At 50.5% G+C, this 57,671-nt stretch carries 48 protein-coding genes and 1 pseudogene (2 of these 49 only partly in view); 9 read left to right on the forward strand and 40 right to left on the reverse strand.

Annotated elements, in window-relative coordinates:
* A protein-coding gene (gene priA, locus ASF12_RS20200) for a primosomal protein N' (RefSeq protein ID WP_056038539.1) crosses the window boundary here: on the reverse strand, positions 1-1,294 show its 5' portion. 1,202 nt of this gene lie to the left of the window's left edge; only the first 1,294 of its 2,496 coding nucleotides appear in the window; the start codon lies at positions 1,292-1,294; its stop codon lies off the left edge, out of view.
* A complete protein-coding gene (coaBC, locus tag ASF12_RS20205) occupies positions 1,291-2,514 on the reverse strand; it encodes a bifunctional phosphopantothenoylcysteine decarboxylase/phosphopantothenate--cysteine ligase CoaBC (RefSeq protein WP_056038542.1) in 1,224 nt (407 codons plus the stop codon). The genes priA and coaBC overlap by 4 nt, the downstream gene beginning before the upstream one ends.
* 338 nt (positions 2,515-2,852) lie before the next feature.
* Between coaBC and ASF12_RS20210 the strand changes: the two genes are divergently transcribed.
* Entirely contained in the window at positions 2,853-3,758 is a 906-nt protein-coding gene (locus ASF12_RS20210) for a hypothetical protein (protein ID WP_056038545.1), read from the forward strand.
* Positions 3,759-3,888: 130 nt separating this feature from the next.
* On the opposite strand, the gene ASF12_RS20215 is transcribed toward ASF12_RS20210, so the two are convergent.
* The 6 genes and pseudogenes from ASF12_RS20215 to ASF12_RS20245 all read right to left on the reverse strand — a co-directional run bounded on the left by ASF12_RS20215 (position 3,889) and on the right by ASF12_RS20245 (position 10,404).
* Complete coding sequence (locus ASF12_RS20215; protein WP_056038548.1) at positions 3,889-4,872, reverse strand: peptidoglycan-binding domain-containing protein; 984 nt, start codon at positions 4,870-4,872, stop codon at positions 3,889-3,891.
* Between the two features lie 396 nt (positions 4,873-5,268).
* A pseudogene (locus ASF12_RS33845) lies at positions 5,269-6,695 on the reverse strand (IS4 family transposase).
* A 257-nt stretch (positions 6,696-6,952) separates the two neighbouring features.
* Positions 6,953-7,411, reverse strand: coding sequence for a RidA family protein (locus tag ASF12_RS20230; RefSeq protein WP_056038557.1), 459 nt, complete (start codon positions 7,409-7,411; stop codon positions 6,953-6,955).
* A 188-nt stretch (positions 7,412-7,599) separates the two neighbouring features.
* Entirely contained in the window at positions 7,600-8,469 is an 870-nt protein-coding gene (locus ASF12_RS20235) for a DMT family transporter (RefSeq protein ID WP_056038561.1), read from the reverse strand.
* Between the two features lie 586 nt (positions 8,470-9,055).
* Entirely contained in the window at positions 9,056-9,982 is a 927-nt protein-coding gene (locus ASF12_RS20240; RefSeq protein ID WP_056038564.1) for a pyridoxamine 5'-phosphate oxidase family protein, read from the reverse strand.
* A complete protein-coding gene (locus tag ASF12_RS20245; protein ID WP_056038567.1) occupies positions 9,967-10,404 on the reverse strand; it encodes a VOC family protein in 438 nt (145 codons plus the stop codon). Before ASF12_RS20245 ends, ASF12_RS20240 begins: the two co-directional genes overlap by 16 nt.
* Before the next feature lie 127 nt (positions 10,405-10,531).
* Here ASF12_RS20245 and ASF12_RS33850 point away from each other — a divergent pair, with 127 nt between their 5' ends.
* The gene (locus ASF12_RS33850) at positions 10,532-11,125 is read left to right on the forward strand and encodes a CGNR zinc finger domain-containing protein (RefSeq protein WP_327204934.1); all 594 of its coding nucleotides are present in this window, start codon (positions 10,532-10,534) and stop codon (positions 11,123-11,125) included.
* Positions 11,126-11,725: 600 nt separating this feature from the next.
* Positions 11,726-12,115: a GNAT family N-acetyltransferase gene (locus ASF12_RS20255; RefSeq protein WP_056038571.1), complete on the forward strand. Its 390-nt coding sequence runs from the start codon at positions 11,726-11,728 to the stop codon at positions 12,113-12,115.
* A 52-nt stretch (positions 12,116-12,167) separates the two neighbouring features.
* Here the strand turns inward: ASF12_RS20255 and ASF12_RS20260 are convergent, their stop codons facing one another.
* From ASF12_RS20260 to ASF12_RS20335, 15 genes are all read right to left on the reverse strand, one after another.
* On the reverse strand, positions 12,168-12,875 hold the full coding sequence (locus ASF12_RS20260; protein ID WP_056038573.1) for a FadR/GntR family transcriptional regulator: 708 nt from the start codon (positions 12,873-12,875) through the stop codon (positions 12,168-12,170).
* A gap of 48 nt (positions 12,876-12,923) precedes the next feature.
* Entirely contained in the window at positions 12,924-13,652 is a 729-nt protein-coding gene (locus tag ASF12_RS20265) for a LutC/YkgG family protein (RefSeq protein ID WP_056038576.1), read from the reverse strand.
* Positions 13,645-15,171, reverse strand: a complete 1,527-nt coding sequence (locus ASF12_RS20270; protein ID WP_056038578.1) for a LutB/LldF family L-lactate oxidation iron-sulfur protein — start codon at positions 15,169-15,171, stop codon at positions 13,645-13,647. The genes ASF12_RS20265 and ASF12_RS20270 overlap by 8 nt, the downstream gene beginning before the upstream one ends.
* Entirely contained in the window at positions 15,168-15,896 is a 729-nt protein-coding gene (locus tag ASF12_RS20275; RefSeq protein ID WP_056038581.1) for a (Fe-S)-binding protein, read from the reverse strand. The genes ASF12_RS20270 and ASF12_RS20275 overlap by 4 nt, the downstream gene beginning before the upstream one ends.
* Before the next feature lie 161 nt (positions 15,897-16,057).
* Positions 16,058-16,816, reverse strand: coding sequence for a DeoR/GlpR family DNA-binding transcription regulator (locus tag ASF12_RS20280; protein ID WP_056038584.1), 759 nt, complete (start codon positions 16,814-16,816; stop codon positions 16,058-16,060).
* Positions 16,817-16,842: 26 nt separating this feature from the next.
* Positions 16,843-18,309: a rhamnulokinase gene (locus ASF12_RS20285; protein ID WP_056038587.1), complete on the reverse strand. Its 1,467-nt coding sequence runs from the start codon at positions 18,307-18,309 to the stop codon at positions 16,843-16,845.
* Entirely contained in the window at positions 18,306-19,526 is a 1,221-nt protein-coding gene (rhaI, locus tag ASF12_RS20290) for an L-rhamnose isomerase (RefSeq protein WP_056038590.1), read from the reverse strand. The genes ASF12_RS20285 and rhaI overlap by 4 nt, the downstream gene beginning before the upstream one ends.
* A gap of 33 nt (positions 19,527-19,559) precedes the next feature.
* Complete coding sequence (locus ASF12_RS20295; RefSeq protein WP_056038593.1) at positions 19,560-19,931, reverse strand: sensory rhodopsin transducer; 372 nt, start codon at positions 19,929-19,931, stop codon at positions 19,560-19,562.
* 22 nt (positions 19,932-19,953) lie between these two features.
* Positions 19,954-22,023, reverse strand: coding sequence for a bifunctional rhamnulose-1-phosphate aldolase/short-chain dehydrogenase (locus ASF12_RS20300; RefSeq protein WP_056038596.1), 2,070 nt, complete (start codon positions 22,021-22,023; stop codon positions 19,954-19,956).
* Between the two features lie 726 nt (positions 22,024-22,749).
* Complete coding sequence (gene rpoZ, locus ASF12_RS20310; protein WP_056038602.1) at positions 22,750-22,959, reverse strand: DNA-directed RNA polymerase subunit omega; 210 nt, start codon at positions 22,957-22,959, stop codon at positions 22,750-22,752.
* 15 nt (positions 22,960-22,974) lie between these two features.
* Positions 22,975-23,592 carry a guanylate kinase gene (gene gmk, locus ASF12_RS20315; RefSeq protein ID WP_056038605.1) on the reverse strand — a complete coding sequence of 206 codons (618 nt, stop codon included), beginning with the start codon at positions 23,590-23,592 and terminating at the stop codon, positions 22,975-22,977.
* Positions 23,593-23,605: 13 nt separating this feature from the next.
* Entirely contained in the window at positions 23,606-23,866 is a 261-nt protein-coding gene (remA, locus tag ASF12_RS20320) for an extracellular matrix/biofilm regulator RemA (protein ID WP_005548256.1), read from the reverse strand.
* Between the two features lie 435 nt (positions 23,867-24,301).
* Positions 24,302-26,197: a bifunctional homocysteine S-methyltransferase/methylenetetrahydrofolate reductase gene (locus ASF12_RS20325; protein ID WP_235533221.1), complete on the reverse strand. Its 1,896-nt coding sequence runs from the start codon at positions 26,195-26,197 to the stop codon at positions 24,302-24,304.
* A gap of 13 nt (positions 26,198-26,210) precedes the next feature.
* Positions 26,211-27,041, reverse strand: a complete 831-nt coding sequence (gene dapF / locus ASF12_RS20330) for a diaminopimelate epimerase (protein ID WP_056038606.1) — start codon at positions 27,039-27,041, stop codon at positions 26,211-26,213.
* 120 nt (positions 27,042-27,161) lie between these two features.
* Positions 27,162-29,954, reverse strand: a complete 2,793-nt coding sequence (locus tag ASF12_RS20335; protein ID WP_056038610.1) for a calcium-translocating P-type ATPase, SERCA-type — start codon at positions 29,952-29,954, stop codon at positions 27,162-27,164.
* Positions 29,955-30,143: 189 nt separating this feature from the next.
* Between ASF12_RS20335 and ASF12_RS20340 the strand changes: the two genes are divergently transcribed.
* On the forward strand, positions 30,144-31,937 hold the full coding sequence (locus tag ASF12_RS20340) for an Rqc2 family fibronectin-binding protein (RefSeq protein WP_056038613.1): 1,794 nt from the start codon (positions 30,144-30,146) through the stop codon (positions 31,935-31,937).
* Between the two features lie 148 nt (positions 31,938-32,085).
* Here the strand turns inward: ASF12_RS20340 and ASF12_RS20345 are convergent, their stop codons facing one another.
* The 8 genes from ASF12_RS20345 to ASF12_RS20380 form a co-directional block, all read right to left on the reverse strand.
* Positions 32,086-32,955, reverse strand: a complete 870-nt coding sequence (locus ASF12_RS20345) for a PHP domain-containing protein (RefSeq protein ID WP_235533222.1) — start codon at positions 32,953-32,955, stop codon at positions 32,086-32,088.
* An 11-nt stretch (positions 32,956-32,966) separates the two neighbouring features.
* Positions 32,967-33,878 carry a selenium metabolism-associated LysR family transcriptional regulator gene (locus ASF12_RS20350; RefSeq protein WP_046230589.1) on the reverse strand — a complete coding sequence of 304 codons (912 nt, stop codon included), beginning with the start codon at positions 33,876-33,878 and terminating at the stop codon, positions 32,967-32,969.
* A 159-nt stretch (positions 33,879-34,037) separates the two neighbouring features.
* The gene (locus ASF12_RS20355; RefSeq protein WP_046230588.1) at positions 34,038-34,475 is read right to left on the reverse strand and encodes a hypothetical protein; all 438 of its coding nucleotides are present in this window, start codon (positions 34,473-34,475) and stop codon (positions 34,038-34,040) included.
* Between the two features lie 312 nt (positions 34,476-34,787).
* On the reverse strand, positions 34,788-35,051 hold the full coding sequence (locus ASF12_RS20360; RefSeq protein ID WP_046230587.1) for a YlbG family protein: 264 nt from the start codon (positions 35,049-35,051) through the stop codon (positions 34,788-34,790).
* Between the two features lie 45 nt (positions 35,052-35,096).
* The gene (locus ASF12_RS20365) at positions 35,097-35,591 is read right to left on the reverse strand and encodes a YlbF family regulator (RefSeq protein ID WP_081418931.1); all 495 of its coding nucleotides are present in this window, start codon (positions 35,589-35,591) and stop codon (positions 35,097-35,099) included.
* A gap of 71 nt (positions 35,592-35,662) precedes the next feature.
* The gene (locus ASF12_RS20370; RefSeq protein ID WP_056038619.1) at positions 35,663-37,519 is read right to left on the reverse strand and encodes a helicase-associated domain-containing protein; all 1,857 of its coding nucleotides are present in this window, start codon (positions 37,517-37,519) and stop codon (positions 35,663-35,665) included.
* Positions 37,520-37,559: 40 nt separating this feature from the next.
* Positions 37,560-39,257 carry a DNA repair helicase XPB gene (locus ASF12_RS20375; protein ID WP_056038622.1) on the reverse strand — a complete coding sequence of 566 codons (1,698 nt, stop codon included), beginning with the start codon at positions 39,255-39,257 and terminating at the stop codon, positions 37,560-37,562.
* 253 nt (positions 39,258-39,510) lie between these two features.
* The gene (locus tag ASF12_RS20380) at positions 39,511-40,695 is read right to left on the reverse strand and encodes a M20 metallopeptidase family protein (protein WP_056038625.1); all 1,185 of its coding nucleotides are present in this window, start codon (positions 40,693-40,695) and stop codon (positions 39,511-39,513) included.
* A gap of 228 nt (positions 40,696-40,923) precedes the next feature.
* Here ASF12_RS20380 and ASF12_RS20385 point away from each other — a divergent pair, with 228 nt between their 5' ends.
* Both ASF12_RS20385 and ftsW read left to right on the forward strand, forming a co-directional pair.
* Complete coding sequence (locus ASF12_RS20385) at positions 40,924-41,268, forward strand: YugN family protein (RefSeq protein ID WP_046230584.1); 345 nt, start codon at positions 40,924-40,926, stop codon at positions 41,266-41,268.
* Position 41,269: 1 nt separating this feature from the next.
* Positions 41,270-42,439, forward strand: a complete 1,170-nt coding sequence (ftsW, locus tag ASF12_RS20390) for a putative lipid II flippase FtsW (RefSeq protein WP_056038628.1) — start codon at positions 41,270-41,272, stop codon at positions 42,437-42,439.
* Positions 42,440-42,543: 104 nt separating this feature from the next.
* On the opposite strand, the gene ASF12_RS20395 is transcribed toward ftsW, so the two are convergent.
* Positions 42,544-42,930: an Asp23/Gls24 family envelope stress response protein gene (locus ASF12_RS20395; protein WP_056038629.1), complete on the reverse strand. Its 387-nt coding sequence runs from the start codon at positions 42,928-42,930 to the stop codon at positions 42,544-42,546.
* Between the two features lie 150 nt (positions 42,931-43,080).
* Here ASF12_RS20395 and cax point away from each other — a divergent pair, with 150 nt between their 5' ends.
* The gene (cax, locus tag ASF12_RS20400; RefSeq protein ID WP_056038632.1) at positions 43,081-44,139 is read left to right on the forward strand and encodes a calcium/proton exchanger; all 1,059 of its coding nucleotides are present in this window, start codon (positions 43,081-43,083) and stop codon (positions 44,137-44,139) included.
* A gap of 105 nt (positions 44,140-44,244) precedes the next feature.
* Here cax and ASF12_RS20405 read toward each other — a convergent pair whose 3' ends face one another.
* The 5 genes from ASF12_RS20405 to ASF12_RS20425 form a co-directional block, all read right to left on the reverse strand.
* Positions 44,245-44,532: a YlaN family protein gene (locus tag ASF12_RS20405; protein ID WP_056038636.1), complete on the reverse strand. Its 288-nt coding sequence runs from the start codon at positions 44,530-44,532 to the stop codon at positions 44,245-44,247.
* 135 nt (positions 44,533-44,667) lie between these two features.
* The gene (locus ASF12_RS20410) at positions 44,668-44,910 is read right to left on the reverse strand and encodes an HPr family phosphocarrier protein (protein WP_046230579.1); all 243 of its coding nucleotides are present in this window, start codon (positions 44,908-44,910) and stop codon (positions 44,668-44,670) included.
* A gap of 103 nt (positions 44,911-45,013) precedes the next feature.
* Positions 45,014-46,129, reverse strand: coding sequence for an aminopeptidase (locus tag ASF12_RS20415; RefSeq protein WP_056038639.1), 1,116 nt, complete (start codon positions 46,127-46,129; stop codon positions 45,014-45,016).
* 88 nt (positions 46,130-46,217) lie between these two features.
* The gene (locus ASF12_RS20420) at positions 46,218-46,922 is read right to left on the reverse strand and encodes a hypothetical protein (protein ID WP_056038641.1); all 705 of its coding nucleotides are present in this window, start codon (positions 46,920-46,922) and stop codon (positions 46,218-46,220) included.
* A 189-nt stretch (positions 46,923-47,111) separates the two neighbouring features.
* Entirely contained in the window at positions 47,112-49,061 is a 1,950-nt protein-coding gene (locus tag ASF12_RS20425) for a sensor domain-containing diguanylate cyclase (RefSeq protein WP_056039100.1), read from the reverse strand.
* A 378-nt stretch (positions 49,062-49,439) separates the two neighbouring features.
* On the opposite strand from ASF12_RS20425, the gene rpsD reads away from it, so the two are divergent.
* Entirely contained in the window at positions 49,440-50,039 is a 600-nt protein-coding gene (gene rpsD / locus ASF12_RS20430) for a 30S ribosomal protein S4 (protein ID WP_046230576.1), read from the forward strand.
* 142 nt (positions 50,040-50,181) lie between these two features.
* Here the strand turns inward: rpsD and ASF12_RS20435 are convergent, their stop codons facing one another.
* Both ASF12_RS20435 and ASF12_RS20440 read right to left on the reverse strand, forming a co-directional pair.
* On the reverse strand, positions 50,182-51,750 hold the full coding sequence (locus tag ASF12_RS20435; RefSeq protein ID WP_056038644.1) for a flotillin family protein: 1,569 nt from the start codon (positions 51,748-51,750) through the stop codon (positions 50,182-50,184).
* Between the two features lie 233 nt (positions 51,751-51,983).
* On the reverse strand, positions 51,984-52,511 hold the full coding sequence (locus ASF12_RS20440; protein WP_056038647.1) for a hypothetical protein: 528 nt from the start codon (positions 52,509-52,511) through the stop codon (positions 51,984-51,986).
* Positions 52,512-52,793: 282 nt separating this feature from the next.
* Between ASF12_RS20440 and ASF12_RS20445 the strand changes: the two genes are divergently transcribed.
* A complete protein-coding gene (locus ASF12_RS20445; RefSeq protein ID WP_056038650.1) occupies positions 52,794-55,913 on the forward strand; it encodes a penicillin-binding protein 1A in 3,120 nt (1,039 codons plus the stop codon).
* A 95-nt stretch (positions 55,914-56,008) separates the two neighbouring features.
* On the opposite strand, the gene acsA is transcribed toward ASF12_RS20445, so the two are convergent.
* Positions 56,009-57,671, reverse strand: the 3' portion of a protein-coding gene (gene acsA, locus ASF12_RS20450) for an acetate--CoA ligase (RefSeq protein ID WP_056038654.1). Its footprint extends 62 nt past the window's final position; 1,663 of the gene's 1,725 nt are visible here — the last part of the coding sequence; the start codon falls outside the window, past its right edge; the stop codon is at positions 56,009-56,011.

Genomic DNA, 57,671 nt, shown 5'->3' on the forward strand with positions numbered 1-57,671 from the left:
CGACAGCTGCGCCATGCTGCCTTGCACGCTGCACAGATACATCTCTTGCATGATACTTCGGGCTTTCCTCCTGCTTGTAGGAAGACTCATGCTCCTCATCAATAATGACGAGGCCAATGCGCTCAAAGGGGGCAAAAATCGCCGAACGGGCGCCAATGGCTACCTGTACTTTGCGGCTTCTAATTTTGCGCCATTCATCATAGCGCTCCCCATTGGACAAGCGGCTGTGCAGCACTGCTACCGCATCGCCAAAACGTCCTTTAAACCGTTCGACCATTTGCGGAGTTAGCGCAATTTCCGGGACAAGCACAATCGCCTGCTTGCCTTGCTTTAGACAATGCTGGATCGCTTGCAAATAGACCTCGGTTTTGCCGCTGCCCGTCACGCCATGCAGCAGCAATACTTGCGGCTCGCCGCGCGTGACCGCCTCTGCTATGCGGGTGTAAACGCTCTGCTGCCCCTCGGTGAGCAGCAGCGGAACCGTCCGCTCGAACTCGCGGCTCGCATAGGGATCGCGCTGCTGCTCTATTTCCCGCAGCTCCAGCAAGCCTTTGCCTGCAATCGCGCGCACGCTTGCTGGTGATCCGCCTGCTTCTGCAAGCAGCGCTTGCAGCGCAATGGGCTCGCCTCGCTCCAGCATGAAGGCGAGCAGGTCGCGCTGCTTGCCCGCCTTTGCCGGCCATGCTGCCAATGCTTCCGCAGCCGCTTCCTTATCTGCTGGCGGAAACACCGTCAGCACCTTGCGAATGGCCAGACGGTCGCGAATCGCTGTCTGCTCAAGCAGTACACCTTCCTCCAGCGCCGCTTTAATATCCGGCGCATATTGCGGAAACCGTTCCTTCAGTGCTTCCAGCTTCGTCTGCCGCTGCCGCGAGAGCATATCCAGCAGCTCCTGCGGCAAGCGGCTTGCAAGCTGCTCCTGCTCCTCGTCTGGCGATTCGTTCAACGACACATAGCGCTCGGCCTTGCCTTTAAGCGCAGCGGGAATCATCGCTTGCAGCGCGCTTGTCCAGGAGCAGCAATATTTGTCGCTCATCCATTTGGCCAGCCCAATCAAGTCAGGAAGCAGCGGCGGCAACGGATCAAGCAGCTCGGCAACCGCCTTGAGACGGCGACTGTCAACTTCAGCCTCTTCTGCCAGCTCCACAACGAAGCCTTGCAGCACACGGCCACCGAAGGGCACGCCAACCCGGCTTCCCACCTCAATCCAGCTGGACATTTCCGCCGAAACCTCGTAATCGAATGGCCGATCCGTCTGGCGGCTCGGCACATCTACTATCACTCTGGCAATCATTCGCCAAAGCTCCTTTGAATAGGAAGCTGTGAAAGCAGCTGCACCGCAACTTCCAAAATGCGCCTTGCCGTCTCGCGCTTGGACAATAAAGGAAGCGCCTCTATCAAGCCTTCCTTGCCAAACAGCTGCACAACGTTCGTATCGCCGTTGAAGCCTGCCCCTTCCGCGCTCACATCGTTGGCTACGATGAGATCGCAGTTTTTGCGCGTCAGCTTATCCATCGCATAATGCGCGATCTGCTGGGTTTCGGCGGCGAAGCCAACGAGCAGCTGATGCGTCTTGCGCTCCCCAAGCAGCTGCAAAATATCCATCGTGCGCTCCAGCTCAAGCGTGAGCGTCTCGCCCGTCTTTTTCAGCTTCTGCTCATGCTGCTGGGTCGGGCGGTAATCGGCAACAGCCGCCGCTTTAACGACGATGTCAGCCGTTTCAAAATGCGCGGTGACCGCATCCAGCATTTGCTGAGCGGATTCAACCCGCACCAGCTTTACGCCTGCAGGCGGTTCTACAGTCGTCCGCCCCGCGACAACGGTAACCTCAGCGCCCATCAGCCGCGCAGCCTCCGCGATGGCAAAGCCCATTTTGCCCGATGAATCATTAGTCAAATATCGTACTGGATCAAGCCGCTCCACCGTGCCGCCAGCGGTAACGAGCACATGCTTGCCTGCAAGCTTGCGGCTGCGGCTGAACCACTCTTCAATCGCATGTACGATTTCCTCTGGCTCGGCAAGCCTTCCTTTGGCCACATAACCACAGGCAAGCTGTCCCTCGCCTGGGTCCACGAACATGACGCCACGATCCGCTAATGTCTGTAAATTTTGCGCCACGGCCGGATGCTCATACATATGCACATTCATAGCTGGAGCCACAAGCACCGGGCTCGTTGCTGCAAGCAGCGTCGTGCTGAGCATATCATCGGCAAGCCCATTTGCCATTTTGCCAATGACATTTGCAGTGGCTGGAGCAACAACGATGAGATCGGCATGATCCGCCAAATGAATATGCGACACGACCGCCGGATCCCTCTCGTCAAAGGTGTCGATATGCACCGGGTTGCGCGACAGCGTCTGGAGCGTCAGCGGCGTAATGAAACGGGCGGCGGATTCAGTCATAATGACATGCACCTTAGCCCCTGCCTGCACCAGCCGGCTGCAAAGCGTAGCCGCTTTATAGGCGGCGATCCCGCCAGTAATTCCTAATATAATTGTTTTATTGGTAAGCAAGGTCCATCCCCCATTACAACAATGCTCTTAATCTATGGTATTGACTGATTTGTGCCAGCCCATCCCTGTCTATTAGCTTAAAGCGCAAGGCAGCAGCACGTTTTCTTCTCGTTTGAGAGCGCTTTGCCGCACACAAGGCACTAGTTTTGAAGCTAGCTTTTTCCTATCATACCATATGATCACTGAATCCGCAGTCTGTTCGATGCCCGGTCCATCTCGCCCAGCTCACACGCACGAATCTGCGGACAACCGCGAAAATTGGCATTTGTCCGCTTAAATCCGTATACTAGAGGGTAGGATTTATACTGATATTTTTAAATAATAGCCGAGGTGACCCCATGGAAGATGTAAAACAAGCCTACGCAAAGCTGGGCCTTCCCGAAAACGCTTCAAAAGAAGAGGTCGAGAAGCGCTATACCCTGTTGCTCCGCCAATCCCGCTCCCGCGCACAAACCGCAGACAATGAGGAGACAACGGCAAATGAATTCAGCCAAGTGACCGCCGCTTATAAACGGATACTTGAAGCGGAGGACCAGAAGTTCAAGCAAGCGTTCAATGAGAAGGAATATGGAAAGTTTAAAAATATGGCGTCTGCCGCAGAAAAAACCGACCATTTCTGGCGCTACTATAAATACCATGTTTTCGGTGGCATTGTGGCGATTGCTCTCATTATTTATGGCGTTATAGCTTATATGGACCATCGCGAGGAGCAGCGCTACTTGGCAAGCCTGCCGCCGGTGGATTTATCGGTCATGTATTTTGGCGAGTATTTTACAGAGGACAATAAGCAGGATATGGCTGTTCTTGAGCAATCGCTGCTGGACAAGTTTCCCGAATGGAAACGGTTTAAAGTTAACCTGACCTATGTGCCGCTTGATGCTAAAGATGCCGTCGATATGGCTTCCCAGCAAAAAGCGATGGTTGTCCTGGCGACGGAAAAGCCCGATATCTACATTCTCGATACAGCCAGCTTCGACTGGATTAGCCCGCAGGGCGTTCTTCAAAACCTCGATGACGCAGTGAGCGGCGAGCTGAAATCCTCCGTTACTGAGAGCGAGCTGGTCAAAAAAACGACGAAGGATGAACCAGACGAGCATGTCTACGGCATCGATATCAGCAGCAGCCCGCTGGTGAAAAATCTTTCCGTGCTCACACCGAAAAATTATATCGTCGGCGTCCGAGTGAACAGCGAGAATACAGATAAAGCGATTCAATTTATCGATAAGTTTTTGCAAGCGAAGTAACTGCCCGTCCTTAAATAAACTTTAAACAAATTTTTGAAAAATAATCCTATAAATAAAACGAGCCCATAGAATCTCATCTATGGCTCGTTTTTTTGTATAGGATCGGAATGACTTGCTCATTCCACTTCTTTTAGTAATATGATTTTGGTTTTGGCGCTACAGTTGGCGCTGGTGTTGTCGGCGCCGGAACTGTAGTTGGCGCTGGCGTTACAATTGGAGCAGGGTTAGTAGTAGGAGCTTGTCCGCCGCCGATACCTTGACCACCGCCTTGACCGGCACCGCCGCCATTTCCTTGGCCTCCACCTTGGCCTGCTCCGCCACCAATGCCTTTGCCTCCGCCTTGGCCGGCTCCGCCACCGATGCCTTGGCCTCCACCTTGGCCTGCTCCGCCACCAATGCCTTTGCCTCCGCCTTGGCCGGCTCCGCCACCAATGCCTTTGCCTCCGCCTTGGCCTGCTCCGCCACCGATGCCTTTGCCTCCGCCTTGGCCTGCTCCGCCGCCGATGCCTTTGCCTCCGCCTTGGCCTGCTCCGCCGCCGATCCCTTGGCCTCCGCCTTGACCTGCTCCGCCGCCGATCCCTTGGCCTCCGCCTTGRCCTGCTCCGCCGCCGATSCCTTGGCCTCCGCCTTGGCCAGCTCCGCCGCCGATCCCTTGGCCTCCGCCTTGACCTGCTCCGCCGCCGATCCCTTGGCCTCCGCCTTGGCCAGCTCCGCCACCGATACCTTGGCCTCCGCCTTCTCCTTTAATGCGGAGGTTGCCCTTCGCTCCGCTTTTAGCCTTTGCTCCCGAAGGAAACTTTACTTGGCTGTAAGCATAAGTAATGGATTGGAACGTCCGGCTGTCGACTGCACCGGTTACTGGAAGCCCATGCATTTTCTGAAAATACTTAACCCCCTTTACGGTCAAACTGTCGAATTTTCCGTTGATTGGGCCAGCATAGCTTCCCATTGATTTCAGCATCCCTTGAACGACATATACATCCGGCCCATGATCACCTTTTCCAAAAGCCATGCTCGTGCTCGGCATGCTCATCATCAAGGCGAGAGCCAGAAATAAGGCCCCAATCGTTTTCCCCAATTTCCTGCGAGAGGAAATGCTCCAGTCCCATTTCATGCAGTAGACACCATCCTTATTTATTTTTGATATTGTTTTGCTACACGCCTTACTATTCCCAACTTTTAAAATTCATTCCGCGATTTGCGAAAATCGGTCATGTAAGGAGGCAACGAGGCTCTATCTTCAATCATTAATTGCATGTTAAACACAAGAAAACCGCTTACTAAATAAGCGGCTAATCCAAACTATCGTTTATCGTTACATTTCATTTCAAACAAATCTCTGCCTATAAAATGGGATGATATTGGCTCAATCCCATGCCCATCAAGCTAAGAACCTTCAGTTTGGATTCAAGTGAGGCATTCTCCTATTTTTATAAGTAGTCGTATTGTTTCCTTAAAAATAAACATGCCAAATTAAGCCTAAACGACGAGGCTGTTTTTAAAACGTTAACTATGCAACCTTCTTGGTAGACGTGGCATACTCGTAAACAACACCTAAGATATCAAAGACTGTTTTTTTCTCATAGCGGTGGGACTTTCGCCCGTTTTTTTCTAACAGAAGAAACAGACGAGACAGGATTTTCGATATGGCTTGGGCATTCTTTTGTATGGCTTGATGCAGGATGGCATGTAATCCTTGATCATATAAAAGGCTTTGTATTCACTGAGCTCTCTTTTCTTCCGCCATATAAGTTGCCGCATCTGAAACATCGTTGAGGAACAAAGCAAGATACCGATCAACTGACCATAAAGATGACATTGCAAGCGTTCAAGTTTGATCTCTTTACAGTGGTGGATCTGGAAGAATGATTTCCATGTTTTAAAGAGAATCTCAATTTGCCAGCGTAAGGAATACAGGTCATGCAGGTGTATCCCAGGTACCCATTCCATTGGAATATTTGTTATATAAAAGTTCAACGCACTGAGTTTCTTGCTGCGTTCGGAGTACGTAATCCCTTTCTTTTTCTCCCGAATTTCCTGGTCTTTGTCTCTTTTTTTGATCTGGGTTTCCGTTAAGCGATAGACGACAAGCCGCGCAGGTAATTTTTCATACATGCCGATGTAGACATCAGGAATTTCTAACGTTTCCCCTGCTTGTAGACCTTCCATGATGTCTTCCATCGACAAGGGGAGGTATTCCGATTTCTTCTTGAGCGTGCCGTCCCGAAAATACTCTGGATTCTCGTTCTTTTGATATACCCGTGTGTTGAGTTTTAAGCGTGATATGTAATAGGCCTCTTTTTCATGGATAGTATGTAAATCTTCTAAGCAGAAATATCCTAAGTCCCGAATGAATACATCCTTCTATTGAATGTCCTGTAAACATGCGGAACCGTAGGTTTTGTCATTTTCCTTTCCGTGACTCGTATGCAGATGAATGAACTGCCCACTCTGCAGATCATATTCCAGTTGGATTTTAACACCAGCGGTATGACTACATCCGCCTGTACCCTTATAAGACGCAGCGAAGCTGTCCGGGAGCTGAAAGGTCGTAAAATCGAGAATTCGAATGCGGGAAAAATAGCCAGAATACTCGCTTGGTATCGTTCCGGACGTATAGCGTGTTTGCTTGAGTAAAAGCGAAACGATCCGCTGCAGTAAACGCACAGCAGCTGCGTTAAAACGCTGATTCAGTCCTTCGGGACTCATGAGAATCCCTGTTGTTGCTTCTAACGTACTGCAAAGCTGATTGAGAGAAGTCGTAGCTATTCGTTGACTTACCCATACACACAAGGCGACTAAATCTTGTGCACTATATTTACTGGTTCGTGTGACGAATCCTGCTTCTTTGGCTAGTTGGGTGAGTGCAAGAGGAGATAAATGTCGTTCCAGTTCCTGTGAAAACAAATGAAGATCATCTGAAATACCAAGATGTATCATAAAATGCTATCCTTTCATTAGTTGGTCTACTGAAAGAATAACGTTTTTTGTTTCGGGGAGGTAGTATTTTCCTCCACTTGATAGGCATGGGGCACGGCCACATGCCCATCAAGTGGAGGATTTTCATGTTGGAATCAAGTGAGGAATTCTTCTATTTTCATGGCTTTGTTAAATTCTAATATTGATATTTTACCATAAGAAAACCGCCTTAACTGAACAGGCGGTTTATTGAACTCCCGTCTTAAAACACCTTTCTATTCATCAACTTCAAATATTGAGTCAATTATGATTGGAAGATTGTCTCTAACGGAAACAGCTCCAAACACTGAACGTGCATGAATGCCCTTATCTCCGAACACGTCCAGCATAAGATCAGTACAACCATTTAACACTTTATGATGTTCTTCAAACTTAGCGTCGGCATTAACAAAACCCTGAATTTTAACCACCCTTTTCACATGCTCCAGCGAGTTTAAAGCTGATTTCAGTACAGCTAAAATTTCAATCCCAGTTTGTCGTGCAAACTGATAACCTTCTTCTGTAGTATAGTCCTGACCTAACTTACCTTTCGGGTTTCCAGTGGGCCCTTTACCTGATACGAACAATAACCCGTTTACTTTTACGAAGTTTGCATACTTAGCCGCTGGTTCGCTTGCACTTGGTAAAACGATTCCTAACACTTCTAATCTGCTTGCTATTGTTTGTTCAGTCATTCAAATACCTCCCCTCTTCGGAATGGAAAAATTATACTATAACGTGAGCGGCGGGACTAAGAATAGGCTGCATGCCGGTTTTAACCATGATTGTCTCACTTTATATTCAATCTACAACTTAATTTTCTTCGAACAGGAGCAGCTGCCACGAAGTCTGCTCTCTGGTTATTCAACTCGCTTTATCCTTCCTATTCATGCGAATGCTTTTTGCCGAATGCAGTCCAGTTCACAAGAAATATTCCGATGCCAATGCAAAATCCCCCTAAATAAACATACGTATGTATAGTCTCGTTATGGATGATGAACCCCGAGAGTACACCAAAGAACGGGGCTAAGAACAGATAGGCGCTTGTTTTCCCAGGATCGCCATGACTTAGCAAGTAATACCATGCTGCAAATTGCACAATGGAACCCATAATGGCCAAGTACAATACAACCGACACAGAAGTTAGATTGATCGTAAGCTGCGGCGTTTCCATAACGGCACTCAGCAATAACAGAAGGAGACCGCCGAATAACATTTGATAAGCCGACATCACCCATGTATTGAATTGCGTCCCCCATTTTTTCACCAAAATAGTGGCTACAGCCCACGAAAGCGCAGCTCCCAGCCCCAACCAGGTACCCGTTGTTAATTGCAAATGGGATCCTAGGGATAAGAATACCCCTGCAAATCCTATACATACCCCAAGCCACTGGGATATTCGGTATTTCAAGCCGAGGAACCATGTCCCCAAAATTACGACCAGGAGCGGATTAACAAAGGTCAGTATAGAGGTCTCCCCCGACGGAAGGGTACGCATGCTCAGGAAGATACATCCCATAACTCCCGTCGTCTGAAATAGTCCTATTACGAACAATTTAGATCCATCCTGATAGGATATAGGCAGCCGTTTCATCCTGACAAATAAGGCCATGATGAATCCCGCAAACGTAAATCGGATCCCCACAAGCAGCAAGGGCGAGATATAGGATAAACCGATCTTTCCAATCGCAAATGAAGTGCCCATGAGCGAGGTGGCAAGCACAACTAGCAGTCCAAATACATAACGGTTCATGATATTCTCCTCTTTCTACATTTTGTAAGGTTATGGTAGCATGAGAATACTTCGGTGGTCATCGAACCATACATGTAAGGAGATGACTGACATGAGTACAAAATTGAGGCCGAATATCGTACAGGCAGCTAATCTAATTGGTGATCCGTCACGTCTTGCGATGCTAATTGCTTTGTTTGGATGAAAGGCTATCCCCGCTTCTGATTTAGCGCATGCTGCCCGAATTTCTCCACAGACTGCCTCTTCACATCTATCCAAAATGGTAGAAGGAGGCCTGCTGATTCATGATTCTTACGGTCGGCATAAGTACTTTCGGCTTGTCAGCCCTGAGGTAGCACATGCCCTCGAATCCCTTCTGGCTATTTCACCACCCAAATCCGTAAGTTCACTCCGCGAATCCGATGAACTTAAAACTTTGCGTCATGCTCGGACTTGCTATGATCACTTGGCTGGTAGGATTGGTGTAGACCTAACGGATCGGTTACTTGATATGAACTATTTAGAGGAACAAGGAAAAGATTATGTGTTAAGCGTGGAAGGTAAGGCGACGCTGCAGAATTGGGGTGTGAAAGTTCATGCCGATCAACTAGGACTCCACAACTACGCTCGGATTAGCAGGGGAGTACTGTACGGTTCTCCAGCTTAGAGACATCGCATGACTCGTAATAATTCCCCGTTCCAGATGAAATCGGATGATCCGCTGGGCATCCTGGAACCAGTGGGCGAATGGAGTCACATCCCATAGAATCTCGACCGTTCCCGTCAATTGAATAAGGCTGCCCGAGTCAAAATCCATGAATAACAGCCCTGCCTGCGGGTAACAGACTGCATTCCCAAGCGTATTAAACATCGCATTGCCGCTGTAATCCGGAAACACCAACGTCCGGTCATCCTCGGCTCTTACGAATCCCGGCATACCCCCGCGGTGGGATACATCCGTACCATACTGAAGATGTTGAGTTGCAATGAAGAAGGTATCCGCTTTATTCACCAGGGTCACCACTTCTTCAGAGAGCGTCTCCAGTGCCTGAGCTACCGGTTCAACGCTCGGTCCTTCTCTTAGGGTCCATTCACGCGCTTGGATGTACTTCGGACAGTTGGAGTAGACTTGCTCTGCCCTAACTTGAAACCCGTTCGGTTGGATCTCCCCAATTCGGCCATTCAAGCGCATGCGGCGCCGGGTGGCGAAGTCGACTGCAATGGCTGCGATCGGATTGGAGGGGTACAGGCAGAGTGAGAAGGGGTCCTGGGAATCAGGAAGACCGTTAATAATGGCATGCTGAGAGTCTTCTACCTTGATGAATCCGGGGGTTCCGAACCATACGGAAGCCCAAACTGCCCCATCGTCATCTGCTGCGCCAAGTATCAGAAAAGGCTGGCTTTCGAGGAACGTCTTCGCCGCTAGCGGAATCTCACTGTAAATGTTATTTTTGCGTGCTGCGATGTCCCTTACACCCGCCCGTTCCTGAACCTGAATTTCGCCCGGATGATAGTGCATCAGAAGAAACCGCAAGCTTTCCCTTCCGTCGCCGTGTGCGCGTGGCAGCCCACACCCAGCAGCGCATAAATCTCCAACCGGATCCCGTCCGGATCTTCGAAGAAGATCCCGCCGGAGTCTCCGCCCTCCGTATGAGCAACCATCCCATCATAGATGAAGGGAACTCCGTTCGCTCTCAATTTTTCCTCATATCCTTTAATGGAATCAACCGAATCCACTTCAAAGGCCAGATGATGCAGACCCGGCAGCCGTGGGGAGAAGCTTCCTTCACTTTGCTGCCATAAGGTGACCAGATTCTTCTGATCATCGCCAAGCAGTGCGAATTTTCTTCCGGGTTCCTCCGATAGATTCCGCAGTGTAAAGCCCAATACCTCCGTATAGAATCGAACCGATCTTTCTATTTCCGATACATTCAAACCAATGTGTCCCAATCTCATTTTCCATATCCCCTAACCACCAAAAATATCTTACAGGCATTACAATACACAATATTATATAACTTGTAAATAGCTAATTTAGCGGTTAGAATTAAAACAGGAGCACAGAGAAGGAGTTGGATCAACCATAGATAAGCCCGCATTTGTTTTTGTAGGCAATCACTTTACAACTGATTTTGTGAACACCCGCAAGAATGTCAAAGGAATCCGGACAGAGCTCATCGAGTCTTGGGGTCATCTGATGAGCTGGCTGGAGCAGGCCGACAGACGGAAATGGGTGATAAGTGATCGAGAGGAGCTTACCCCTGACGAGCAGGACACCATCATTCAAAAGATCCTGATCATTCGCAGCCGGATTGAACAGGCATTTACCCAAATCATTCAGGAACAATCCATTCCGGCCTCGATCGTCACTTTTCTCAATCAAGAGTTGGCGCGTTACCGCAGTTATTATCAAATCGAGGCAGGCGATCAGGAACGTCCATTCACCACTGTCAGAAACTACGAGATCACGCAGCTGCCCGCCTTGTTCCTGGAAGAGGCCTGCCTCTTCTTCACGACATTCAAACTGGCTAATCTCAAGAAGTGTGAGAATCATGCCTGCATCCTGTTCTTCTACGATAGCAGCCGCAATCAGCAGCGCCGCTGGTGCAGCATGGACAAGTGCGGGAATCGCGTCAAAGTAAATCAGCACTACCACCGCAAGAAAAACCAGGAATAAAAAAAGAGGGGATGACTTAAAAGTAGAAGAACCTACTTCCAAGACATCCCCTCTTCACCGTTACAATCCGTAAATCCCCTCCGCAGCTTCTGGACCGAAGATTCGCCGTCTTTACCGGGCTTCATACAAATAGAATGGTATTCCTTTTTGCATGTCGGAGTCTCAAGGAACGTTAGCCAATCTTCTAATGTGATGGGGACTACCCCCATCCATTCAGATAGGATTACCGCCACATGCCCATCAAGCTAAAATCTTCGACTACCCCAAAACGAAAAAAGCTATCCTTTATTTAAGAAAAATAGCTTTTTTTCGTTTTGGGGGTGTATTAATTTCTTAGCTTGATGGCTATGTGGCTCAATCCCTATCTCTCTTGTCCATATGGATAGTTGCCATCTTCATCTAGCCCTTTAAAAGGGAATACATAATAATTAAAACATATGTAAAAATATTTTTTGAAATGGGGAAATTTATCTTTCCACAAAACGAAGATGAATTATTTTGAAATATAGGAAAGTATAGCATTACGCGATACCTTCTCTATATTTCTCGGAATGAAACGTGCCGCGCCGCCAAAGGAAGGCGAGAGCCGTTTCACCTTATATGTTTCCGTCGGCCGCCTACCCTTTAACACCTGAGCAAATTTTGAAAAATCTTCCTAACCGGCAGGAGCCAACCGTCATTACACATGGTGAGAGTGTTGTCTGCTACGCCAACTTTTACAAGGATGACAGCAACGACTGCTGGCTGGGAAATGTCATTGTCTCCTCTGATTATCGAGGCAAGGGAGCGGCGGGATTTTTGATCGAAACGATAGAAATGCTCGCCAAGGAAAAATTAAACGTAAAGAAGCTGCATCTCCTATGCCATAACACGAATACGAGAGGCATGCTTTTTTACAAAAAGCTTGGCTATAAGCCTTTCAATATCTCATTAAAATTCCGTTCATCCGGGGAGCATGTGGCGTGTGTACATATGGAAAAGCTGCTTTAAATGGCAAAGCGGCAGCCCTGAACGATTGTCTCGTCAGAACTGCCGCTGCTGCTCAAACATATTTCATCAAAATGCTTTCGACGTGATGCAGATGCTGCCGCATCGACAGCGACGCCGCCTCGGCGTCCTGCGCTTCAACCGCCTTATAAATGGCCAAATGCTCCTCGTAAAGCTGCTCCGCAACCGAGCGGTTCGCATACAGCTCCACCCTGCGAATTTCGCGAATGGCGGTTTCCACCTGGTTCATGACCGTCTCGAAAAGCTGTACCAAAATCGTATTATGCGTCGCCTTAACAAGCGTCAAATGGAATAGCAGGTCGGTGCGTTCCCCTTCCAGATCATTGCCCGCAGCTGCCTTCATTTGGACGACAAGCTCCTTCAGCACGGCCAGATCGTCCGCCGTCCGTTTCGAAGAAGCGATAGCAGCATTCGATACCTCGAACGATTGGCGCGCCTCCAGCAGCTCCAATAAGGTTTGGCGGTTCATACGCAGCGATTGGAGCTCGGGCAGCTCAAACTCCGCGGGCAGCGTGCTTATGACTGTACAGCCGCCGCCTTGGCGAATGTCAATAAGGCCCATCGCTTTAAGCGCACTGAGCGCCTCTCTGGTCGTAGACCGCCCTACCCCAAAGCGCTCGGACATCTCCTTAGTGGAAGGCAGCTTGTCTCCGACCTTAAGCTCCCCATCTACGATCAAACGCTTAATTTGCGCCGTTATTTCCTCGTAATGGTTCCGCTTTGTCAGCTTCGTTACTTGCAAGCCAGCCGCCTCCTTTTCCTAAATCCGCTTAAAAAATAAATCTAAAACCTATCCGACCAGCAGCGCATAAACGACGCCGGGACCATGAACACCAATTGTCAGGTCGTTTTCAATATCGGACGAGCGGCTTGGCCCCGAAATAAAATGAATGCCTGCCGGCAAGCTTTCGCGGCCCGCTTCATCCAGAGGAATTAAAATCTCTCCAAGCTTCGTCTTCAACCGCTCAAGCGGAATAATGACGATTAGGACGGTTGGGAGCAGGCTTACTGAACGCCCCTTGTCTTTTCCGGACAAAACCGCAATAGATGACGTATAGGCAGCCGCATAATCAGCCACAACAACCCCAAAATCCGCTTCTGCCGCGCGCGCTTTCCAGTTTTCATTTTCATCGCTATTCCATACGCTTAGGCTTACGTTAGGAAGTGCTTCCTCCAGCTTCATTCCGGCAAGCTCCGGCTGGTTTTGCCTAATGATATACCGCGCACCAAGCTCCGTCGCCTTATCCTTAATGAATTGCTTGGCCTCGTCCATTGTAGAAAAATGGCTGACATGACCGCCATTGCTATGAAAATTCGCTGTAAACCGTTCAATCCGCTCTTCCAGCGTCCATTCATATTCCTGCCAGAAGTCCGGGGCACCGCGGAACGGGTGCACCGGCTTCTCTAGTACACGCGGACGTCGCAGCTTATTTGCGATATCATTCATAAAAGCATCCTGCTTGCGGCGGGAATCTGCTGCAAGCTCTTCCAGCCATTGCTCATGCGTCTGTTCAGCCATGCCCATGCCCTCCTCCATTTTGCTCTCTGTTGCGAACGAGCTGCTCCATCCGGCTGCGTGCATCTGGACTCAGCTCATTCAGACCATGGCGAAGCTCCTCCTCGAGCGTGCCCCATTTATCGCGGAACGACTGCTTCGGCAGGCTTGGCGTGACGCGATAGCTGTTCCAGCCCTTCAGCGGCCCCAGCTTAAGCCGAATTTCACCATTGCGTGCAACGAGCCGCTGTCCCAGCTTGCCCAGCTTGACTACGCCCTTGAAGCGGCCCGAATTGCCCATAATGGCCGAAAATCCTTTCATGCCGCCCGCTTCTGCCAAATCGCGATGTCCGCCCTCTTGCTTGCGTCTGCGCAAATAAATGAGCATTTCATGCAGCGGAATTTTGACCGGGCATGCTTCATAGCAGGCGCCGCATAGGCTGGAGGCGTTGGCGATATCGTCCCAGTCGCCGACATTTTTTTGGAGCGCGGGCGTGAGCACCGCGCCAATAGGTCCGCTGTACGTCCCGCCATAGGCATGACCGCCGATGTGGCGGTATACCGGACAAGCATTGAGGCAGGCGCCGCAGCGAATGCAATTGAGCAGCTCCTGAAACTCAGGGTCGCCAAGCTGGTTGGAACGCCCATTATCTACAATAATAATGTGCATTTCATCAGGCCCATCAGCATCCACATCACGGCGAGGTCCAGTAATGCCGGACATATACATCGTCAGCTTCTGCCCGGTCGCTGAACGCGGCAGCAGCGTCGCCATCACTTCAAGATCCGACCAGGAAGGAATAATCCGTTCCATGCCCATCAGCGTAATTTGTGTTTTCGGCACCGTCGTCACCATACGCGCATTGCCTTCATTTTCAAACAATACCATCGACCCGGTTTCCGCAATCGCAAAATTACAGCCCGTCATGCCGATGTCGGCTTCAAGAAACTTCTCCCGCAGTTTTTTGCGGACGAAGCCCGCCAATATCGTCGTATCCGCTTCAAGCGTCTCGCCCGCTTCCTTGGACAGCAGCTCCGCGATCTGAAAGCGGTTTTTGTGAATGGCTGGAATAATAATATGCGAAGGCGTCTCGCCAGCCAGCTGAATAATATACTCGCCCAAATCGGTTTCGATCGCTTCGATTCCGAGCTCTTCCAGCGCATGATTGAGATGCAGCTCTTCCGTTACCATCGACTTGGATTTTACGACTGATTTGGCCTTTACTTGCTTGGCGATCGCCAGAGATACTTTCACCGCCTCGGCCGCTGTCGAAGCAAAATGCACATGAACGCCATTCGCCCGCGCATTGTCAGCGAACAAGTTCAAATAATAGTCCAGATGGGCGATCGTATGCAGACGAATTTGCCGTCCGCGCTCGCGCCAATCTTCCCAGTTGCCATGCTCGGCTGTAGCCGCATGCTTGCCGTTGCGCAAACGCTCTGTCGTAAATTTAACGGCCTTGCGCAAAAACTCGTCATTTAACGCCAGATCTGCCCGGCCTTTAACCGTAGGCGGCACTTTCGTTCCTGCTGGTGCACTCATGCCTGCTTCACCCCTTCATACAATAGCTCAGCCAAATGCATCACTTTCACGGGTTCATTGCGGTAGCGCAAATTTCCCGCGATATTCATCAGGCAGGCGAGATCAAGACCGACGAGCACCTCTGCTTCCGTCTCCAGCACATGGTCCGCCTTCTCTGTCACCATTGCGCCAGAAATGTCCGCCATCTTGACGGCGAACGTTCCCCCGAACCCGCAGCAGTCCTCTGCGAACGGCAGCGGCACAAGCTCCATCCCTTTGACATGCCGCATCAGCTCCATCGGCTCTTCCTTGATGCCAAGCAGGCGGCTGCCATGGCACGATGGATGATAGGTCACCTTGTGCGGGTACACCGCGCCTACATCCTTCACCCCTAGCACCTGAACGAGAAACTGGGTGAATTCATAAGACTTCTGCTGAAGCTTATTCGCTCGCGCAAGCATAATGGGGTCATTTTCAAACAGCTTCGGATAATGATGAATCATCCCTGTGCAGGAGCCCGAAGGCGAAATGACAAAATCGCTGTCCTCAAAAGCATCCAAAATCGTCTTCGCTGATTCCCGCGCTTCCTTCCAATAGCCGCTGTTGAAGGCTGGCTGGCCGCAGCAGGTTTGCACCGTTGGAAAATCAAGCCGTACGCCGTATTTCGCAAGCAGCCGAACCATCGCTTCGCCGACTCTGGGATACATCGCGTCACTTAAACATGTTATAAATAAGGATACTTTCACCTTTAGCACCTCTTTTGCTCTGATGAATAACAAATGTATAATATCAGGTTGTCAGACAAGTTGGACAAAGCAGGCGGGACTGCAAAACGTCTGGAAAGAACCTGCATACTCCCAACACTTTCCATTACCTTTTGACAAATCCCGCTTGCTAGAACGCCGCCTTACACAATCGTCAAATCCATTGACCTTGCTTTCAGCTCGGCAACGGTATCCGCACCAATCCGTTTGTCTGTAATAATAGAATGGACATCACTCAGCTCTGCTACCTGCGTAAAAGCTTGTACGCCGAACTTGCTGGAATCAGCCAGCAATACGACCTGATCGGCAATGCCGATCATTTTCAGCTTAATGCGCGCCTGCAGCTCGCTCGATTCGCTGATCCCCCGCTCCAAATGCACGCCCTTGCACGATAAAAACAGTTTATCGACGTAATACGCATCAAGCGAGCGTTCCGCAAGCGGACCAACGTAGGACAGCGAGCGTGAAGCGAGCAGCCCGCCGGTGGAGATAACCTCAATCTTCTCCTTCGTGCTCAGCTCCAGCGCGACCTTAATGGAATTGGTCAATACCGTTAGCGGTATATCGGGCAAATGCGAGGCCATATACCAAGCCGTTGTACTGGCATCGAGTACGATTCGGTCCTTCGGCTTAATAAGCTTAATCGCTTCCTGTGCAATTTGCCGTTTCTCCTCCGCATGGGTAATTTCCCGTTCGGTAAAGGGCGTCTCCGGCTGCTGATCCTTCACGTTCACCGCGCCGCCGTGCGAACGCCGCAGCTTGCCTGCCTGCTCCAAGCGATCCAAATCGCGCCGTATCGTTTCCTCCGTTACGCCGCATAGCTCGCTGAGCTCGGACACTCTTATACTGCCTCTGTCATTCACCAGCTGTACGATTTTTTCATAACGCTCCGCAACCAGCATAAGCCGCCCTCCTTTCTTTCACAAAACTACAGCCCCGTCACCTGTGTAAACCGGCCGTAAGCTTCCTGCCATGCTTGCTGCTCCGTCGGCTCGTAATGCTCTACCTCGAAGGAATCCCGAATCACTTTGCGCGCTTCCCATATATCGGCCAGCTCGCCGCGGGCAATCCATTGCACAATCATATTGCCGATTGCGCTGCCTTCAACCGGACCTGCCCATACCGGCTTGCCGATGGCATTAGCCGTCCACTGGCATAGCAGCTTATTCTGAATGCCGCCGCCAACCATATGCAGACCGTTAAACTGCTGCTCGGAAAGCTGCTCGGTTAATTCCAGCACATAACGATATTTTAACGCGAGGCTCTCCAATACACAACGCACAATTGCGCCCGGATTGCGATCAAGCTGCTGCCCCGTCAACTCGCAATAGGCGCGAATGCGCGCTTCCATGCCGCCTGGCGGCAAAAATACCGCAGCGTCGGGATCGATGAAAGCAGTGAAAGGCTTCGCTTCTCCCGCCAGCTTGACAAGCTCTGCAAAGGATTGGACGTTCCCCGCTTGATCCCATTCGCGTTTCAGTTCCTGCACGATCCAGAGGCCCATAATGTTTTTGAGCAGGCGGAACGTACCGTCTACGCCACCTTCATTCGTAAAGTTGAGGCGGTAGGCTGTCTCGTTAATGACTGGACGCTCTACTTCTGTCCCCATCAGCGACCAGGTGCCGCAGCTCAAATACGCGAATGGCCGCTGAAGCGCTGGCACCGCTGCAACCGCAGATCCTGTATCATGCTCGGCAACGGCGATAACCGGAATATTGCCAACGCCAAGCTCGGCGCTTACGGAAGGACGAATACGGCCAGCGTCCGCTCCTGGTTGAACGACCTGGCCAAACATGCTGCGATTCAATCCAAGACGTTCAATCAATTCGCTGTCCCAATCTCCGGTTAGCGGATTAAACAGCTGGGTCGTTGTCGCATTGGAAAACTCATTAAGCATATCGCCCGTCAAATAATACCGCAGCAAATCTGGAATCATGAGAAAATGCTGGGCTTCACGCAGCAGCGGCGATCCATTTTGCTGCATTGCAGCGAGCTGATATATCGTATTAAAGCTTAAAAACTGAATGCCCGTCCGCTCGAAAATATCCGTCTGCGGAATCGCTGTAAAAACCTTCTCCATCATGCCATCCGTATGACGGTCGCGGTAATGATAAGGATTTCCGAGCAGTTCGCCGCTGCTTCCAATAAGGCCAAAATCTACAGCCCACGTATCAATACCGATGCTTTGCGGCTCTACCTTTAACTGCCCCGCTTTGACCAAGCCTTGTTTGATCTCATAATACAAGCGAAGAACGTCCCAATGCAGACGCTCTCCCACTTGTACCGGATCATTCGAGAACCGATGTATTTCTTCCACTTCGATTTTGTTGTTAACGAGGCGGCCAAGCAGCGCTCTTCCGCTGCTCGCCCCTAAATCGTAAGCAAGAATGGTCACCAGCTGGCACCGCCCTTGCCTCTCGCTAGAATATCCTTGCCATAGCTGCTGTCCAAATACGCGCGCATTGGATCAAGCGGCAAGCCTTGCTCCTGACGAACGGCATGCAGCAGCGGCGTTACGTCGAATTCAAACGCTTTGCGAACGGCGTCTTCAGCGCCAAGCACATCATCTCTGTTTTGCGCATCTGTTACTTCATCATGATTGATCAGCAATGCTTTCGCGAATTGAGTCTGTACGTTCAGTACCGAACGCAGCATCGCTGGAATTTTCTGTTCAATGCTGTGCGATTGGTCAATCATATAAGCAATATTGCTGACGTTGTTGCGAATCGCTTCATCATTATCTTTGCTAGCCAGCAAAATTTGATAGAAAATCAGGAACAGCTCATAAGGATTCGTCGTTCCTACGATGAGATCATCATCGGCATATTTACGGCTGTTAAAGTGGAAGCCGCCCAGACGCTTCTCGTCAATCAGGTAAGCGACGATATGTTCAATGTTCGCGCCTTGCAGATGATGCCCCGTATCAACAAGCACTTCTGCCTGCGGTCCAAGCTTCATCGCCAAATTATACGACATGCCCCAATCTGCCAGATCGGTATGATAGAAAGCAGGCTCAAAGCATTTATATTCAATCAGCATCCGCATTTGAGGATCAAGTGCACGGTACATTTCGGAAAGCGATTCCTGCATCCATGCTTTACGCTTGCGAATATCGCCTTGGCCCGGATAGTTGGTGCCGTCTGCGAACCATAGGCTAATATCGCGCGAGCCTGTTTCTTTGGCAATCTGCACACATTCCAGCAAATGATCCGTCGCTTTGCGGCGAATTTTTTCATTCGCATTCGTCACGCTTCCAAGCATGTATTCATCTTCTTGGAATAAGTTCGGATTAACCGCACCAATCTTGAGGCCGAGATTTTCCGCATGGCTTCTCAGCTTGCTATAATCGTCCACTTTGTCCCAAGGAATATGAATCGCAACCGATGGCGCTAGGCCTGAATAACGGTGAACCTGCGCTGCATCTTCAATTTTCTCGAATGGCGTGCGTGGAACGCCTTCCTTCTGATAAACCTTGAAGCGCGTACCTGAATCCCCATAGCCCCATGAAGGCGTTTCAATTTTAAGCGTTTTCAATTGCTCTTTGACGGCATCCAAATTAATACCTCTGGCCTTCTGCTGTTCTTCCAATAGCTGATACGCGCGATCGGACATGTTCAAACACCCTTTCCATTATAAAATATGATTTTATTTAATAGGATAGCCCATCGTTGACATTAATGCATTTTCCGCTTGCGTAGAATCCAGCCTGCTGTATTGTACAATGACCGGAATGTCGCTTTGCAGCTCGATGGCATATGGAACGCCGATTGGAATCGGCGTCCCGTTTTTGCCTAAGGAGCTGGTGCGGACATGCTTCGTACGTCTGGCAGGAATCACCACAAGAATATCGGTCATGGGGTCGCGGTCTTCGAAAAAGATCGTAATCCGCAGCAGCGCTTCTTCCGACGATGTATTCAGCACACAGATGGACTCATGGCTGGGCAGCGAGCCGGAGCTCGTCTCTGGAATGTAACCGTCCGGTATAAACCAATGCTTTTCTCCCTGAGCTTTATACATATCCGCATCTCTCCTAATAAAATTAGCGGGTAAACGCTGCTGGTACGCCGCCGTCAATCGTCAGCATGCAGCCAGTCGTCTTCTCCGATTTCGATGAAGCAAAGAAAGCAATGCCTTCGGCAATATCACGCGGATAAATATTAACCAGCAGCGTCGTACGCTTGCGGTAATACTCTTCCAGCTGATCCGGCTCAATACCGTAAGCTGCTGCGCGCTCATTGCGCCAGCTCCCGTTCCAAATCGCCGAGCCTTGCAAAATAGCATCCGGCAGCACCGTGTTGACACGAATGCCGAATTCGCCGCCCTCAGCTGCAATACAGCGGGCCAAATGAGCTTCTAGCGCTTTAGCGGAGCTGTAAGCCGATGCATTTTTACCTGCATATACCGAGTTTTTCGAGCCGATAAATACCATGTTGCCGCCGATGCCCTGTGTTTTCATTTGCTTGAACGCTTCACGAGCGACAAGGAAATAGCCTGTGCCCAGCACGTTCATGTTCAGGTTCCATTCCTTGAGCGAAGTTTCGTCAAATGGGCTCGATGTAGCAAGGCCTGCATTGTTGACAATAATATCAACGCCGCCATAAGCAAGCGCCGTATCGGCGTAAGCAGCAGCAACCTGCTCTTCGCTCGTTACATCCATTTTAACGGCAATCGCCCGGTTTTCGCCATACTTCTCATTAATTTCCGCCGCTACTTTCTCAGCGCCTTCAAGATTCAAGTCTGCTAGCACCACATGCGCGCCTTCAGAAACGAGGCGGCGAGCTGTTTCGCTGCCGATTCCGCCAGCACCGCCGGTAATGAACGCCACTTTACGGGAAAATTCGGTTTCAGCTGGAGCAAGCGACAATTTGTACAGCTCAAGCGGCCAATATTCAACGTTGTAGGACTCATTTTCGCTAAGCGAGACGAACTCGCCCAGAGCTGTCGCTCCTCTAATAACCGCAATCGCACGGTGGTAAAGCGCGCCGCTGACTTTGGAGTTAGCCCAGCTTTTGCCTGTATTGATCATGCCTACGCCTGGTATTAAAATAACGCGTGGAGCCGCTTCGAACATAACATCGCCTTCATGCTTGTTGCGTTCAAAATACGCTTTGTATTGCTCTTTATAGGCAGCAATGCTTTCTTTCAGCTTCGCTTTAAGGCCTTCTACATCGTCCACGTTCGGTGTCCAATCCACATACAGTGGAACAACCTTCGTATGAACGAGGTGATCCGGGCAAGCAGCGCCTACTTGGGAAACGACTCCGGAGCTCTGTCCGCCTACAAATTGCAGCACATCGGCTTCGTCATCGAATGTCAAAATCATTTTCTTCTCGTCGCTTACTGCACCGCGAATCGTCGGCATTACTTGTGCCGCAATGCTTCTGCGAACATCAGCCGCAAGCGCCTCATGCTTTACGCCGCCAAACAGCTTCGCTTCATCAACGCGAGCTTCAATGTAAGCCTCTGCCTCGCTGATGATTTGAATTGTTTTTGCGTAGCACTCCTCTGAAGTCTCGCCCCAAGTAACCAGACCGTGCTTCTCCATAAGCACAAGCTCAGCTTTCGGATTGGCAAGCACGCCCTCCGCGATCATTTTGGAAAGGGTAAAGCCCGGACGCACGTAAGGAACCCAGACGAAACGGTCGCCGAAAATTTCTTTCGCAACCGCTTTGCCGTTGTCTGCGCAGCACAGGCTAATAATCGCATCCGGATGCGTGTGATCGACATGCTTGAACGGCAGGAACGCATGCAGCAGCGTTTCAATAGAAGCGCGCGGATGCTTGGAATCGATCATACAGTTAACAAGATACGCTACCATATCCTCATCAGACATTTCCGAGCGTTCGAACAATGGACGAATGTCTTCCATGCGAAGGCCAGTAAAATTGCCTGCTTTCATGGACGCAAGGTCGGAGCCGCTGCCTTTAACGAACATTACTTCCACATCACGGCCGCGGAAGTCCTTTACGATTGTTTTGGAGGAAGTGTTGCCGCCTCCCCAGTTACATACACGGCGATCAGCGCCAATAATATTAGAACGGTATACAAGTTCACCCAAACCTGCTTCAACTTCTGCTGCAAGAGAGGCATTCCATAAAGATTGTACCATTTTGCAAACCTCCGAAATCATATTTGTTTTTGCTTGTTTTTATACTATCATATTTGTTTGTCTTTGAATATACATATTTCAAACAAAAACAAAGATTTCGGACTTGAAAATACGCAAAGTAAAAATAACATGTTTAATCCCACCTTGTAGACCCACCAATACCCTCACATAGAAAAAAGACCATCCTGCACGAAGGATGGTCCATTAGGGCGTGTATGCAAACGCAAATAAGCCAGATGCTGATCCTGATTGAATTCAGCTTCAAACATGAATAGGAGCTGCGTCTGGAGAGGCAGCCTTGTGCATGGACTTTTGGCGGACACAGCGGCCGCTAATTCAACCGAATCACTCGTTATGGCAGTGGCCGCGGACTCAGAAGACGCTAATGCGCTGCCAAACGGTATTTTGATAGGATGACGAAGGCTATAACCGCATTCCTGTCCGCTTACGGCCTCAAATCGGCTAAAAAGCCAGAATAGCGGAAGCTCAGTCCTAAAAAAATGGAGGTCGCGTATCCCGAGCTGTATGGTCCCTGCAACACTCGCTTGCTGAGCTACCTTAAGCCTTGAACCATCAGATAAGATTGGATTCAAATAAGCGCTGAGTAAGGAGTAATGGCCCAAATTTGGTTTGCATGCATACCCTAGTTTCCAAAACAAAAAACAACCGCCATAAATGACGGTTGCTCTCCTGAATGCCATATAAGCTGACTAAAGGGCCAGCAGCCTAGTCTTCGATCGGTTCTTTCGATTCTACGACAACGATATCGCCGTAAATCTCTTCAAGCGCTACACCGACAAATTTCGCCGATCTTGGCGATTTAAGCTCGGATTTTTCCCCATTGCGCAGCATGCGCGCGCGTCTGGATGCTGCAACGACTAGCGAGTATTTGCTGTCGACTTTCTTAACCATTTCATCAATAGAAGGGTATAACATGTTCCATCTCCTCGCTTAGGCTTTCTCGATTGCAGCTGGCAGCTCGCCCAGCTCCGCTAAATATTTGCTTGCCTTGCAATGCTCGGCGGTAAGGATGCTCTCAATCCGGTAACAAGCCGCCTCAATCTCATCGTTCACGACCGCATAATCATAATGGCTGAGCAGATTCATCTCTTCTTCCGCCACCGTCATCCGGTGATTAATCGTGTCCTGCGTCTCCGTGCCACGCCCTGTAATGCGCTGCTTCAGCTCATCCAAAGATGGCGGCACGAGGAAAATAAACACGCCTTCCGGAAACTTCTCCTTAACCTTCAATGCGCCTTGAACTTCAATTTCCAAAATGACGTCCTGACCGCCTGCCAGTGTCCGTTCAACGAAATCGCGCGGCGTGCCGTAGCAATTACCGACATACTCCGCATGCTCCAGCAAGGCATCACGAGCCATCATTTCCTGAAACTGCTCTCGGGTCTTAAAAAAATAGTTTACGCCATCAATTTCCCCTTGCCGCGGCAAACGAGTTGTCGCCGAAACAGAGTATACGAGATTAGGCATCTTTTTCCGCAGAACGGAGCAAACCGTCCCTTTACCTACGCCGGATGGACCGGACAATACAATTAACAATCCCTTATTCATAAGACTCCCCGTACTATTCGTCGTTATCGTCATCCTTAGTGGAAAGACGGTGTGCTACCGTCTCCGGCTGTACTGCTGATAGAATAACGTGGTCGCTGTCCGTAATAATTACCGCTCGCGTACGTCTTCCATATGTGGCGTCAATAAGCATATGACGGTCGCGCGCTTCCTGGATAATCCGCTTAATCGGCGCCGATTCGGGGCTCACGATTGAAATAATGCGGTTGGCTGACACAATGTTGCCAAAGCCAATATTAATTAGTTTAATAGCCAAGTAAGCTCCCCCTCCGGTCTCCCTCGTGCAACTGCCCGAATAAACAAGATATTAAGTATAAGTATTTGGACGATGAATGCACTCCACCTGCCAAATAACGGCAGAACTATTGCATTATTGTTGACGAAAAAAGTCCGGGGCATACGTTTTCCGCTAGGCGGACGTATAGACAACATCCGAACTGTACGACAGCCTGTCCTCGCCTTGCTATTCCAACCAGTCAGGGAGGCAGTATTCATTAGTATACATCTTAAATGATTTTGGCGCAACGAACAAGGGCAAAGCGCAAATTCTACCAAGGTGAAACGGCTGTCGCCGTCCTCTGGCGGCAAAGCTAACGTTTCGCGGTGAAATATAAGCCCATTTATAAATGTGAAACTTATAAATGCTTATATTTATGAAAATGGCACTTTCCCCTTATTCATTTCGATGCTATTAGCGATGAACGCCTGTTTTCTCCCAAACATATTCCGTAAGCTGGACCGCCATATCATAAAACATAAACGGTGTAATTAGATAAATGCCTTTGAAATGGAGCACCGCCTCATCCAGAAGCTCCTTGGCTATACGAACGCCTTCAGCACGCCCCGCTTCCCCTTCAAGGCCAGCCATCCGCTGGCGAACTTCATCCGACAGCTGGATGCCCGGCACCTCATTGTGCAGGTACTCGGCATTGCGCCCGCTCGCAAGCGGCATAATACCGATAAAAACAGGAATCGGAAGATGTTTTGTCGCCTCTGCCACCTGTTTGATCAAAGCCGGATCGTAGACCGGCTGTGTCATAATGTAATCGGCGCCGGATTTGATTTTGCGCTCCAAACGCTGCACCGCTTTGTCCAAATGCTTCACATTCGGGTTGAAGGCGGCACCGACGATGAAATTCGCTTTTTGCTTCAGCGGCTTGCCGGAGAAGGCAATGCCTTCATTAAGCTGCTTCGTCATGCGGATCATCTCAAAGGAGGTGAAGTCATAGACGGAGCTGGAATCCGGCAAATCGCCAAAACGGGCCGGGTCGCCTGTTACCGCAAGCACATGGTCAATGCCAAGCGCGTCAAGGCCCATCAAGTGGGATTGCGTACCGATCAAATTGCGGTCCCGGCAGGCAATGTGCACGAGCGGCCGCAAGCCGACCTTCTCTTGCACGAGCGCTGCGAGCGCCAAATTGCTCATGCGCGTAACTGCCAGCGAATTATCCGCCATCGTAACCGCGTCCGTTCCACATGCCTTAAGCGCTGCTGCTCCCGCCATAAATTTGCTAATATCCAAATCGCGCGGCGGGTCCAGCTCGACAATTACGGTATGACGCTCGCGGACCGTATCCACGATGTTCGGCTCGCTTGGCATGCGTACATCCGGAATTTCCAGCTTCACCGGAGGTTGTTCATTAATAACAATGGTCTCTACTTCCGCAACAGCCGTTTCTCCAGCTGCCTGTGAACCGCTTTGCGGTGAATAGTGGTTCAGCGCTGCTGCCATTGCAGCGACATGCTCAGGAGTCGTACCGCAGCAGCCACCGACAATGCGCGCTCCGTAGTCCGCAAATTCGCGTGCAGATGCCGCAAAATATTCCGGCGTAGCCGCATACGTGTATTTGCCGTCCACATAATCAGGAATACCGGCGTTCGGAAAAATGGACAGCGGCCATGTCGCTTCCCCTTCAATCGCTTTCATCGCCCGCATAATCCCGTTCGGGCCGCTTCGGCAGTTGAAGCCAACGACATCTGCGCCTTCATCGGTAAGCTGGTCGAACGCCTGTCTCAGGCTGACGCCATCTTGCGTACGGCCAACGTCTTCAACTGCGAATTGGCAGATGACCGGGATATCCGTAAGCTTGCGGGCAATCCGCAATGCCAGCAGCATTTCGTCAAGATCGTAAAACGTTTCAAGCATAAAACCGTCAACGCCCTCTGTCAGCAGCGCCGCCATTTGGCGCTCATATGCATCGCTGACGCGGACGGTTCTTGTGTTTTTAAGCTTTCCGGCGCGAATCGAGCCGACCGCCCCTACTACGTAAGCATCCGGGCCGGATGCAGCGCGGGCAATGCGGACACCCGCACGATTAATCGCTTCCATTTCCGCTTCCAAGCCGTAAATCGACAGCTTTTCCAAGTTTGCCGAAAAGGTGTTCGTTTCAATGACCTGTGCTCCCGCTTCATAATAGCGGCGGTGAACATTTTCAATAACATCAGGACGCAAAATATTAAATTCCTCATACGAAACGCCGACAGGGAACCCCATCTGATACAGAAAGGTTCCCATTGCGCCGTCCCCAGTTAAGATGCGCTCAGCGATTGCTGAGCGCAAATCCGGTTTGTTGTTCATCTCTCCCATAGCCGTATCCGCCTTATAATGAGCCGCGGAAAACTTCTGCCGCTGGCCCTGTCATATATACATGATTATCCGCTTCATTCCATTCAATGAGCAGATCGCCGCCCTTCAGCGACACCGTTGCCGTCCGATCTGTGTAACCGTTCAGCACCGAAGCAACGACCGTCGCGCAAGCGCCTGTACCGCAAGCAAGCGTCGGGCCTGCACCGCGTTCCCAAACGCGCATTTCCGTATGCTCGCGGGAATTGACCGTAACGAACTCTACGTTGATTTTGCGCGGGAACATCGGATGGGTCTCCAGCTTGGGACCCCATGCAGCCAAGTCGAAATTAGCCGCATCATCTACGTAAATAACGCAATGCGGATTGCCCATCGATACAGCAGTAAAGCGGAACTCATGGCCGTCAACCTCAATCGGATGCTCCACAACCTGCTCCTGGTCTACCGTAGTCGGAACCGCCAGGCCATTCAAAATCGGCTCGCCCATATCAACGCGAACGCTTTGAACTTTGCCGCCTTCTACTCTCAATTGTACTGCCTGTGCACCTGCGCCAAGCGTTTCAATCGTAATGAGCTCCTTATTGGTTAAGCCGTTGTCATACACGTATTTTGCAACGCAGCGAATCGCGTTGCCGCATTGTTCGGCTTCAGAGCCGTCAGAATTGATGATGCGCATGCGGAAATCCGCATTTTCCGAAGGCAAAATGTATACAAGACCGTCTGCGCCAATACCGAAAAATCGGTTGCACAATTCGATAGCAAGCTGAGCTGCGTTATCAGGCAGCTGCTGCTCGCCCGCAATAACGATAAAATCATTTCCTAATCCGTGCATTTTCGTGAAATTCATATGTGTACGCTCCTTTGCCGCGGCTATCATTGATAAATAAAAGATTCTGATTAATGATAGCATACCGCAAAGCTTGGATAAACACTATTCATTAAATACATCAACATTTGTACTTTTATGTTATCTGGTCGACATTTTGGAGCCAAACGTCAGCTTGCCCGATTTGTTTTTAGGCTTGGATGTGCCCAGCACGCTGCCAATTCCCATAAGGAACGTCGGAATTCCCGCTGCAACAAAGACGAGACACCATTCGCGCAGGCCAAGCGGCACCGTTTTGAAAATAGGCTGCAGCGGCTCAATGTAAAGCACGCCAAGCATCATAATGAGCGACGATAGCACAGCGAGCACCAAATAACGGTTTTGCAGCGGATTGCGGTGAAAAATCGAGCGCGAGCTGCGGCAGTCAAACACATGAATGAGCTGCGCCATTACGAGTGTTGCAAACGCGACGGTTTGCGCTTTAACCAAATGCTCCGTGCTTCCCGGCGCCTCAATCAGCGTAATCCAGAATGCCCCAAGCGTACATAAGCCGATGAGCAAGCCGCGGCTAATGATTTTCCAACCAAGTCGGCGGGCAAAAATATTTTCCTTCGCCGAGCGCGGCTTCTGGCTCATTAAATCCTTCTCCGCCTGATCGACGCCAAGCGCCATCGCCGGCAGCCCGTCGGTCACCAAATTGACCCATAAAATTTGGATTGGCACGAGCGGCAGCGGCAAGCCAACCATCATAGCAAGCAGCATCGTCATAATTTCGCCGACATTCGATGCCAGCAAGTAGCGGATGAATTTGCGGATATTTTCATAAATATTCCGACCCTCTTCAATGGCTGAAACAATGGAAGCGAAATTGTCATCGCTCAAAATAAGGGCAGACGCTTCCTTGGAGACATCCGTTCCGGTAATGCCCATAGATATGCCGATATCAGCCGCTTTGATCGCTGGCGCATCATTTACCCCGTCGCCCGTCATTGCAACGACATGCCCTTGGCGCTGGAGCGATTTGACGATGCGCAGCTTATGCTCTGGAGACACGCGGGCATAAACGTATACATTGTCAACGAGTCGATCGAGCTGCTCATCGCTCATGCTTTCCAGCTGCTTGCCGCTCATCGCAATGCCTCCGCGGGGCATAATGCCCAGCTGCCCAGCGATGGCTTCCGCAGTCAACTGGTGATCGCCTGTAATCATCACCGTCTTGATGCCAGCGCGGCGGCATACGGCGATCGCTTCCCTCGCTTCGCGGCGCGGCGGGTCAATCATGCCCGTAAGCCCAACGAATACGAGCTGGCTTTCCGCCTCCGCTTCGCTATTGCATTTATCCGTCGCCCGCAGGTCGCGATAGGCGAGACCGAGCACACGCAGCGCTGATTGGGCCATCTCTTCGCTCGCCTCGGCATATTTTTGCTTAAGCGTCCCTGTAAACGGCACAACCTTGCCATCCCACAGCACATAGCTGCACTGGTGCATGAGCACATCTGGCGCGCCCTTCGCATAAATGACGCGACCTCCTTGATGGGCTGCCAATACCGACATCAGCTTGCGCTCCGAATCGAACGGGAACTCCCGCTCCCGCTTGTACAGCCCTTCCAGCGATTTGGCCGTCAAGCCGAGCTTCGCTGCCAGCACGACGAGCGCTCCTTCGGTCGGATCGCCATTGAGCACCCACTCCTGCTTGGCTTCCCCTGCATTTTTGCTGCTGCGCTTGCGGCCATCCTCTGGCTCCACCTGATAAATCGAAGCATTATTGCACAGCGCGGCAATTTGCAGCAGCCGTTTAAGCGAGGCGTCATGCTTCATATCGACGGGCTCCCCGCCCTCCAAAATCGCTCCGACAGGCTCATAGCCCTGCCCGGTCACATCCAGGCGGCGACCGCCCATCCAAATGGTCGTGACGGTCATTTTATTTTGCGTCAGCGTGCCTGTTTTGTCTGAGCAAATAACCGAGGCACAGCCGAGCGTCTCTACCGACGGCAGCTTACGGACGATAGCCTTGCGCTTGATCATCCGCTGCACGCCAAGCGCGAGCGCTATCGTCACAATAGCGGGCAGCCCTTCGGGAATAGCGGCTACAGCAAGGCTGACGCCAGCCAGAAACATGCCATAAGCAGGCTGTCCATGCAAAATTCCTGCTACAACAACGATAATCGTCAGGCCAATGGCGACGGCGATCAATATTTTGCCCAGCTGCTCCAGCCTGTGCTGCAGCGGCGTTTCCATCGACTCCGTCTGCTGGATAAGCTCGGCAATCGTGCCCATCTCCGTCTTCATTCCGGTACGAATGACCATGCCCTTCGCAGTGCCCCGTGTGACCATCGTGCCCATAAACCCAATATTGCGCTGATCACCGAGCGGCAAATCCGCTTCGGAAATTGCCATCGCATGCTTGCCCACTGGCACGGACTCTCCCGTTAAGGCAGACTCCTCCGTATAGCAGCTGTTCGCCTCAAGCAGCCGCACATCGGCAGGAATCCGGTCCCCGCTCTCCAGCACAATGACATCACCAACGACCAGGTCCTTGGCTGGAATGTCCATCATTTGCCCGCCGCGCAGCACCTTGGCCGACGGGGCCGACATTTCTTTTAGCGCATGCAGCGACTTTTCCGCCCGAAACTCCTGTACGAAGCCGAGCACAGAATTAATGACGATAATGGCGATAATCGTTACCGCATCCAAATATTCGCCCAAAAGCCCTGATATAAGAGTAGCGCCCATGAGCACCAATACCATAAAATCCTTGAACTGATTGAGAAACAGCATGATCGGCGATACCCGCTTGCCCTCGGTCAGCTCATTGTGCCCATCCCGCTGCAACCTTTCCGCCGCTTCAGCGGCAGCCAGCCCCTGCTCCGGGATGCTGTTCAGCGCTTGCGTCAGCTCCCCTTTACCCAATTGATGCCATTTCAATTGTTCCATCGCTTCTTTTCCCTCCCGTATATGCCTCAGCGCCCCTCGGACAGCCTCTCAAGCCTAAATGTATTCGGACAACCCGCAAAATATCCCAACAAGGGGTTAAGTTTTTGCCCCAACTATGGCATGATAGAAAGATACGTACCGATTTCAGGAGCCCTTCAGTGACCTGAAACATAAAGGAGCTAGCGAATTATGGCCTTAGACGGCATTGTCATACATGCAATTACCGATGATTTGCAGCGCTGCATTGGCGCCCGCATTCATAAAATCCATCAGCCGACAGCTAACGACCTCATCTTCAGCATTCGTGGAGCCGGAATGAGCGGCAAGCTGCTGCTGTCCGCCAATCCCACCTATCCGCGGCTTCATTGGACGACGGGCACTTATGTCAATCCGATGGAAGCCCCGATGTTCTGCATGCTGCTGCGCAAATACTGCGAGGGCGGCGTCATTGAAGCGATCAGCCAAATCGGACGGGAACGAATTTTACATATCGATATCCGGCACCGCGACGAGCTCGGCGACTTATCGTTGAAACGCATTGTTATTGAAATTATGGGGCGGCACAGCAACATTATTTTGCTGGATCCGGCTACCGGCATCATCCATGACGGCATCCATCATGTCACGCCTTCCATCAGCAGCTTCCGCATCGTCATGCCGGGCAGCAGCTACGTCTCTCCCCCTGACCAAGGAAAGCTTGATCCATTTGCTATTGCCCGAGAGGACCAGTTCCACGAAGCGCTTCGCAAGCCAGAGCCGGCTCATTCGGAGGCAGCTGGCGATGAAGCTGACAGCACACCAGCAGTAGAGAAGCAAGCTAGTGCAGATGCTCCCATTTTTCAGCAGCTTGTAGAAGCTTTCAGCGGTTTGAGTCCGCTGCTTGCCAAGGAGATTGCATACCGTGCTAATGATTCAGCAGCTGCCTTATGGCCGAGCTTTTCTGCTTTAATGGACAAAGCAAAGCGGGGAGAATTTGAGCCCGCCATCGTAACGAACGCGAAAGGCAAAGCTTATTTTTCCATCACGGCGCTCACTCATTTGGAAGGGGAAACCGCAAGCTTCCCTAACGTCAGCGAAATGCTCGAAGCGTTCTATGGCGATAAAGCCGAGCGGGATACGGTGAAGCAGCGCGCCTCCGATCTAATCCGTTTTGTGCAAAACGAAAAAGCCAAAAACATTAAAAAAATCGACAAGCTGGAGGAAACGTTGGTTGACGCGCATGATGCCGATAAATACCGCGTCCTTGGCGAACTGCTTACCGCCTTCATGCATCAAATCCAGCGCGGGGATAAGGTAGCGACATTGGTTAACTTTTATGATGAAAATCAAGCGACGGTCACGATAGAGCTTGATCCGCAGCTCACACCGTCTGACAATGCGCAGCGCTATTTCCGCCGCTATACGAAGCATAAGAACAGCATCGCTGTCGTTGGCGAGCAGATGGAGCTGGCGAAGGCAGAAATTGATTATTTGTCCTCCCTGCTTCAGCAGCTGGACAATGCGTCGCTTGCCGACACGGAAGAAATTCGCGAGGAGCTCGTTGCGCAGGGCTACCTGAGGGATCGCAGCAGCAAGCGCGGACCTAAACGCAAAAAGGCGGCCCAGCCTTCTCTGCTCTGTTACACCTCTTCGGAAAATATTGCGATTTACGTAGGCAAAAACAATACGCAAAACGAATATTTGACGAACCGTCTCGCCTCTTCCTCCGACACTTGGCTGCATACGAAGGACATCCCGGGCTCGCATGTCGTCATCCGCGGGGGCAGCTTTGGCGATGCTACACTTGAAGAGGCAGCTATGCTGGCGGCGCATTACAGTCAAGCAAGATCGTCCAGCATGATTCCGGTGGACTACACGATGATACGCCATGTGCATAAGCCAAGCGGCGCCAAGCCAGGCTTCGTCATCTATGATCATCAGAAGACGCTTTTCATTACGCCAGACGAACAGCGCATTAAAGCACTGCCTTCAAAAATCACCTAATTAAAGCAGTAGGCTTCAAAAGGCCAGCCTCATCTGTACAACTTGGCCTTGCCTACATGGCCTAAATTGCCTGCACACCATAAAAAAGGACGTGAACCCGCTGCTAAGCACAGCTGGTCACGTCCTTTTCATTTAAAAAGACCTATCTTTACGAACTCACATCGTTCAAGTTCAATCCAGATTTCAATAGCTCCAAGACGCCCGCATCCACTGTCCGGCTGCCAATTGCGCCGTGAAATACTTTGCCTTCCCGTTCACCGTGATAATCAGAGCCACCGGTTACAATCAAGCCGTATTGCTCCGCAAGCTGCAAATATCTCGCTTCCTCCTGGGGGCCATGATCGGAATGATAAACCTCAATGCCTTGAACGCCGCCACTGCGAATTAATTCCTCCACCAGCTTGTCGTTGCTGTATAAACCAGGATGAGCCAGCACGCTCACGCCACCCGCTTCCTTGATCCAGCTAATCGCTTCATAAGGATTCACGCGAGGCGGATTGACATAGGCTGCGCTTCCCGAAGCCAGATAACGGTCGAACGCCTCCCGCATGGTGGCGACTGCCCCTTTACGAATGAGCAGCTCCGCTATATGCGGACGGCCTACCGTCTTCCCGCCCGCCGCATCGCCAGAGTGCTCCAGCGCGACCGCTATAACCTCCTCCAGCGTTATGTCGATGCCCAGCTCTACGAGCTTGGCAACGATTAGCTCATTGCGTTTGTCACGAACTGAACGCAGCCCCGTAAGGCGCTGCTGCCATAATTGATCCCGCCAATTCGCATAATAGCCGAGCACATGAATGTCCTGACCATCTGCCACCGTGCTTAGCTCTACTCCTGGCACCACCGTGATGCCTAATCGCTCGCCTTCCGCCAGCGCCTCTTCCACCCCAGCCATCGTATCATGGTCGGTTATCGCAATCGCTGCCAGCCCTGCTGCCTTTGCTAGCTGCACATTGTAGCTTGGGGAGCCTGTACCGTCGGAAGCCGTCGTATGTGTATGCAAATCAGCTTGTCTCATCTCACTGCTCCTCATAGCCATTTTCTCAAATCATTTTCTCTAAGAAACGTTAAAAAAGTGACCGCAGAAATCGGCAGCAGCGCGGATTTCAAATAAATCGAATAAAACTGCCGTTTAAATTTCGTATCTACAATCGGCACGCTATGCAACAAGCCTAGCGCAATTTCATGCTTGGTCGATGAGGAGGACAGAAAAGAAATGCCTAAGCCCGCTTCTACCGCACATTTTACCGCGCCGGTGCTTCCAAGATCCATGACGACCTTAAGATCGGAAGGATCAATATTTTTGCGCTTCAGCTGCTCTTCCATCACAAGCCTCGTTCCAGAGCCTTGCTCACGCAGCACAAAGGGATAGCTTGCCGCCTCTGTCAGCGTCACATCCGTTCGCCCCGCTAGCGGGTGACCCTGTGGCACTACGAGATGCAGCTCATCGCTCATGACGGCCTCCATCTGCATATCCGGATGATTGACAGGCGCTTCAATAAGCCCAAAATTCAGCTGATGATTAATGATATCCTCCATAATTTGCGCTGTGTTCATCACCTTCATGCTGATGGCAATGTCCGGATAAGCTTGACCGAAAGGGCCGAGCAGCCGTGGAAGTATGTATTCTCCTATCGTCAGACTGCCTCCAAGCAGCAGCCGTCCCTTTAATTGCTTTGTAAACAAGCTCATCGCTTGATCTGTATCTCTAATTAGCTCAATACTGCGTCTCGCGTACGGCATCAGCTCCTGCCCGGCTTCTGTCAGCTCGATTCGCTTTGTCGAACGCAGCAGCAGCTTCGTGCCAAAATAATCCTCCAGCGACTGAACCTGCATGGTCACGGCCGGCTGGGTCATATGGAGCGCTTGCGCCGCAGCCGAAAAGCTGCCCCGTTCCGCGACGGTATAAAAAATATGCAGTTGATGAAAATTAAGCGCCATCTGGCCGACCACCCTTTCCTTTGCCCTATATTATACTATATGGCTAGGCCAAAACGCACGAAAAAGCGCAACTATCGTTCATCGCACGGCTAGCTGCTGCTTAACCATGCTTGCGAATCGAAGATGCGCTTTCATTTTTAATTCCATATAAGGGCCGGTTTATTTCTTCTTGCGGCTATTTTTAACGAGCGTCATTCGCCGGGAATGGCGCAGCCAGGAATAATAGGATTTCAAATCTCTAAGCTCCATCGTCTCCGACATGCGGCCGAGAAAGGTCACGATAATCATTTTGTGCAGCGGGTTCCCCAAGATGTCCGTATCTGTCAGGGAAGGCGAAAATTCAGCTACGAAAACCAAATCATTGTCAATTAAATAGACATCCTGCTCATTGCGGTAATACGACTCGATTCTGCCCTGCTTCAAGCATTCCCACAAAAATTCTGCGATATCCTCATAGCCAGTTTTCTCATGTTCAACTCGATCAATCCAGCGGCTACGGGCATGATTCGTAATGACAATATCAGAAACTTTCATATCGCCCAGATCGACATAGAACGTTTCATAGGTGCTCCATCGTTTCGTCAACTTGTCCTTCATCACGAACCCTCCTCCTAAAGAACCAGGCCTTTATGACTAATATATCAAGTATTTTACCATGATTGACCGATTTTACAACAGAAAAAATGCTGAATCTCAAAAATAACAGTTGACGTGACGCCGCCGCGACCGCGGTTCTGATTATGATCCCGCCACAGGCTTGCTAACTCAGCGTTTCGCTTCCTTTTCCGAAATCGATTTTAGCTTCTCTTTTACGGAGGCTACTTTCATTATATTGCTAGGCATAAAAAAATAGCCCGGGTGGTTGTACCCCACCCGGGCTATTGCGCACAGCCTGTTCGCTGCCAGCAGCTACATGCTGTAAAATCTTGTTTTGTCTTCACTGTCTTTCGTATATTCCGTTCGCAGCTCATTCCGGAAGGAACGTTCAATTCTGCGAACGAATGGCAAACGTCCAATATTGCGCAGCACTTCTTCGGCACGTTCGGCATTTACGTAGATGACGACATAGTGCATTTTGCGCGACATGTAATGAACGGTGCCGTGTTTTTCTAGCGATCTGGCCGCCTTTAGGTCACTGACCCATATAATATAACCCGTCCGTTCCGGTAACAATACGATTCCCTCCACCTGTGTAAAATTCACACCGAGCAGAGCCGCCTAGCCGCAACCGCCGCTTCCACAGCCACATGATCCGCCGCTTCCGCAACCGCCGCCGCTTGCTTCATTGCTCGGCACTTTAATCGTGTCCGATACTGATTCAGCAATGGTCCGTGATACCTCAAACAGCATCGTATCAACAGCCTGCTCCGCTGATTTGAATCGAACGACCGCCTCGATTTGGGCGAGCTCAGCTTCAACCAGCTTAATTTTATCTTTGGCTGCATGAAAATCCGGATGAAAACGCCCAAAACGCTGGCATTCCTCAAACAGCTCTTTCGCCTTTTCAAACTTCCTGGTCAGCGCCTTAACATCAGCATCCTCGCTGACTGCGTCTTTCCAATATAAATATTCGGCAACTTCAGCCGACTGATTAATCCAATCACCCAGCTCGTAAGCACAAAGCAGCAGCGACGCCATATCGAGCGAAGAAACACCGCTTGCACCTTCAGGGTGTATGGGTAGAACAGCCGAGAGCTCCTTAGTAGCAGGCATTTTTCCACCTCATCTCATTCGCTTACTTCCTTATCTATCATAGCATACTAGCTTAAATAGTACATACCATTTTATGTATAAAAATTAATTCCTGGAACAAGCAGCCGCATCGCCTGCCAGCTTTCAGGCGACAACCTCACGCTGGCTCCATATTGCGCGCCTGAGAAGCTGCCCGTTACAGACCAACTATTGGATTCGGCATGCAGCTCCCAAGGTACAAAAGCAGCCAGTCCTTCCTCCAAATGCAGCTCGACAGGTGTTTGCCACTGCAGCGCACGCTCCATCATCTCCCGGCTTGTGGAATGATGGTAGGCGCGGCGCTGGTTCAGCCAGCTTGCGGGAATTTGCTTTAGCCCCGCATAGCTTCCTTGCTTGTCCTCTTCATCATGCTGAATCAGCTCATAATGGCCCAGCCAGTCCTCATGCTCTGCTCTGGGTGTAGCCATTCCATAGTCGGGATACAGCCGGAAACCAGCGACAAGCTGCTGCTGGGAGCTATCCTGAAAGGAAGGATATTCTCTGCCGTCTCCGAAGCTCCCTGCACCCGCAACTGGCTTGTCCAGCTGGCCCAACTTGCTTCCCCAGTCCCGCAGCAGCGGAGCTGCTTCTGCTGCTGCGTCCTTGCTCCCGGAAGCCCATTCGAGAAATGCGAGCATCGCTGCTTCCGTTCGGCCAAAAGCCATTGCCCGTTCGATCGACTTGCGGCTAAGCCGGTACAGCCCTTGCTGCACCTCGTTCACACGCTCGGCCATAAGCTCCAGCTCCCAGCGAATACGCCCGTCGCATTCCGTTAGGACGATAATTTCCCCATTTGGCTGCACGATGACAGCTTCGCTTTCACTTGAAAGCGGTGCTGATGAACGATCTGTTCCGGGCTGGGGATCTATCATCCAGCGAAACCAGCTGCGCTCCCCGGGTCCTTCGATCCGCTCAAGCCAGCCGAAAGCATGCAGCGTGTCCAACCACCCCAGCAGCTGCTGCTTATCGCTCAAAGGCAATTGTCCAGCCGCAACTGCAACAGCCTCGCCCTGCACCTGATACAGCCACGCCTCAGCCTCATACCAAGGCCCCATGGTTAGCGCAGACAATGCCGATGCGCCATGCGCCAAAAGCGGCTTTCTATATAAATAATGCTCCACAATCAGGCTGTGCAGACAAGCCTCTCGGGCAAAGCTGTTTAAAATCAGCCACTGCTCCAGCTTATCCTTTACCCATATGAGCCGCCCCTCTTCCTCCTCCAGCACGCCTAATCTTACAGCCGTTTCCAAAATAAAGGCAGGTATGCGTCCGTATTGGCGTACCCGATCGTCCGATACATTCAAGCAAGCGATATTTTCCTCCGTAAGCGTAACGGAGATCCCCAGTCGGGCAATTATTTTTTTAGGCAAAATTCCTTTATTCGTCAGCGTAAGCCCGCTTCGCGCGAGCTCCGTCCACGCATCAAGCAATTGAAGTCCCAGCAGTCTACCAGAGGCTCGAAACTGCAACTCGCCTTCCGCCAAAGCATCCATCGCCTTCGCCTCCATATGGCAGGGAAACACCAGCTGCCGCCATAGCGCAAAGCTGTCGCGAGGCACAAAATAAATGCGCTCGCCCCAATTGCGGCTTACCGAAAATACGAGTCCGCCGCGCTGCAGCTCTGCCAAAGCCCAGCGAAACTCCGCGCCTGACATGCACGCCTGCTTCGGGCCGAGGCGAAAAAGCCTCTCCTCAGGAGCTGGATCAGCGCCAGCAAGCTTTATGACCGCTTTCAGCGCCGCAAGCGTCGTAGAAGAGAGCGATTGAATCGCCTCAAGCATGGAGCGGCGATCTTTAACCGCATCGCTCCACTGCTTATTTTCTTTAGCTGCATACCACCACATCGGCGCTTCCATAAATGTTTGCTGCCGATAATCCGTCAGCTTGTCGGCGAGCTCGTGGACGTACATTTTTTTCTCCCCCTACATCGTTTGCCTCGGCTTGCTGCCTTTATTCAAGCAGAGCTGCTTCCCGCGATTCCAGCGCATAGCGATACCCCTGCTCCACCATGAACAGCTGGCGCCGCAAGGCAAAATCCAGCTCCTTGGTGCCGTCGCTGACAACGGTATAAAACCACGCTTCGTTTCTTCCTTGCTTTGGCCTGAGAATGCGCCCAATGCGCTGAGCCTCCTCTTGCCTTGAGCCATAGCTGCCCGATATTTGAATAGCTACTGCCGCATCCGGCAAATCAACAGCGAAATTGGCAACCCTTGAAACCGCCAGCACCGGAACCTCGCCCGAGCGGAAACGGTCATACAGCAGCTGGCGTTTATCCTGCTCCAGCTCTCCGGTTATAACAGGAATCGCAAGCGCTTCGGCAACCGCATGCAGCTGATCTAAATATTGCCCGATAATGAGCGTAGGCACGCCTTCATGACGCTTCAGCAGTTCCCTAATTACAGATGCCTTTGATGGATTTTCTGCCGCAAGCCGCAATTGGGAACGGGGAGCGGCAGCCGCATAACGCGTGCGGACATCCTCACCAAGCGGTATGCGAATTTCGGTGCAATGAACAGCCGCAATATGCCCCTCTGCTTCAACCGCCTTCCACAGCCATTCATACTGCTTCGGACCAATGAGCGAAAAGACGTCCTCCGCGCAGCCATCCTCGCGGACGAGCGTTGCCGTTAGCCCAAGCCGCCTCGTCGCTTGAATATCTGCCGTCATTCGAAATACAGGTGCAGGCAGCAAATGCACCTCATCATAAATAATGAGCCCCCAGTCGCGCTCTGAAAATAAATTCATATGCTGGTAAGCTGCCGACTTCGCCTTGCGGCTCGTCAATATTTGATAGGTGGCAATGGTTACCGGGCGTACCTGCTTGAGCCCGCCGGCATATTCTCCGATGTGCTCTTCCAGCAGTGTTGTTTTGTCCAGGAGCTCGCGCTTCCACTGCTGGACCGAGGTGGTGCTGGAGGTCAAAATCAGGGTCGCGCTGCTTAGCTTAGCAAGAGCAGCCAGTCCCACAACCGTCTTGCCTGCCCCGCATGGCAGCACGACGACCCCGCTGCCGCCATGCACGGAGCCTTCAGCGCAGAAAACATCTACCGCCTGCTGCTGATAGGCTCGCAGCTCAAACGGCTTGCCTTGGCGCGTTACCTCACGCAGCTGCACCTTCAGCGCCTCGCCGGCGTGATAGCCCGCCTGATCGATGACGGGATAACCGAGCCGAGCCAGCTCCTGCTTGAGCAGCCCCCGCTCCTCCCCGCGAACTTCTACACCTAGCCCGCTGAGGCATGCTGCCAAATCCGGGCTAGCTAATTTCGGCCCGATTTCCGGATGGAGAGCAAGCTCCGCCAGCAGCTCCGCGCTGCCACTGAGCATGAGCTTGTCTTCTGCCTGCTCAAGGTGCAGCTTGCCATAGCGGCCCATCCATTTGCGTATGCTCATTTCCGTATAGCCCGGGATGCTCGATGAAGCATACTTCATCAGCAGCGCTATGACGTCCTCCGCTGCCATTCCCGACGCGCAGGCTTGCCACAGCGTCATGGCTGTCATCCGGTACGTATGCCAACCGCCTGGGCGTTTGACGAGCTCTGCGAAAGCAAGCAGCCTGCCAGCAGCTTCCTCTGCCCCGGCCTGCTTCATATTGAGCAGCAGCGTCATATCGCTTTGAACAATGAGCGGCTTGCTGCTTGGTTCCAGCATATTATCCCCTCCTTATGTATCTGTGTGCAGCCTGCCATTAGCACAACGGCGAAGCCAACCCACCCGGCCATAATGGCCTCCTATAGGAGCAGTATGCGGAAATAGGCCCTATTTTATGCAAGCATAAAAGTCGTTGTTATCTTTAGCTGGTCATAAAAAAAGAGAGCATGCCACCGTATTCTGTGACATACTCTCCATTTATCGTACTGCTGCTGCCATGCTCGTCCAGCACGCCGTTTAATGCTCTAACCTTCTAATGCTCTGACACATAATCCTCAGCCAGCCGTATGAGCAGTTCTGCGGATTTAAGCATGGCGCCTTCTTCGAAATCGAACTTAGGATGATGATGGGAATAGCTGGTGGACGTATCACCATTGCCCGCGCCTACCATCATAAAGCAGCCGGGAACTTCATCCAAATAGTAGGAAAAATCTTCTGCTACCATCATTTCATCGCCCCGCACCGCATTGCCTTCTCCGAGCATCGGCTCCGCTACGCGGAAAAAACGCTCCGCTTCATGCTCATTATTAATGACGGCAGGATAGCCGACGCGAAGCTGAAAATCGTATTTGGCGCCATACATTTGGCACGTATGCTCAATAACCTGCTTCAAACGCTCATGAATAAAATAACGGCTTTCCTCATCGAAGGAACGAACCGTGCCTTTCATCAAACACCGCTCGGCAATGACGTTATTCGTCGTTCCCGCTTGAAAAGAACCTATAGAAATAACCGACGGATGCAGCGGATTGATGCTCCGGCTAACAATCGATTGAATCGACTGCACGAGCGACGCCCCAACCACAATCGTATCAATTCCTTTATGCGGCATGCCGCCATGTCCGCCCAGCCCGATAATTTCAATTGTGAATTCATCGGCTGCGGCCATGAATGCGCCTGCTCTTGTCGATACTTGCCCAAATGGGAGCGGTGCCCACAGATGAATGCCATAGATAACATCTACGCCTGCAAGCGCTCCGTCCCTAATCATATGAATGGCACCGCCCGGCGTCACTTCCTCAGCAGGCTGGAACAGCAGTCTCCGCTCGCCTTTAATGTCACTGCGATGCTCCTGATAGAACTTTGCTATGGCCAGCATCGACGACGTATGACCATCGTGCCCGCAGGCATGCATAATTCCGGGTACCGTTGACGCATAATCACACTGCTTCTCATCTTGAATCGGCAACGCATCGATATCGGCGCGCAGAGCCACGACTGGCCCAGGCTGTTCGCCCTTTATCGTCACAACGATTCCATATCCGCCTACACCTTCCTCAAACTCGCAGCCGAATTCCGCCAGCTTCCCTGCGATCCATCTTGAGGTTTTCTCCTCTTGGAAGGATAGTTCAGGATGCTGATGGAGGTATCTCCGCCACTGCACCATCTCTGGATAAAGATGTTGCAGCTTTTCTAATGCATAGACACTGGTCAACATAACAGCAAACCTCCTTCACCTTTTACACAAATGACAGACCTATCGTCTTAATCGTATTAACTTACTCTATTTTAACAGAACGAAGCTCACATAAGGAAGCTTAATTGCAGGAATGTTTATTCGGATTGCTTTGTCGCCGTGGGTAAGGCTTGCACTGGCTGGGGAAACATACTATCATGAGAAATGAATGTTCAACAATTGGTTTTTGAATAATGAGGAGGAAACATCATGATTATTGAGAATACCGGTTTGAACGGTGTTCAGAGCGAGCTGTTCCATCTGGATGAATCGGCAGAAAAGCTCGGCTTCGTTCGCTGGCAGTGGGAATACTACCGCGCTACATATGATTTGAAACTGGAAGATAAGGCTACGAACTCTGAATACTTCTTGCGCATCAACACGCGTGCTGTTGAAGGAAAGCTTGAATCTCCGCATGCTGTACTTGCAATTGAAGCCGTATACATTGGCAGAGCAACGTTCCCGCATGGCATGGAGTATGAATCCCCGGTGCCACAGCCTATTTTGAACACAGCTACGCAGCGATTGCAGCAACTCAAGCAATTGCTTGACTAGTATGAGCAAAACGCAAAACGGCAGCCGTGGCAGGCCAGATTTTCTGCTTTTAATTTTCACGCTTCTGCTCGTCGGTTTTGGGCTCGTGATGGTATTCAGCGCGAGCTCAAGCATTGCTTTATATTCACCAAAGTATTTGAATGATCCGCTTTATTTTGTTAAGAAACAGGCGGTTTTTGCAGCAGCAGGCGTATTTTTCATGCTCATCATGATGAATATTCGTTACGAATTTTACAAGAAATCTTTTTTGCTTTTCTTTATTCCTGTCATTATTTTACTTGCAATTGTTCCTTTTGTGAGTGATAACACTAACGGCGCGCACAGCTGGCTACAAATAGGCTCACTAACTATACAGCCTACGGAGCCCGCAAAGCTCGCGCTTATTTTGTACTTGGGAGCACTCATTACCAAAAAAGGCGAGAAATTTCGCGACTTCAAAAAAGGGCTCGTTCCCGTCATCCTTGTGACAGGCTTCATCTGTTTCCTTATTATGCTGCAGCCGGATTTGGGCTCTTGCATGGTACTGGCAGGCTGCGCAACGGTTATGATTATGGCCGGCGGCGCAAACCTGAAGCAGGTATTCGTAACGGGAGGACTAATGGGACTTGTACTCTCGGTGGTAGTCAGCATTTCTATGGCGATCAGCCCGACAATGTGGTCTTACCGTACTGCCCGTTTTACTGCTTTTTTGGATCCTCTGGCAGACAAGCAGGATACGGGGCTCCAGCTCGTTTCCTCGTTACAGGCATTAGGACATGGCGGTTTTACTGGAGCAGGTTTTGGCGAAAGTGTACAAAAGCTGCATTATTTAACCTATGCGTATAATGATTTTATATTTGCCATTATCGCGGAGGAATTCGGCTTTATTGGCGCCTCGTTTTTTATTTTATTTTTTCTGGCTTTTTTATGGCGCGGCCTGATCATCGCTTTGCGCTGCTCGGATCAATACGGCACTATTATTGGCGTCGGCATTGTAGGGCTGTTCAGCGTTCAGGCATTCATAAACATTGGCGGAGTAACGGGCACTATACCGCTGACGGGAGTAACGCTTCCTTTCATCAGCTATGGCGGCTCGTCCCTGATGACATGTCTGATGTGTATCGGAATTCTTCTCAGCATTTCACGAGAAGCGAATCGCAATGCAAAGCCAAAAAACAAACGTCAAAACTAAAACAAGCTTCCCACCTGCTATGAGGCGCGGAAGCTTGTTTATTGTTGTGTCGTTATATCAGAATGAACAGCTTTATCCGCCGGAGCGGAACATGCCATCACCGATTATTTAATACGCGGGGTAGCTGTTTCCTCAAACACTTCTTCTTCCTTAAATACAACGCCTTCTACTTTCACATTGACTTCAACGACTTGAAGACCGGTCATATTCGATACCGACTCCCTTACATTGAGCTGCAGTTGGCGGCATACTTCCTGAATAGGAATGCCATAATGAACGATAATACGCAAATCAATTGCGGCTTCGAGCTGTCCGACTTCCACGGAAACACCCTTCTGCACGTTTTTCCCGCTTAGGCGTTTAGCAAGCCCTTCAGAAATCCCGCCAGACATGGCTGCTATACCTGGAGTCTCAAGTGCGGCGAGTCCCGCGATTGTTGCTACTACGTCATCAGAAATACGAATAATGCCTGTTTTAAGGTCCTCGGTCATCTTCTTCACTCCTCCATTTGCTATATATGTATATTGTACTGGATGGATTAACCGGAAGCAACTTTTGTCGATTAAAATAACGGTTATCTGTCGAATAGAATTGGATATATTATATAACAGGTTTGCAGACTTTAACAAAGGGGTGCCCATGTGAGACAGAAGCTGTTTTTCACCGGATTAATCGTCATGTTCGTCTTTAGTGCAATCGCACATTTCGCCCATCTGGACATGACGCTGCAATTTGCTGTTTCCGCTGTAGCGATTGTTTTCGCAGCAGGCTTTCTCGGGCAAGCAACAGAGAGCGTCGCCCATTATGCCGGACAGCGGCTTGGCGGCTTCCTCAATGCGACCTTCGGCAATGCCGCGGAGCTGATTATCGCGTTTTTCCTCGTCAAGGAAGGCTTGTTCGATATGGTCAAAGCGAGCATTACCGGGTCCATCATCGGCAACTTGCTGCTCGTGCTGGGGCTCAGCCTGCTGGCAGGCGGCCTTAAATTCAAGCAGCAGCATTTCAATCAGCAGCTGGCCCAGCATAACTCGACTCTCATGCTGCTTGCCGTCATCGGCTTGTTCGTGCCGGCCATCTTCGTTGGAGCCGAACATTTCACCATGGAGAAAGATCATTTTCTCAGCCTATCCGTTGCGGTCATTTTGATTTTGGCTTACGTGCTGTGGCTGCTGTTTTCCATGGTGACACATAAACAAATGCTGGCAGACAGCGAAATGAGCGCTGATCACGGCGAGGCGCCTGCATGGTCTAAGGGCCGCTCCGTCCTTATGCTCGTTGTAGCTACCGTTATGGTCGCTTTTATTAGCGAATGGCTTGTGCACACGCTGGATACGTTTACAACGCGTTTTGGGCTGTCTGAGCTGTTTGTAGGGGCATTCATCATTGCCATTGTCGGCAATGCCGCTGAGCACAGCGCTGCGGTTTTGCTGGCACTGCGCAACAAAATCGGGGCAGCTGTGGAAATTGCGGTCGGCAGCAGCCTGCAAATCGCCCTGTTCGTCGCTCCCGTGCTCATTATTGCCAGCGCATTAATGGGCAAAACGATGGACATTATTTTTACACCGATTGAGCTGACCGCTATCGCAGTATCCGTCTTTATCGCGAAATCGGTATCGGGCGATGGACAGACCAATTGGTACGAAGGGGCGCTGCTACTCATGGTTTATTGTATTTTGGGCATTGCTTTTTATTTGGTCTAAAGGACGGGAGTATGCTGAAACAGGATCTGGACTGCGCAAAAGGCTTGGAGTTCATAGACACAAAGAGAGACAGACAAAAAAAAAGGAGCAGGCCGCATGGTACGCCTACTCCTTTCTATTCAACGCTTCGTAAAGCTGAGCCAGATTGCGCTCCAAGCGACTTAGCAGCTCCTTGCCGCTATGCTCAGCGATCAATCCTGCGCGTACTGCAAAATCAATTTCCCGCGAGAATCCATACATCTGCGTGTCCAATACTTCCTCGTACAGCGGACATTGACGGGTCGTCAAGTTCTCCATCTGAACCTCAATCAATTTCTCTATTTTAGCCGCATCCTCCATAAGGAGACGAAGAGCTTTCTCATGCAATTGAACCGTGACTTCCGGTGAAGACATCGTTTTCCCCCCTAATGCGTGTACCCGCCGTCGTCTATACCCTTTATATTAGACGAAAAAGAGCCAATACACAAGGACAAAACAGAAAAGCGCCCCTTCGGCTAGCGAAGAGGCGCATGTACTGGTGTAACCTGTTTATTCAGAAACAACCGCAATATTCAGGTTATGCTTAGCGAAAACAGCTGCCATTGCGGCTTTTGCTTCCTCAGCATCTGGTCCGTGGACGTGAAGCTCGTAGGAGTGACCGCCTACCAGCGTAGTAAACAATCCCAAAATACTTTTAACATCAATATATTTGTTATCTGCTTGCAGAACGATTGATGAGCGGAATTGACCTGCTGCTTGGGATATTTCTACAATAGCTGCGTTGTTAGACATGGGGAACCCCTCCAATTAAATTAGTAAAGCTTACCTTCGAAATCATGATAACCTGAAATTAAAGATCGGGCAAGAGGCAAATTGTAAAACGCTTCTTTTTCATTTATTTCAAATTTTCGGAATTTAATGCCTCTAGCTCCGGAATAACGAAGTGCCCATCCTTGCGGATTAGCACATCATCGAAATAAATTTCCCCTCCGCCATACTCTGGACGCTGAATGAGCACAAGGTCCCAGTGAACGGACGATCGATTTCCATTGTCTGTTTCATCATAAGCGCGGCCCGGTGTAAAGTGCAGGCTTCCGGCAATTTTCTCATCAAATAAAGTGTCATTCATCGGGTGCAAAATATGCGGATTAAAGCCAATTGCAAATTCGCCAATATAGCGAGCGCCCTCATCCATGTCCAAAATCTCATTCAAGCGAGCCGTATCGCTGCTGGTCGCTTTGACGATTTTGCCATTTTCAAACGTGAAGCAAATGTCCGAGAAGGTTACGCCTGAATATACGCTGGGTGCATTGTAGGAAATGATGCCTTGTACCGAGTCGCGAACAGGGGCCGAAAATACTTCTCCATCCGGGATGTTGCGGTGGCCGGAGCATTTTTTGGAACCGATATTTTTAATGGAAAAAGTAAGATCTGTGCCTGGCGATACGATTCTGACGCGATCGGTTTTGTTCATCAAAGCCTGAAGCGGGTCCATCGCTTTGTCCATTTTGGCATAATCCAAATTACATACATTAAAATAAAAATCTTCAAACGATTCCGTGCTCATCTTCGCCAGCTGCGCCATGGATTCGTTCGGATAACGCATCACAACCCAGCGTGTGCGTTTTACCCGCTGATCCATATGTACAGCATCGCGATAAATTTGCTCATAGAGCCGCATTTTATCTTCTGGAACGTCGCTCATTTCATTGACATTGCCGCCTGCGCGAATGCCGATGTAAGCATCCATTTGCTTCATGCGCTGCAAATCATATTTCGTCCATTCTTCGATTTGCTCTTTGCTTCCGCTTCGCAGCAGCGTGCGCGTCACCGCAGGGTCTGTAATTTCTACAAAAGGTCTGCCGCCAAGCTTCGCTACCTCTTCAATTAAAGCTTTCGTCAGCTCGCGCTCCGAGCCGATCACTTCAATAAGTACATTTTCTCCTGGCTGAACACCGATGGAATAGCCTGCCAAATTGGCAGCTAGCTGCTGAATTCTTGGGTCACGCATGTTAAACTCTCCTCCAAATCATTGCTTCTCTATCGTTGATAAATACTACCAACTCCATCGTAACATGTTTAACAGGTGCGTGCATCCTTCATGGCGAAGTGGTGCCGTCAAAAGCGCTGAGCGAGATGTTCGTCGTCCGCTTCTCCGTAATCCGCTTTCCCTGCTTTTGATAAGCAAATGTTGTTTGCTCCTGCAACTGGAGCGGCACCAGCTTGCTGCGGTCGATCGTCAGCTCGTATTGCCCATCCACCTCTAAGGTGGACAGCATTTGCTTCAGCTCCTGATTGGACTTCTCATATGTGCGCAGCCATTCCTGCCGGAGAGCTCCTTCCTTAGCGGGAGCCTGGCTCGCGAGCGCCGCCATTTCTGCCGTCAAGCGCTTCTCCCACCGTTTCTTCGCTTTCCCCTTGTCTACGGCTGCATGAAGCACGAGATGCCCTTCTGCGGTTGCCGTCGTTTGAATACTTACCTTATTTGTCGCTTGCTGAATCTCCTTAAGCAGCTCAGCTGGCACGGCGTATTCGCTCTGGTCCGCAGCTGTTGCTGCATACGATTTGACCTGCTCATGGTCCACTACCTCTCCCGAGAAGCGCAGCGGCGAATAGCTCCAGCCATCTGCTCCAATAATGGAAGTAGTGCCGCTGAAGCTGTATTTATCCGTTGCCGCAAGTCCTGCTGCTGATAAAGAAAGCCATTGCTCCGGCGTTCGTTTGTCTGCCACATCCATGCAGCCGCTCAGCCATGCCGTGCATGCGAATAAAGCTAATAGAACAGCTAGCTTAATGGTTTTCATTTTTTCTTCCCTCCATAAGGTTGCTTTTGCTTTCTCTAGCTTCCCCGAAGCAGCAGGCTCCTTATTCCTTTCTGGGCTTCTATTATCTAATGAAGCAGGGCTGCAAAAAAAGAAAAAACGCCTGAGCAAAATGCCCAGACGCTTCTCCTATTTTTTTTCAAACAAAAATCTTATGTCTAATGCCTGCTCTTATCCTACGCCGAGACGAATACAGTTTCTTCCATTATTTTTTGCATCATATAAGGCCATATCTGCACGATAAAATAGCGATTCCACGCTGATTTTATCATTTTCAAACGTCCATTCCGACACGCCGCATGACACCGTCACTTTAGGATCCGTCTCCGCTTCCACAAGCAGACGAATACGTTCAGCAATTCGAAAAGCTTGTTCAGAACGAATGCCTGGCAAATATACGGCCAGCTCCTCCCCGCCCCATCGTGCAGCGATGTCTCCCTGCCTAATCGTAGTCCGTATAATTTCGCTCACTTGGATTAAAATACGATCCCCAACCTGATGGCCGAATGTGTCATTAATGCGTTTGAAATGGTCGACGTCGACGAGCACGAGTGAGCCTAACGGATCTTTGCGCTGACGGCTCTGGATTTGCTCGTTCAAGTAGTGGCGGGCATGCAGCCCCGTTAAATTGTCCGTAATAACCATGCGGCGAACCTCTGCATGCAGCGAAGCGTTCGTCACCGCCAAGGCAATATGTGTGGACATAATTTGGAGCAGCTTATAATTGTCGTAGGAGAAATAATGAGGGTTTTTATGCGTAACCATGATCACGCCCACTACTTCATCCTCAACCATAATAGGGGCAGCGATCAGCGAGCGGGAGCCAGTGTAATCCATCATTTTAGACGTTACGACACGGGTTTGCCAATAATCTGACAAAATAAGCGGTTCTTTCGTTCGGTTAATAATGCCGCTAAAGCCGTAATCCGGCACGAATTGCTCGCGTGCAAGCGTAGGAATGTTGCTGGACATGACATTAAATTGGTTGCGGTCTTTATCCAATTGGAGAATCGAGCAATAATCCGCTTCAAAAATATTAAGCAACTCATTCGTCGCAAACTTGAATATATCCTTAAGCTTCAGCGATTGATTCAGCCGTTTCGCCAGCTCATTAATGACGCGAAGCTCGTTAATGAGCAAATTGGACTGCTCGTACAGCTTGGCATTCTCAAATGCAGATCCCGCTGTATCCGCCAGCAGCACGAAGGCCGGCATATTCGCAATATCCCAGCGCTCAGCGTCAATCGAGATGCAGAGCACGCCGTAAGCCGCCTGCTTGCCGCTCATTGGAACTGCTAGGCGTATCGTGCCATCCCGCTCCTTCTGCGTCATCGGCTTGCCTTCCATGAAAGCTTTCGCAACAATGTCATGCGCTGTATTTTTAAAAATAAGCGGCTTGACGCGCGCGTCGCCATTCAAATGGTCTTGGGACAAATATAGATTGACTTCGGAGCTCGGGTAAAGCTGACCTAAACTGCTTAGCATTTCGGACAGTACGGCTGTAACGTCGAACTGATCATACAATCGCTTAGCTGCCAGAAACAGGGCATCGCGCCTATTGGCATCCTTCTCCGTTCGTTTTTGCTGGAGCATCAAATCCCGGACATATATATGTTCGAAAGAGCGGTAGAAGCAGCTGCGGAAATGAAGGGCACTAAGCCTTGCCTGCTGCTCAGCTTCGGCGGTACTGCTTGGGGCAATATGTATAAATATGCTGAATGGCTCGCCACTCGAGCGTTTGCGGACAGGAACAGCAGCAGCATGAGCAGGCGGCTCTCCAAACGTCACTGAAGCTGCGCAGCCAGACTCAGCTACTTGTGCAGCAAGCATTCGCAGCTCATCGCGCCACAACTCCGCCTGCCCTTTAACAGCACCCGCGCTATCAATTAAACGCAGCTCCCAGTCAAATAATAATGAGGCGCCCTGCACCGCTTCCGCTTCTTCGCTTGCCTCCCTGAACCATAGCTCGAAGCTGTCCTGAAGCAGCGGCATCATATATGGCCTGTCCGCATCGTTAATATCTTCGTGCATAAACCATATTTCAGGATGCAATTGCTCTACAGGAGCTGCAGCCTGAGCAAAGTGATCGTTATTATTCCCATCTCGGTTTCGATTGTTCATCTGCAACACCCAACCCTTCTGTCGGTCTAAACAAGGAGATGAGCAGTCATCTATGTATGAAGAAGATACCATCATCATACTTTATTTTTAAGAATATTGCACTAATTAACAGTTGGTTTATAGGCCTAAAGACTCTATATCATTCCCGATTAGCATAACAGGCTATTTTTCTTGACTTTCTGCTTGAATTTCATATAATATTAATTGTTGAATACATGGGCGTACGGTTTTGTGTCACCCTCGAGAATAAGTTCACTGACAGGCCTGCGGCTGAGGTGCTTGTTAGGCTCTAAGTTTTGACTTGAGCATTTGAGCTTGTTCCGCGAAACACAACCCCATCTTCAAAAATCCCATTTGTTGAAGGAGTTAACACGACGCATGTCACGTTATACAGGACCTAAATTTAAATTAAGCCGCCGCCTTGGTATTTCCCTGAGCGGAACTGGCAAAGATCTCAAACGTCCATTTCCACCAGGCCAACACGGCCCGAACCAACGCAAGAAATTGAGCGGCTATGGCGTTCAATTGCAAGAAAAACAAAAGCTGCGCCATATGTATGGTTTGAACGAGAAGCAATTCCGCAACTTGTTCGACAAAGCAGCTAAAATGAAAGGTATTTCCGGCGACAACTTCCTCGTGCTTTTGGAAAGCCGTCTGGATAACCTCGTTTACCGTCTTGGCCTGTCCAACTCGCGTGCTGGTGCGCGCCAATTGGTTTCTCACGGTCACGTAACAGTTAACGGCAAAAAAGTCGACATCGCTTCTTACACAGTATCGCTTAACGACGTAATCGGCCTGCGCGAGCGCAGCCGTGGTCTGAAAACGATCAAAGAAGCTATGGAAGGCCGTCATCACCTGCCTAACTACCTTGAGTTTAACGACCAAGCGCTTGAAGGCAAGTACGTTCGTTTCCCAGAGCGTGCTGAGTTGACGCAAGAAATCGACGTTAAACAAATCGTCGAGTTCTACAGCCGTTAATAAGCTGAAACGCGCCGTCCTTTGGCGGCGCGTTTCATTCCGAGAAATATAGAGATAGGATAGTGTTAGAATATTCTTTCCTATATTTTAAAGGAAATCCCCGGTCATCTTATGATGGCCGGGGATTTTTTTGTTCACTTATTTAGGATGGGGTGTTCTCGTCTTGGCCCGATTCCTTAGAGGACAGCAATTGCATTAATGCCTCGCTCGTTGAGGAAGCTTTCGCCGGAACCGCGACAGCGGGCACTGGGGCAGGGACTGATGTATTTTTCGTCGTTAATCCCTTCATTAAAGCAAACACATCAATGCCCGCTACACTTTTCAGCATTTCTGGCGCTGTAGCCATCAAGGAAGTGACGTAATTGCTTAGACGCATCGCCCCTTCGCCATTGCCCGTATCCACAACGGTCAGCTTATCAATGCCTTTAATTGGCTCAGCGACCTTGCCTGCCAGCTCAGGCAGCATTTTCACAATAATGTCGAGGATCGCTGCCTCTCCAAACTTCTCGAACGCCTCTGCCAGCTTTTCTTTTGCCTCGGCTTCCGCTAGACCGCGCAGCCTTATCACTTCGGCTTCCGCTGTACCTTTGGCCCGCTCAGCATCCGCTACGGCCAAGCCATCCAGCCGCTTCTGCTCGGCCATCGCCTTCGCTTCCGCTTCGATGCTGTACTGCAGCGCATCCGCCTCACGCAGCCGTTTGGATTTCTCCCCTTCTGCCGCCTGCTCGACTGCATAACGATCGGCATCCGCTTTTTTCTTCACCTCAGCGTCGTATTGCTTCTCTCTACGCAAAATTTCTTTTGCTTCAAGGTCAATCTCCCGTTCTTTACGCACCAGCTCAACTTTCATTTGCTCTTCGACCACGCTCTGCTTCGCCCGAGCTTCTTGAATGGCGTAGGCCTGATCCGCTTCCGCTTTCGCGGTATCCTGGTCTTTTTTGAAGGAAGCGACTTTGAGCTCTTTCATTTTCTCTGCCTCCGCGATATTCGTATCCCGCAGCAGCTCGGCCTTCTGTCCTTCCTCTTCGGCACTCGCCTTCTTAATTCTTGCATCCCGCACCGCCTCAGCTTGTGCAATGTCTGCATCCCGCTTCACTGCCGCTATACGAGGCTTGCCGAGCGCATCCAGATAACCATGCTTGTCGCGCAAATCTTTAATCGTAAAGGAGACAATTTGCAGCCCCATCTTTTTAAGATCTTTGGCCGCCACGCTTTGTACCTCTTGGGCAAACCGATCGCGGTTGCGATATACTTCCTCTACCGTCATGGAACCTAGAATCGCCCGCAAATGCCCTTCCAGCACTTCCTGTGCCTCGCTCTTCAGCTCTTCTGTCGGCTTGCCCATGAACTGCTCGGCAGCTGTTGCGACATCCTCTACGATACCGCCGATTTTAATGATCGCGACGCCATCGGCCATAACCGGAACACCTTGCTCCGTATACACCTCTGGAGTAGACACATCAAGCTTATGGGAAAGCAAAGAAAGAAATTCAGCCTTCTGGAAGATTGGCAGTATAAAAGCGCCTCCTCCTCTGACGATTTTAATGCGGCGGCCGCTGTCATCTGTCATAACATTGCGGGTTCCAAGAAATGAGCCGGTTACAATCATCGCCTCATCTGGGCTAACGGTTTTGTAGCGAGCCCAGAACGCGAGTCCTAGTACGACGAATACAGCAACAACAATAATGGGAATAAGCAAAAATTCAGGCATAGTATCAAGCTCCTCTCTATTTGTCAAATAGCCAGTTATAACAGTGGATCAAGCAAAAACGACTTCGTCGTCCTTCTGGGACGAGCGAAGAGCTTTGTCGGAGAATTCTAAGCGGATATAAGGAAGAAACTTATACATTCTTAGAATTCAAGGTGAAACGGCTGTCGCCGTCCTCTGGCGGCGCGTTTCATTCCGAGAAATATAGAGAAAGGATGGCAAAATCATATCCTTTCCTATATTTCAAGCTGAGACACATACAGCGTATGCTCCTTCACTTCAATTACGACAACGCGGACGCCGCTTGGAATCGGTTCGCCGTCAAAGCTTGCGGCAATTTGATTGGAAAATCCCGCTCCTGCCGGCATCAGCACCTCGCCGCATCCAATCGCCGGAATCGGTACCAATACTTCTCCAAGCCGCCCCGTGAAATCATGAATGGAGACGGCTGTTGAATTTTCGCTTTCGCTCATCGGCTTCACATATAGGAAATATACGCCTCCGCCTGCGACGATCGCGACTAATCCAGCAATGACAAGGACTATTCCAGCTGTCAGCGGTGAATATTGCTGCAGCAGCAGCCCTGCGCCGCCAAAGGCGGTAATACCGCCTACGAGCGAGGTTGGCTGAAGCCAGCCATACCCCTCGCTGGCGAGGAAATCGAGCGCTCCGTCAAAAGCAGAGCTTAGAAAATCGCCAAATATAACGCTTACAATTGCATAAAGCACGCCGCCAAACAGACAGCCCCAGAACAACGCCTCCACTTTGTCCTCCCCTTTCTGCAACCAAATGCTGTTATAACTGTTTTTATTTATTACGATAATTCCTTGGGATTTGTTTCAAAAAAATAAATAAGTCTACACAATTTGTCCCAAATGCTTTACTATATTTCTTTTTTTCATACTAATTATTCCTTAGTTTTATGGGTATCACATATTTCTCGTATCCATAACATAGCAAATGAGTGAAGTCAATCATCTTCCCTCTTTTCGAAATGGTGTTTTATGCTATAATAGTTGGGTGTATTGGAGGAGGAGTTAATTCATATGCAGGAAGATCAACAACCATCATCATCCCGCAGAAGCGGCTGGCGCACATTTGGACTCGTAACATGGCTAACAGTAAAGTGGCTCTGTTACCTTGTCATATTCGTCGGTTTGCTAACGGGAGGAGCCGTAACGGGCTATGTGGCCTCTTTGGTTAAAGGAGAAGAAGTACGACCGCGAACCTTAATTGAAGAGAAAATAAACGAAAACTCAGTTACCGGCTTTGTCTTCTTTAATGATGATACCCTTATTGGACAGCTTCGTACGGAAGAAGATCGTATTCTAGTCGATTACGATGAGCTTCCCCCGCAAGTCATTAACGCCGTGCTTGCGATTGAAGACAATAATTTTGAAACCCATTATGGCGTTGATTTGAACGGTTTGGGACGGGCAGTCAAGCAAAAGCTGCTTAATGAAGATACGCAGACGGGCGGCAGTACGCTTACCCAGCAATTGGCACGACGCGTATTTTTAAGTCTGGACGTAACCGACAGCCGTAAAGTGAAGGAAATTTTTCTCGCTCTGCGGATGGAGCGCTACTTGACGAAGGAAGAAATTCTTGCAGCATATTTGAATAAAGTACCATTCGGAAATGGCTCAAGCGGCTACAATTTATATGGAATCAAGGCGGCCGCCAAAGGTGTTTTCGGCATTACCGATTTGAGCAAGCTGAACATTGCGCAATCGGCTTATTTGGCCGGACTGCCGCAGCGTCCTTCCGCTTATACCGCGTTTAACGGCAAAGGCCAGTTCAATGAAGGCGGCTTTGACCTCGCCATTGAGCGTCAGGCGACCGTGCTGATGCGGATGCTCCAAACCGGACGCATTACCCAGCAGGAATATGATGAGGCGAAAAAATTCGATATTCGCGGATCGCTCGCAAAGCCAGTAGCGAAAGCCTATACGACGTATCCTTATCTCATGCTGGAGGCAGAGCGCCAAGCGGCGGAAGTTATGCTCATGCAGCAGGACCCGACGCTAACCGTAGCCGATCTTCGCAAGAAGGAAAACGCCGATCTCATAGAAGAAGCGCGCGAGCATTTGCTCCGTGGCGGCTATCAGGTGCATACAACGATTGACAAAGACATTTATAAAATGATGCGTGATATCGGCAATGATCCGAGCAACTTCACTCCGGACAGCAAGGAGAAAGGCATTGAACAAATTGCTGCCGTTCTCGTCGATCACAAAACCGGAGCGATACTTAGCATGCTGGAGGGCCGTGATTTTTACGAGGAGCAAATGAACTTTGCCACTCAGATGACGCGGCAGCCGGGCTCAACGATGAAACCTATCGCCGCCTATTTGCCAGCCATTGATAAAGGGCTGATCCAACCAGCAAGCATTTTGGATGATGCACCGATTATTTTGAAAAACAGTGGTTCCAGCTATCACATTCCAAAAAATGCAAATAACCGTTACAGCGGCCTTGTTACCGCTCGCGAAGCGCTCAACCGCTCGCTTAACTTGCCAGCGCTGAAAATTTTCCTCGATGAGGTTACGATTAAGGAAGCCTGGAAGTTTACTAGAAAGCTCGGCATTACAACGCTGCAGCCAGAAGATGATGCCGCACAGACCGGCGTTCTTGGCGGACTCAGCATCGGGGTGTCTGTTGAAGAATTGACCAGCGCCTATGGCTCGATTCCGAATCAAGGTCTGTACAATGATTCTTACATGATCGCCAAAATTACGGATGCTAATGGAAAAATCGTCTATGAGCATCAGCACGAGCCAACTCGCGTCTTTTCCGAGCAGACCGCTTTCCTGATGACGGATATGCTTCGCACCGTTATTTCCAGCCCAAGCGGCACAGCGAATTCCTTGACTTCACGGCTTAAAAATTACGGTAAAATTCCGTACGCGGGCAAAACGGGCTCCACGCAAAACTACGGCGACGTCTGGTTTATGGGCTTCACCCCAGATGTCACGCTTGGCGTATGGGCCGGCTATGAGAAGCCGATCTACACGCTCGAAGGCGACAGCCGCAAGCGCGCCCGCGAAATTTGGGCGAAGATGATGAATCAGCTGGCCGATCAGAAGCCGGAGATGTTTGCAACCAAAGCGTTCAATCAGCCGGATGGCGTTGTTAAAGCAACTGTATCCAGTGCCAGCGGCAAGCTGCCGACTTCATTAACTAGATCAGCAGGCATGCTGGTAACCGACTGGTTCAACAAAAAATATATTCCTAAGCAAGCGGATGATGCCCTTGTGAATATGTCATTCATACGCTATAACGGCGTCAATTATGTCGCTCATGATGCAACACCATCTGATTTCATTTCGCAGCAGACGGTTATTAAGCGCAAGAAGCCGCTTGATGAGCTTATGGATGAAATCAGCAAAGTGCTTTCCCGCGTTCCGGCAAGCAGCCGCAGAGCGCTCAGCTATTACTTGCCTACGGATGCAGGCAAAAACGCGCCTTCCAAGGTCGATCCACGCAAGGATGACGGAAGTGCGCCAAGTGCACCGGGAAATGTGTCACTCACATCGATTGGCCAGGGCGTAGTCAGCCTTTCCTTCTCCGCTCCGGGCCAGAATGATGTCGTTGGCTTCCGGTTATATCAGGCTGTTAACGAAGGCTCCTTTAACAAAGTAGGAAATTCCATCCTGCTGGGAGATACTTACAGCGCGAGCTTTACCGTCAGTGCCAGCAATGGCTACAGCTTCTATGTAACAGCCGTGGATGTTGCCGGCAAGGAATCGGCACCAAGCCAAATTGTCCGCTTCGGCAAGGCGCCTGTCGCACCTGAAATCCCTGATCCGCTTAATCCGGGCCAGCCTCCTGAAGAAGGCGGCGATCCAGGACAAGGTCAAGGACCTGATGTTCGGCCAACGCCGGAAATCGGCTTGGCTGCTCCAGCAGCTCCTGCTGGCCTTTCCGCGCAGGGCAATGAAACAGGGATTACCTTGTCTTGGCAGGCAAGCGCAGCTGGCGAGCAGGTCACGGTGTATCATGTATATTTCGCCGCAGGCAACGATGGCAAATATGTGGAAGTAGGCTCCACCGCAGAGACGAGCTTCGTCTACGCCTCGCCGCTTTCGTCAGGAACGTTCTACGTGACAGCGGAGAACGCGGTCGGGCAGTCGGCTCCTTCCTCGAAAGCAAGCATTGGCGGTTAAACGTTATTTTTCACAGATAAATCGTTCTAAAGCAAAAGCTCCGGTTCCGCAACTAACGTTGCAGGAACCGGAGCTTTTTTAACTTAACACACAGCCTAATCCTCAATCGTAGATAAATCGCCTGTTGGCAAATTCAGCTCCCATGCCTTCAGCACACGACGCATAATTTTGCCGCTGCGCGTCTTTGGCAGCTTATCCTTGAATTCAATTTCCCGGGGAGCCGCATGTGCAGACAGGCCCACTTTCACAAACTGGGAAATTTCCGCCTTCAGCTCATCGGATGCTGTGTAGCCTTCACGCAGGGCGATAAAAGCTTTAATGATCTCGCCGCGCATCGGATCAGGCTTGCCAATGACGCCTGCTTCGGCAACCGCTGGATGCTCAACAAGCTTGCTCTCCACCTCAAACGGCCCTACTCGCTCGCCCGCTGTATTAATTACATCATCAATGCGGCCCTGGAACCAGAAGTAGCCATCCTCATCGATATAGGCGGAGTCGCCCGATACATACCAGCCCTCCAGATGAAAATATTCTGCGTATTTGGCTGGGTTATTATAAATTTTGCGCATCATCGAAGGCCATGGCGTGCGAATCGCCAAATTGCCCATTCGGAATGGCGGCAGCACATTGCCTTGATTATCAATAATCGCCGCTTCCACCCCCGGCAGCGGCTTGCCCATTGAGCCTGGCTTAATCGTCATCGACGGGTAATTGCAGATCAGCTGTCCACCCGTTTCCGTCATCCACCACGTATCGTGAATGCGCTGCTGATAAACCTTCATCCCCCAGCGAACGACTTCTGGATTGAGTGGTTCGCCCACGCTGAGCACATGACGCAAGCTCGACAAATCGTAGTTCAATACGACGTCATCGCCTGCTCCCATCAGCATGCGGAACGCTGTTGGCGCACTGTACCAGACGGTGACGCCGTATTTTTGAATGGTGCCATACCAATCCGCCGGGCTGAACCTGCCTCCTCTTACAACAATCGTAGCCGCATTCAGCCATGGGGCAAAAATGCCATAGGACGTTCCCGTTACCCAGCCCGGGTCGGCGGTGCACCAGTAAATATCATCCTCTTTCAGATCGAGGACAATCTGGCCTGTATATTTATGCTGAATCATTGCATTTTGTACATGATAGACGCCCTTAGGCTTGCCGGTCGAACCGGACGTATAATGCAAAATAAGGCCATCCTCGCGTCCGAGCCATTCGATCTCGCTATCGGTCGATGCCTGCTGCATCTCGGCGGCATAATCGACGATTACGTCATCCGTCTGCACCTCATCGCCGTAAACGATAATATGCCGCAGCGATGGAATTTCATCGCGCTTAATCCGGCTAAGCAGCGCTGGCGTTGTGATAATCGCAGACGCTTCACTGTCTTGCAGGCGGTCCTTGACTGCTGTTTCCATGAACGCTTCAAATAACGGGCCGATGACGGCGCCGAGCTTGAGCGCTCCGAGCACGCTGATATACAGCTCAGGCGTTCGCGGCATAAACACGAATACACGCTCGCCCTTCGTTATGCCGAGCCCCCGCAGCACATTCGCAAATTGATTCGATTGCGCTTGCAGCTGTCCAAACGTATAAGCCTCGTCGCGCGAGCTGTCGCTGTAATAAAGCGCAACCTTATCTCCTTTGCCTTCAGAAACGTGGCGATCTATCGCTTCATAAGCCATATTCACCTTTCCGGTCTGGTGCCAGCTGAACTGCTGCTCGATCGTTTCCCATCGGAAGGTTTTTACAGCTTCATCA

This window comes from Paenibacillus sp. Leaf72, assembly GCF_001422685.1.
In the GTDB taxonomy this organism is placed as follows: Bacteria; Bacillota; Bacilli; order Paenibacillales; family Paenibacillaceae; genus Pristimantibacillus.

Coding starts and splice junctions, on each gene's coding strand:
- ASF12_RS20350 (WP_046230589.1), bottom strand. CDS start 33,878: ATGGCGCTTAATTTTCATCAACTGCATATTTTTTATACCGTCGCGGAA.
- ASF12_RS20230 (WP_056038557.1), bottom strand. CDS start 7,411: ATGACTGAACAAACAATAGCAAGCAGATTAGAAGTGTTAGGAATCGTT.
- ASF12_RS20300 (WP_056038596.1), bottom strand. CDS start 22,023: ATGGTACAATCTTTATGGAATGCCTCTCTTGCAGCAGAAGTTGAAGCA.
- rpoZ (WP_056038602.1), bottom strand. CDS start 22,959: ATGTTATACCCTTCTATTGATGAAATGGTTAAGAAAGTCGACAGCAAA.
- ASF12_RS20255 (WP_056038571.1), top strand. CDS start 11,726: ATGTTTCCGTCGGCCGCCTACCCTTTAACACCTGAGCAAATTTTGAAA.
- ASF12_RS20405 (WP_056038636.1), bottom strand. CDS start 44,532: ATGTCTTCACCGGAAGTCACGGTTCAATTGCATGAGAAAGCTCTTCGT.
- ASF12_RS20435 (WP_056038644.1), bottom strand. CDS start 51,750: ATGCCTGAATTTTTGCTTATTCCCATTATTGTTGTTGCTGTATTCGTC.
- dapF (WP_056038606.1), bottom strand. CDS start 27,041: ATGAATTTCACGAAAATGCACGGATTAGGAAATGATTTTATCGTTATT.
- ASF12_RS20365 (WP_081418931.1), bottom strand. CDS start 35,591: ATGCCTGCTACTAAGGAGCTCTCGGCTGTTCTACCCATACACCCTGAA.
- ASF12_RS20445 (WP_056038650.1), top strand. CDS start 52,794: ATGCAGGAAGATCAACAACCATCATCATCCCGCAGAAGCGGCTGGCGC.
- ASF12_RS20415 (WP_056038639.1), bottom strand. CDS start 46,129: ATGCGTGACCCAAGAATTCAGCAGCTAGCTGCCAATTTGGCAGGCTAT.
- ASF12_RS20265 (WP_056038576.1), bottom strand. CDS start 13,652: ATGGCTGAACAGACGCATGAGCAATGGCTGGAAGAGCTTGCAGCAGAT.
- ASF12_RS20325 (WP_235533221.1), bottom strand. CDS start 26,197: ATGGGAGAGATGAACAACAAACCGGATTTGCGCTCAGCAATCGCTGAG.
- ASF12_RS20210 (WP_056038545.1), top strand. CDS start 2,853: ATGGAAGATGTAAAACAAGCCTACGCAAAGCTGGGCCTTCCCGAAAAC.
- ASF12_RS20295 (WP_056038593.1), bottom strand. CDS start 19,931: ATGTATAAAGCTCAGGGAGAAAAGCATTGGTTTATACCGGACGGTTAC.
- rpsD (WP_046230576.1), top strand. CDS start 49,440: ATGTCACGTTATACAGGACCTAAATTTAAATTAAGCCGCCGCCTTGGT.
- ASF12_RS20280 (WP_056038584.1), bottom strand. CDS start 16,816: ATGCTGGTTGCGGAGCGTTATGAAAAAATCGTACAGCTGGTGAATGAC.
- ASF12_RS20335 (WP_056038610.1), bottom strand. CDS start 29,954: ATGGAACAATTGAAATGGCATCAATTGGGTAAAGGGGAGCTGACGCAA.
- ASF12_RS20345 (WP_235533222.1), bottom strand. CDS start 32,955: ATGAGACAAGCTGATTTGCATACACATACGACGGCTTCCGACGGTACA.
- gmk (WP_056038605.1), bottom strand. CDS start 23,592: ATGAATAAGGGATTGTTAATTGTATTGTCCGGTCCATCCGGCGTAGGT.
- ASF12_RS20395 (WP_056038629.1), bottom strand. CDS start 42,930: ATGACCGAGGACCTTAAAACAGGCATTATTCGTATTTCTGATGACGTA.
- ASF12_RS20370 (WP_056038619.1), bottom strand. CDS start 37,519: ATGTACGTCCACGAGCTCGCCGACAAGCTGACGGATTATCGGCAGCAA.
- ASF12_RS20420 (WP_056038641.1), bottom strand. CDS start 46,922: ATGAAAACCATTAAGCTAGCTGTTCTATTAGCTTTATTCGCATGCACG.
- ASF12_RS20270 (WP_056038578.1), bottom strand. CDS start 15,171: ATGAGTGCACCAGCAGGAACGAAAGTGCCGCCTACGGTTAAAGGCCGG.
- ftsW (WP_056038628.1), top strand. CDS start 41,270: ATGAGCAAAACGCAAAACGGCAGCCGTGGCAGGCCAGATTTTCTGCTT.
- ASF12_RS20235 (WP_056038561.1), bottom strand. CDS start 8,469: ATGAACCGTTATGTATTTGGACTGCTAGTTGTGCTTGCCACCTCGCTC.
- ASF12_RS20385 (WP_046230584.1), top strand. CDS start 40,924: ATGATTATTGAGAATACCGGTTTGAACGGTGTTCAGAGCGAGCTGTTC.
- ASF12_RS20375 (WP_056038622.1), bottom strand. CDS start 39,257: ATGCTGGAACCAAGCAGCAAGCCGCTCATTGTTCAAAGCGATATGACG.
- ASF12_RS20380 (WP_056038625.1), bottom strand. CDS start 40,695: ATGTTGACCAGTGTCTATGCATTAGAAAAGCTGCAACATCTTTATCCA.
- ASF12_RS20340 (WP_056038613.1), top strand. CDS start 30,144: ATGGCCTTAGACGGCATTGTCATACATGCAATTACCGATGATTTGCAG.
- ASF12_RS20245 (WP_056038567.1), bottom strand. CDS start 10,404: ATGAGATTGGGACACATTGGTTTGAATGTATCGGAAATAGAAAGATCG.
- ASF12_RS20355 (WP_046230588.1), bottom strand. CDS start 34,475: ATGAAGGACAAGTTGACGAAACGATGGAGCACCTATGAAACGTTCTAT.
- ASF12_RS20410 (WP_046230579.1), bottom strand. CDS start 44,910: ATGTCTAACAACGCAGCTATTGTAGAAATATCCCAAGCAGCAGGTCAA.
- ASF12_RS20425 (WP_056039100.1), bottom strand. CDS start 49,061: ATGAACAATCGAAACCGAGATGGGAATAATAACGATCACTTTGCTCAG.
- rhaI (WP_056038590.1), bottom strand. CDS start 19,526: ATGTCCGATCGCGCGTATCAGCTATTGGAAGAACAGCAGAAGGCCAGA.